Consider the following 57,671-nt stretch of genomic DNA (forward strand, 5'->3'; position numbering starts at 1 on the left):
TATCTTTCGGCTCATGTTCAAGCTCGGCAAGCTCAAACATTTGCCCGCTGGCCATACCACCGCTGACTATCTGACGCCGGCCGAGCAAGCCCGGCTGACCTCGATCGAAGGCCAGACGCACCAAAGCTATGGCGGGCAGAGCATGCTGATCACGGGCTTTGGCCTGCTGACCAAGGAGCTGCGGTTCAACCATGACACCGCCGACGACGCTTCCGAGGTCGTCCGGGACACGGCGCGCGACCGCAAGATCGCGACGCGGCCGGTGGGGGTGCTGCGCGGCAAGGAGATCCTCGACAGCCTGTTCAGCGCCGCGCCGGAAACGCATGTGCCCTGCCTCCACGCTGCGATGGCCGCTTATGAGAATGGCCCCGACGGCGTGCAGCAACGCGGCCGCGACTGGACTGACCTGGATGTGTCCAGCGTGATGGCTTCACCTATCGAGGACGCGCTCGGCTCGTGCTGGCCCTGGACTGACGGCCGCTACGGGCCGGAGCTGCGGCGGCAGTGGGACGATGCCCTGGAGGCGGCGCTGCGTCAGCCCGGGGTTACGCTGGCGGTGGTGCCGTTGCGGGTGCTTGCCGAGGGCGGTGGGGTGTTGGACCGGCTCAAGGCACGGGGCGTGGTGATCAAGGGCCCGGTGTGGCGGCGGTAGCGTCATGGGACCGGTCGGCAGGTAATATCTTCGGCCGCCATTTCCGAGCTTTGCTTCGCAACGCGGTCTGAGATTGACCTTTCGGCCGCCTCACTCCAGGCGCCGCCGAATCCTTGCCGACAGCGCATCGAGCATGAGAACGATGGCAAAAATTGCGATCAAGATCGTGCTGACCCGGTGATATTCGTAGAGATCGAGCCGGCCCTTCAATTCCTGCCCGATTCCGCCCGCGCCGACCAGGCCGATGACAGTCGCCATCCGCACATTGCGGTCAAGAATGTACAGCGTCGAAGCAATCGCCTGAGGGAGTATTTCGGGAAGAACGGCGAGCCGCCAGACGGCCAGGCTTCCGGCCCCGAATGCACCCAGCGCCTCCCGCGGTTTGCGATCGGCATTTGCGGAATCCTCAGCGAAGAACTTGCCGAGGAAGCCCGCGCCGTGAAGTCCGAGCGCCATCACCCCGGCGATTGGTCCGAAACCATACACGGCCACGAGGAGGAGCGCGGTGATCAGTTCGGGCATCGTGCGCAGCATCGCTACGACAAGTCGGGCACCGTGGCTGAAAATCGTGCTCGGCAACAGGACGCGCGCGCTGAGCAATGCCAGTGGCAACCCCATCAGCAGCGCAAGGACTGTCCCCCAAAGCGCGATTTCGATGGTTTCCGCCATCTTGATCGCAACCAGCGTCACGTATCCGAAGGGCCTGACGACGAAATCCTGCGGCGCGGAGGTGCGGACAATCCTCCCCGACGCCTGATCGAAATCTTCGTTCAGCGGTCGACCATGCTCAATCCGCGACGGCCAGGCCACGCGTTGCGGTGCTGAAGCAGCAAGCGGATCCCGCTCCTCGATTTGCGGCGGGAGGAAGCGACCCGCAAAGGCGAACGCACCTTCAGCGGACAGTCCCGGCGCCGTCAGCACGCGATCGATCTCCACCCGGTGGCCGATCACCGCCAGAGCGATCAGGGCGGCCATCAATGCAGCTACGGAGCGGATCGAGTAGGTGTCGGGGTATTTGTGGGAAGCGGGCGATGCGTGGCTCACGCCGCGACCTCACATATGGTCAGAGGTGCAGCCGCGGTCTTCTTGTAAAACATTGCTGTATCACGGGTGCTGAACTCAGCGATCGGCATGTCGAGGATCAGCCGGCCCCGCTCCAGGCCGATGACCCTGTCCGCGAAATCCATCACCAAATCGGGTTGGTGAAGGGTGCACAGCATTGTCGCGCGGGAGCGCTTCGCCTCATTCCGAAGCAGCGCCAGCGCAGTTCGCGCCGTCAGTGGATCAAGGCTGGCGACGGGCTCATCGACCAGAATCATCGGCGCTGCCGGCATGAGTGCCCGGGCGATGGCAACGCGCTGTTGCTGGCCTCCCGATAACCGCTCAGCGCGACGCCCCATATGTTCGGGATCGAGCCCCATAGCCGCAGCAAGCGCACAGGCGCGGGCGCGGTGCGCGGCAGAGGGCAAGCCCAGCAGAACCCGCCAGATCGGCATGTGGGCCACTACCCCGGCCACGATGTTGGCGGCGACGCTCGACCGGGCGACGAGACCGAGATCTTGCCTTACGGTCGCGACGTTGCGGCGAACACTGCGCGCGTTCGCCGCCGTCACTATCGTGCCACCAAGGACGACACGTCCTGAGGTCGGCATGGCGACGCCGTTTATCATGCCCAGCAACGTCGACTTGCCTGCGCCCGACGTCCCCAGGATGACGCAAATCTGTCCGCTAGGGATGGCGATGCTCACCGCATCGATCGCCCGGTGCCCGCTCGAATATGTCAGTGAGCAATCGTCGAGTTGGATGTCCACGGTCAGCGTTCGGACGCGCGGGCGAGGAGTCGTCCGACAAGGTGCGGACTTACCTGTGCCGTCGTGGCGGCGACGCCATCGAAGCCCGACAGAGGGAATTTGGTATCGTATCGATCCACCCGCCCTCCCCCATATCCGCGCACCATATCAGGAGTGACACCGCGGCGATCGGCGATGGTCTGGAATGCAAGGCGCAGCTTTGTCTTGGTCGGCTCAGGCAAATGCGTATTCATGATCAGCGGCGGATTGGGGATCGGCTCGCTCCGCGCCACAACGACGAGATCGCGGGCGCCGTCGACGCCGGCACGCACCGCCTTGCCATAGGATTCGAGCGACATCGCGGCGAGATCGACACGATTGTCGATCAGGGCGGAAAGATTGCCGGCGTGGCTGCCGGTAAGGCGGATCGCCGCTATATCCCTGGCTGGATCGATGCCTGCCTTCAACAGCATCGCGACCGGATAGACAAAGGCTGAGGTCGAATTCACATCCCCCAGCGCCAGACGCCTGCCGCGCGCGTCCGCGATGGTATGGATTCCGCTCCCTCGCCGCGCGAACCAGGCTGAATAATAAACCGATTCTCCGGAATTGACGGCGACCGCAAGCAACTCCGCGCATCCACGCTTTCTGGCCTGCAGAAACGTCACCGGGCCGACAAAGGCGATGTCGGCCGTGCCGTTACACAGGCTCTCGACGGCCGCGCTATAGGATTGCGCGACCTTCAGGTCGAAAACCATGCCCGTGTCCTTTGCCACCGCGCCGAAGATCGGGCGATAGTCCGCGATCGTGCCATCCTCCGTCCCGCCATCGGCCGGGATAAGGACGACCCGCAGGACGCTGGGCCTGGCAGGGGTTGAACGCCATAATCCAGCCGTCGCCGCGACCCCAACCAGGAGGATTGCAACCACGTGCAGCGGATTCATCGGCGGGGGCTCCCTCGGCTGTCGCCTGCCCGCTACGCCCCGGTTATGACAGATGCATGAACCGCGTCGGCCACCGCAATGGCGGTGGCCGACGGGCTGAATTCAGAACCCGAACTCAGAACATGGTCGTGTAGGAAAGGAAGACGCTCCGCGGTTTCCCCTCAAACGGATAGCCATAAAAATAGCCGGGGCCGTTGGTGACGATCTGGCCCTTGATAAAGGCTTCGCTGAGGCGGCGGTTTCCGTAGCCGTAACGCTCGGCATAATGTTCATTCAGGATATTCACGAAGCGCAGCTGAATCTTGTGCTGCTGCTTATCGCCGGCCCAAAAAGCCAGCGACCCGTTCACGACCAGATAATTGCCGAAATTGTGCCGGAACTGAGGTGTCACGACGCCATTGATGGTCGTGTTGACGCCCCCAGTCGACCATTCCGGCCCCTGATAACGCGGCAGAAGGGTTGCATGGAATTTCTTGTCGGGGCTGGCATAGGTCATCCCTCCCTGAAAGAAATATTCCGGCGTCTCGTTGATCTGGAACGGCGTTCCCTTCACCCGCGCCTGTTGCTTGGTGAAGCCGAGATTGAAGGTGAAGGTGCTGCCAAGATTGAAATTCACATCGGCGGTGATGCCGCGAATCTGGGTAACGGCCGTGTCGTTATAATAGGTGTTCGGCGTGAGGCCCGCCGTCGTGCGAATACGGTTTCCGATATCGGTGCGGAAATAGCCGGCCTCGAGCGAATATCCGCCACCATCGAACTCGCCCGCAATGCCGACTGCACCGTTGAAGGTCCTGGTGGTTTCAGTCTTCAGATCGGGATTGCCGACCAGGGTGACGGTCTGGGTGAAGCGCTCATTGTTCTGCGGCGCGCTGTACGAGGTGCCGCCATTCGCGCGGATATAGGCCGGGCCGATCGGCTGACGAAAACCGAACTTCCAGATCGTGCGCGATGAAGCCCCGGAGATAAAATCAGTGCGGATCGCTCCGGAAATCTTGGTCGACGGGCTGAACGGGAGAACGGGACGGACATCGATATAGAGCCCAGTCACCGTCGTCTTCTTGTCGCCAATCGGGAAGACCGGATCTGAATCGTCGCTATATTGTACGATCTGAACGCCGCCGACCACTTCGACAATGTCCTTCAGGCTGAGCGTGTTGCGCAGGTTGAGGCCCATTTCCTGAAAGCCGCCTGTCTTTGAATCCTTGCCAAAGCCCTGGTTCACGAACGGAATATTGCGACCGGTCCATTTGCCCCAGGGGATGGTCACCGACGGCGTATTGGGATCGACGCAACCCGTGGGAACGCGGCACACGTCCGGGTAAGTCTCGGTGTTGTTGAGAAGCGGGTTGGTCCAGTACAAACCGAATTCGGTATAAAGCTTGTCGGACCAGCGGCGATCAAGCGACAGGTCGGCAATCGGGTAGCGGACGCGGTTCGGCGAGAAGGTGTTGGTATCGGGGAAGGCATCCTGGAAAATCAGCTCGGTATATTGCGCGTTGAGCCGAAATTCGGATTTGTCGTCGATCTTCCACAGATATTTGAAGCCGACATTGGTGCGGTTGAGCGGAAATTTCTGCACCCCGCCGCCAGCTGCGACATTGTCGACGTAATCGGCCGGGTTGTAGATGCGCGGCCCATCCGTCTGCTGCGAGCCGCCGTAGAACATCACGCTATGGCGGCCATCGGCATCCAGCGGGAAGCTGGCATTGCCCCAAAGCTCGCGCGAATTGAACGAACCATAGCTGGCGCCGAGTTCGAACCTTTTGCCGCCATCGGGCCGCTTCGTCACGATGTTCACGACACCGATTCCGCCGTTGCTGCCGAAGAACAGGCTGTTGCCGCCCCGGAATACCTCGACATGATCGATCATATGCGGATCGATCGTGGTCGCGGGCCAGATGGTCTCCAGCGCGGGCCCGCGATCATACAGCGGCACATTGTCCAGCACGACCAGCGTGTCGCGGTCGCCGCCGCCGTCGAGGCGGATCGTGTATTCGCCTTCGTCGGGCGAGTAACCGATGTTCACACCCTTGAGCAGAAACTGTGCGACTTCAGCGAAATTGCTGGCCCCGCTGGCGGCGATTGCTTCCGACCCGACGATCTGAACGTTGTTGCCAAACTCGGTGGCCTCGGCCGCAGTCGCGGTTTCCTTGATCCGCGTTCCGATCACGACGACGTCGTCATTGTCGCGCTCTGGCGTAGGCCGCGCATCGCTGGCGACCGAGGTTGCCGAGACTTTCTGGATCGATTGCGCCGACGCAATTCCGGACCAGGCACAGCCAAGCATCAGCGCGACGAGCAAACGCCCGCCGCAACGCATTGAATCATGATTCACGACAATACCCCTTGGTTGTCTGAGCGACGAGCAAGCGGCGCCACGCGCGGAACGATGGCTCGATCCGCGGCGGCACTCCCTACCCCGACGCGACTCGGCCTATCCCGTAGCTGTGACAGTAAAATGAAATACACTCATTATTGTGCGGCGCACTTAATGAGCGTTTTGAATTTCCTCTGGAAGATTTTTATGTGTAAGCGTCAGTCGCGGGGGAACCCGGCCCATGAGGCGACTGGATTTCTATGACTGAGACAAAAGCTGCGAGTGCCCGCACGAACGGCGCATCCAACAACGCTCCGGTGGAAAATGCGCTGACCCGAATTCAGGTGGCGCGCCCGGCAATGGCGCGCAGCGCGCAGCGTATCGCGGACTATGTCCTCGCTGAGCCGGAGGCCATTATGGGCATGTCCGTTACTGATCTGGCCGAGGCGGTCGAGGTCAGTGATGGCAGCATCATCAATTTCTGCCGGAGCATCGGCCTTTCCGGTTTCCAGCAGCTCAAGCTCAGCCTTGCGCAGGAGCTGGTTCAGCCGGTGCAGTTCATTCATGAGGATCTCGATCGCGACGACAGCATCGATGCGATCTGCCGCAAGGTTTTTCATTCGGGCATCCAGGCGCTGCGTGACACGATGTCAGTGATCCAGCCGGACACACTGACCGCCGCGATGCAGATGATCCGCGCGTCGAAGCGGGTGGAGATATACGGGATCGGATCATCCGCACCGATCGCGGAGGATGCTCATTATCGGATGATCCGCATCGGCCTGGATGCCCGTGCGGTTACGGACAGCCACATCCAGGCGATCAGCGCGTCGCGGTGCGACCCCGATGTCGCGGTGCTGACAGTGTCGCATACCGGCGCAACCCACGAAACCGTCGCTGCGACCCGACTGGCCAAAGAGGCGGGCGCCAAGACCATCGTAATCACGAATTTCGCGCGCTCGCCGATCCAGGCCTATGCCGACATCGTGCTGTTCACCATGGCCCGCGAAACGCAATTTCGCACCGAGGCAATGGCGAGTCGCATTGCCCAGCTCTGCGTGGTCGACGCGCTGATCGCGGCTCTGGCGATGGCGGATTACGACCGCTCGACCGCCACGTTGCGCGAGACCTTCGACGTCCTGTCGATCAAACGATTCTAGCGGGGCACAGGCCCTTCTCACGATATTTTCTCAAATTAAAGTATATTTTAGTTGAGATACACTCACAATTTGTCGATAAAAATATACGACATATTCAATTTACCGTCACATTGGGCCTGTACGGCTGTGCGACGGCCATCTTCACAGGGGCCCGATGCGGAGGAGGGAAAGCTTCTCCGGTCTTGGATTCGGAAAAGGGCCGCCCACCATGACTGATCAGAGCCGTCGCACATTTCTCAAAGTGGCGGGCGGAGCCGGCGCGGGATTGGCGCTGCCGGCCAGCATCAGCCATGCTCTTGCCTTGCCGGCGCATCGCGGGACCGGCACGATCAAGGACGTAAAGCACATCGTTATCCTGATGCAGGAGAATCGGTCCTTCGATCACTATTTCGGAACGATGCGCGGCGTGCGCGGATTTGGTGACCGGCACACTGTTCCCATGAGCGGCGGCCGTTCGATCTGGCAGCAGTCAAATGGCGTCCGCGAGTTGCCACCCTTTCACTTGGACACTGCGACGACCAACGCGCTCAAAGTGCCTGGAACCCCGCATAGTTTCTCCGATGCGCAGGCAGCGTGGAATCAAGGGAAGTTCGGCTTCTGGCCGAAATACAAGACTGACTATTCAATGGGTTATTTCAAACGCGAGGATATCCCATTCCAGTTTGCACTCGCCGAAGCCTTCACCATCTGTGACGCCTATCACTGCTCGGTGACCTCGGGCACGGACCCGAATCGTGTCGTGTTCTGGTCTGGCGCGAGCTTTGATCCGGAACTGCGCGCGAAAGGCGTGAACAGCCGCGAGGATCATTCGGAGCCGAATAATCTGCGCTGCTGGATCAAGGGCGCCCTTCCGGAGCCGGGCTATACCTATGCCGGCAATGACCTGACGTGGCAGACCATCCCGGAAGTGCTGCAGAATGCCGGGATCGATTGGCGAATCTATCAGGATCCCAACGACAACTGGACAGGCGCGATGCACGGCGGCCTTGCCTTCACCGGCTTTCGCACCGCCAAGCCAGGGTCACCCCTTTTCGAGCGTGGCATGAGCCCATTTTCCCTCGAACGGCTCGAACAGGATGTACGCGATGGCACGCTGCCGGCGGTTTCCTGGATTCTGCCGCCGATGAAATGGTCCGAACATCCCTCCGCTTCGACGCCGATCGAAGGCGCCGAATTCACTGCCAGAGTGCTCAACGCTCTGACCGCGAATCCGGCAGTCTGGGCGCAGACCGTGTTTTTCCAGACTTTCGACGAGAATGACGGCCAGTTCGATCACCTGCCGCCGCCCGCGCCGCCCTCCTACAATATCGATGGTACCCTCGCCGGCGGCGCGACGCTTGATCTCGCCGGCCATTATTTCGACGATCACGAAGATAAATATACGTCGCGCGATGACGTCGCCAGCGGCACCATCCGTGCATGGGGTCTTGGCCCGCGCGTGCCCATGTATGTCGTGTCGCCTTGGAGCAAGGGCGGCTGGGTAAACAGCGAGGTCGCGGATCACACCTCGGTCGGCCAATTCCTCGAGGCGCGCTTTGGCGTTACCATCCCGGGCATCAGCCCGTGGCACCGCGCAGTCTGCAGCGATCTGACGTCGTGCTTTGATTTTGCCGGCCGTGAGGATGCGGCGTTCCCCAAACTCCCCGATGCTTCTGGTTCTGTGCAAATCCTCGCCACGCATCTCGCGCGCCCCAAGGTCTTGCCGCCCCGCGCGGCCGAGCGGCTCGTTCAGGAGGGGGGCATTCGCCGATCGCGCGGCCTGCCTTATGTGCTCCATGTCGACGCAGCAATCGCATCGAACGGCGACTCGCTGACGCTGGAGTTCATCAACGAAGGCACTGCGGGCACGGTTTTCCATGTCTATGATCGCCTGCGGCTCGACGAAATCCCGCGCCGCTACACGGTCGAAGCCGGCAAGCGCATGACGGGTCAGTGGCGAGCTGCTGTGGACGGGAAGCTCGATGTCCTGGTGCTTGGCACGAACGGGTTCGTGCGCGGTTTCACGGGTAAACTCGCCCCCGCAGGCGCGGGAACGAGAGTTGTCGCACGCTATGAGCCTGCCCGCCAACAACTCAGGCTCAATCTCACATCCTCAGTTCCAACGGCCGCGCCTGCAACGATCGGTCAAGACGCCTATCGCATCAATCCGCAACAGCGACTGAACGTGTCAGCACACAACCCGGCCGGCGCGGTTTGGAAGGTGAAGGCAAGCGCAAACTGGTATGACTTCACCGTCGAAACCTCCGATTTAACCTACCATTTTGCCGGCCGCCTCGAGACGGGCGGAGACAGCTTCAGTGATCCGCTATAGCCACACCTCACCGAGGCTGGAGCTCATGATCGGTTTGATCGGCAGGTACAGGAGACGTCGCTCTGCCCGGGGCCTCGCGCCGCGAGCAATTACGTCAGGGATCAGATGCTAGCGCCGATATCCGTAACGGCTGCTTTCGAACGACACCGTAGCGCCCGCATTGTCGCCGAGCGGAATGTCGGCGGTGCCGTACACGCCACGCGTGCCGTGCGATCCGATCATGACGCCGACCTCGCCGTGAATACCCCGCCCAGCGCTTCGCGAGTCCGAGAGTTCGCCGCGGGCGGCGGCGGCGCTCTCGACTGTGTTGTGGTCCAGGATCTCCATGCGCTGCGCCTCGGTCAGGCGAATGGTATCGTCGGCCGGGGACGAGATGGGCTGCACAATCGTCGGCGCCACTGTGGATTGTGCGGTCGCCGCGGTCGACCAGCAGGACGCTCCCGCGACAAGGGCAAGCGCGATCGGGAAAGCGCGGAGGGTCGCGGGCATCAAATGGGTCATGGGCTGTCATAGGCTGGATGAAGCTGACTGCCAAATGAACGGACCAGCGCATGATGATCTTCCCGCCGCCCCCGCCTAGTGGACCGTGTCCTCGCCCAGATGCCGCAGCTTGTCGGGATTGCGGGTTATGTAGATCGCGACGACCTTGCCGTCCTCGATCGCAAGTGCGGTGGTTTGCAGCACGCCGCCATGCTCCATCGTGACGAAGCCGGGCAGGCCGTTGACGAAGCCCCAGCGAATCATGCGGGACATATGTTCGGCGAAATAGCGCGCGAGGCCGGCCTGCAGCTTCAGCACCTCGTCGAAGCCGATGATCGGGCGGGCGGCGGCTGAGGCTTTGCCGCCGCCATCGGCGTGGACGGTCACGTCGGCGGCGAGCATTGCACTGAGCGCGCCCATGTCGCCACTGCGCGAGGCCGCGAAAAAGGCTTCCGCGATCTCCATGCCCCGCTCGCGCGGCATATCGAAGCGCGGGCGGGAGGCTCGGACATGGGTTCGGGCGCGGCTGGCGAGCTGGCGGCAGGCGGCGGGGTCGCGGTCGACTGTCTCGGCGATCTCTTCGAAGCTCACCCCGAACACGTCGTGGAGCAGGAAGGCGGCGCGCTCGAGTGGAGACAGGCGTTCGAGCGCGAGCATCAGCGGGAGGGTCACGTCATCGACATCTTCCTCGTCAGCAACAATCGGCTCGGGGAGCCAGGGGCCGATATAGGTCTCGCGGCTGTGGCGGGCGGATTTGAGCTGGTCGAGGCACAGCCGGGTGACGACGCGGCGGAGGAACGCCTCGGGCACCCGTACCGCCGCGCGGTCGGTGCCGAGCCAGCGGAGGAAGGCGTCCTGGACGACATCCTCCGCGTCGGCGACCGAGCCGAGCATGCGATAGGCGATGCGGACCAACGTCGGGCGCAGCGGATCGAACGACGCCGCTGCGTCCGACGATGGAGCCGATGCCATCTCAGGCGGCCTTTGCCGTGACGGTAACCGGATGGACGAAGCGGAAGCCCTCGGCGATCCGGTTCCAGCCGTTGATCGCAATGATCATCAGGGTGAGATTCACTTGCTCCTCCTCAGTGAACTGCGCCTTCACCGCCTGATATACAGCATCGGGCGCGCGGGTTTCACTCAGCTTTGTCAGCGCCTCGGTCCAGCCGAGCGCAGCCCGCTCGCGATCCGTGTAGAGCGGCGATTCCTGCCAGGCGTCGAGGAGGTAGATGCGCTCCTCGCTCTCGCCATTTTTGCGCGCATCGAGCGTGTGCATGTGCAGGCAATTGGCGCAGCCATTGATCTGCGAGGCGCGGATCTTGACCAGCTCGAGCAGCGGCTTTTCGAGGCTTCCGCCGACGGTGAGGCTGTAATCGAGCCAGGCCTTCATCTCCTTGGGAGCGGCGGCGAAGGGGTTCAATCTCGGGGTCATATCGTCATCCTTTGTCGTTCGGGTTGGTTCCCGAACGACAAGACGAGACAGGGTGACCGGATGTGACATGGCGCCGTTATTTTTTCGCGATCAGGAGTCGATCCGGCGCGCGTCCACGAGGAACGCGATCTGGGCCTGGAGCAGCTCGATCTTCTCGTGCAGCCCCTCGATCTGGGCCTCGGCGCGTAGATTGGTCTCGTAATCGAGCCGTGCTTCGAGCCGGTCCTTCGCTGCCTGGCGGTTCTGACTCATCATGATGATCGGGGCCTGGAGCGCGGCGAGCATCGACAGCATCAGGTTGAGGAAGATGAAGGGAAAGGGATCGAAGGCGCGCGCACCGAGCAACACCAGGTTGAGGAACGCCCATCCGGCGAGGAAAACGCCGAAGCCGACAATGAAGCCCCAGGAGCCGCCGACTGAGGCGACTCGATCGGCGAGGCGCTCGCCGACGGTCAGCCGCTCGGCGAAGATGACGTTGGGATCGCGCGGCAGGGACGCGCGGCGCAGATCTGCGAAGAAACGGATTGCGTTCATAACTCACCTCTTGTGCGACCGGCCGCCATGGCCTGTCGCGGGTGAGCTGATGGGGTCAGCGCAGCGCGAAAGGCCTTGGCGGCACGGTCGATCGACTATGGTCGTTGCTGGACATGATCCCCGGCTTGGGAAAAATTGACGAAACGGGCGCACGGTCGCGCGTCCGGGTGGCGACATGGTGTGCTACGGTGCGGAAATCAACTGAAGAATGTGTCATTTGCGGTGAGCTGAGAACCGCCTTGGGGCAGGGTTCGAGCCTCACTCCCCCTCACCCTTCCGTCTCCCCGAACGGGAGAGGGAGATCAGGCCGATCGCGCACCGATCCAGGCGAGCCATAGCCAGCCGGCGATCAGGAGTGCGCCGCCGATCGGCGTAATCGCGCCGAGCCATCGCGGCAGGCCCAGTGCCATCAGATAGAGCGTGCCGGCGAAGATCGCGCCGCCGGTGAGGAAGAGCCAGGCCGGCCCCCTCGCCTCCAGCCGCAGGATCGCGATGGCGGCGATGGCGTGGACCAGCTGGTAGTGCGCGCCGGTCTTCAGCCATTCGGCCGCAGGGCCGCTTGCGCCGTGCGCGCCGAAGGCGCCCGCTGCGACGGCGATCGCGCCGGACAGGGCCGCGACGAGCAGGATCCAGTTCATGGGCAGCACCTCATGTTTCGAGCCTCAGCAGGATCGCATGGACATAGGCGACGGCCAGCGCCAGCGCGACGACGAGCGCGGCGCAGCTGATCGCCAGCACTGCGCCGGCGAGCATGTCCTTGATGACCTTGATCTCGGGGTGGATTGCGGGATGGAGCAGATCGATCAGGCCCTCCAGCGCTGAATTGATCAACTCGAGCGCGAGCACCAGGGCACATGTCACGGCGACGATCGCCCACCAGATCGGGGACGGCCGCAGCATAAGCAATGCAAGGAGCGCGAAACCGGCGAACCCGACTTGAGTCCTGAAGCTGCGCTCGCGTGTCCAGGCCGCTCGCCACCCCGCTACGGCAAAGCCGATCCGCGCGAGAAGCGAGCGGTTCTTCACTCCGACTCGTCTTCGCTCTCGCGCGCCGGCTGGGTGATGATCCGGTCGAGCGCGGCGCGGAGATCTCCGGTCTCATACTGGACCTTGAGGCGTTCCTTGTCGCGCGCGCGGTACATATCCTCGGTGCGGGCGATCTCCTCATCGCTGATGTTGAGGCTGCGCATCGCCATCCGCGCCATCTTGACTGCGGATTCGAGGACTTCGCGCACCACGCCGGCAACCGGCGAGCCCTTGAGCTTGATGAGTGCTCGGCGATCGAAGGTGCGCGCGAAAATCGCCGCCTTGGGGAAAGCCTCATGGACTGCCTCCATCAGCGCGGCGTCGAGCTGGTCGCCATCGATGCAGAACAGGATCAGCTCGGCCTCGGCAGCGCCGGCCTGGCGCAGCAGATCGAGCCTGGTGCCATCGCCATAATAGACCTTGGCGCCGAAGCTGCCGGCGACGTCGATCATCTCGATATCGGTATCGATCAGGGTAACGGGGACGCCCTGCGCGATGAGCATCTGCGCGACCGTCTGGCCGAAGCGGCCATAGCCGACGACCAGCGCGTTGGCGCCGTCGGACGTCGGCTCATCGCGCTCGCCGCCCCTGATGGGTTCGGCACGCATGCCTTCGGTGATGCGCATCAGGAACGGGGTGGTCGCCATGGAGAGGGTGACGATCGCACCGAACAGGCTCGCCGCCTCGGGCGCGATCAGATAGGCGTGCTGCGCCTGGGCGAACAGGACGAAGCCGAACTCGCCGCCCTGGCTGAGCAGCAGCCCGAGCGCGAGCGCGCTGCGCCAGGTCATCTTGAAGATCAGGCCGATGCCCATGATGATCGCCGCCTTGGTGACGATCAGCGCGAACGCCATGCCGATCACGAAGAAGGGCCGGTCAGCGATCGCGTGGAGATCGAGCATCATGCCGACCGCCAAGAAGAACAGGCCGAGCAGGATCGAGCGGAATGGCTCGACATCGGCTTCGAGCTCGTGGCGATAGGGGCTGTCGGCCAGCATCACGCCGGCGACGAAGGCGCCGAGCGCGGTCGACAGGCCGAGCGCCTCCATCACCGCGGCGGCGGCGATGACGGTGAACAGGCCGGCAAAGACGAACATCTCGCGCTCGCCGAGATTGCCGATGATGCGGAACAAGGGCCGCAGCAGATAGCGCCCGGCGAGGATCAGCCCGACCACCGCAAGTACCGTGTAGATGAAGAGCAGCCAGCCCGGTGGGCCGTTCATGTCCGCCGGGTTGCGCGACATCACCGCGACGATCGTGATCAGCGGTACGATCGACAGGTCCTGGAACAGCAGGATCGAAAAGGCGCGCTCGCCGAACGGAGTGCGGAGCCTTCCCGCCGATTGCAGCAGCGGCAGCACCTGCGCGGTCGAGGAGAGCGCGAGCGGGAGGCCGAGCGCGAGCGCGGCCGCGACGGAAAATGGCGCGGTCGACATTTTGCTGATGGCCATCACTACCGCCGAGACGGCGAGCCCGCAGAGCACGACCTGGAGCAGGCCTAGTCCGAAAATCTCCTTTTTGAGCGTCCATAGACGCTGCGGGTTGAGCTCGAGCCCGACGATGAACAGCAGGAGGGTGATGCCGAGCTCAGCGACGCCGATCTTGGATTGAGCCCCGTCGATCAGGTGAAGCGCCTGCGGGCCGACCAGCGCGCCGGCGACGAGATAGCCAAGGGTCGCGCCAAGGCCGAGGCGCCTGAAGATCAGGACGAAGAACAGGCCGAAGCCGAGCAGGACGACTGCGTCGTAGAGCAGGCTTTCCGTCATGCGGTAGCGCTGGCGCGAGCGGTGGTGGCGGCCTCGGCGGCGGCTTCGAAGGCGAGCCGGATCGAGGCGTGGCGGGCGGTGTGCGGCAGCGCGGGGGTGAAGAGTTCGAAGCCGGGCCAGTCGGGGAGCGGCCCCTCGCCTGCCAGCCATGCCGTCAGTGCGTCGCGTGCGGCGGCCAGTTCCTGCGGGGTCTTCCCGAGCACGCTGGCGGCCATCAGCGATGAGGAGGCCTGGCCGAGGGCGCAGGCGCGCACCAGCAGGCCGACCTCAGCCACCCTGCCCTCGTCATCCATGTTTACGTCGACCGTCACCCTGCTGCCGCAGACCGGTGAACGCTTCTCGGCGGTGCCCATCGGATCGGCGAGCCGCTCGTGATGGGGGATGGTCGCGGCGAGACGCAGGATTTCGGTGTTGTAGAGCGGCGCGTTCATGCGACTGATGTAAGGCAGGAACGTGCGCAGCACACCCCCTGGCGTTCGGCTGACGACATGAGGATCACTTCGTCACATTCCCTGCATCGGCGCTGTTGTCGGCAGGCGCCGCACCGCGGGGACCGAATACCGGCTGGCCCTTGCGGCGGCGGTCGACGAAATCGGCGATGCTCGCGCTGGTCGCGTTGAGCAGGGGATAGGTGCGCGACTTGCTCAGCCATTCGGGGCGGTGCGAGGGGCCGCCATGCATGGTGTCCGTCACCAGCACGACGAGCAGGAAGCCGAGGCTCGCGAGGATCAGGCCCTTGAGCGCGCCGAAGCCGAAGCCGAGCGCGCGATCGACCGGGCCGAGGACCGAATCGCGCGTCCGCGAGCCGATTGCCCTCGCGACCGCGCGGCCGGCGAAATAGGTCACGCCCGAGATGATCGCGAAGGACAGGACGGCAGCGCCCGTCACCGTGCCGACCGAATTGGACAACAGATGGGCGAGCGGGGTGTGGAACAGCTTCAGCATGAAGATGATCGCGACCCAGGCGAACAGCGACAGCACCTCCGTCACGAAGCCGCGCATCAGCCCGAGAACGGCCGCGCCGCCGACAGCGATGAGGACGAGAATATCGAGTGCAGTCAGTCCCATCGGTGCGCGTACCTGCCTAAAAGACCGTCGCTATCCTCGCCCGAGCATATGGTCAACGAAGCCGCCGAGCGTGCGGAAGCCGGATAGCGTGAGGCCGCTCTTGTCGCCGGCGATCGCGCCCGGCACCAGCGCGCGCTCGAAGCCGAGCTTACCGGCTTCCTTGAGGCGGAGCGGGCCGTGCGCCACCGGGCGGATTTCGCCGGACAGGGCGATCTCGCCGAACGCGACAGCGTCCGATGGCACCGGTCTTTCGCTGAGCGCCGAGACGAGCGCGGCTGCCACTGCGAGATCGGCGGCGGGATCCTGCACGCGGTAGCCGCCGGCGATGTTGAGGTAGACTTCGGAGGAGGAGAAGCTGAGCCCGCACCGCGCTTCGAGCACGGCGAGGACCATCGCCAGCCGGCCTGAATCCCAGCCGACCACCGCCCGCCTTGGCGTGGCGCCACTGGCGAGGCGGACGACCAAAGCCTGGATCTCGACCAGCACCGGCCTTGTGCCCTCGAGCGCCGGGAACACCACGGTGCCCGTCACGCCCTCGTCGCGCTGGGTGAGGAACAGGGCCGACGGGTTCGACACCTCGGCCAGCCCCTCGGCGACCATCGCGAAAACGCCGATCTCGTCGGTGCCGCCGAAGCGGTTCTTGATGGCGCGGAGGATGCGATATTGGTGGCTGCGCTCGCCCTCGAAGCTCAGCACGGTATCGACCATATGCTCGAGCACGCGCGGGCCGGCGATGCTGCCGTCCTTGGTGACATGGCCGACCAGCACCACCGCGGTGCCGCGCTCCTTCGCGAAGCGGATCAGCTCCTGCGCCGAGGCGCGGACCTGGCTGACGGTGCCGGGGGCGCCTTCGATCAGGTCCGAATGCATGGTCTGGATGGAATCGATCACCAGCAAAGCGGGCGGCCTCCCCTGCCCCAAGGTCGTCAGGATATCGCGCGTGGAAGTGGCCGCGGCGAGCTGCACCGGCGCGGCGCCGAGCCCGAGCCGGCGGGCGCGGAGCCTGACCTGGTCGACCGCCTCCTCGCCCGAAACATAGGCGACCGGCAGCCCGGCCAGCGCCATCTGCGCCGCCGCCTGCAGCAACAGGGTCGATTTGCCGATCCCGGGATCGCCGCCGATCAGCGTCGCCGAGCCTTCGACGAAGCCGCCGCCAAGCGCGCGGTCGAGCTCGGCGATGCCGCTTGGCATGCGCTCGGGCAGGGTGATCTCGGCATCGAGCCCGACCATCGTCATCGCCCGGCCGCCGGATTGCAGGTTATGCTTGGCCTGGAACGGCGTGACGATGCCGCCCACCTCCTCGACCAGCGTGTTCCACTCAGCGCAATCGGCGCACTGCCCCGCCCAGCGGTTCGCGACGGAGCCACAGGCCTGGCAGACATAGCGTTTCTGAGGTTTTGCCATGGGGTATGGGCCTAGCGGAAACGGAACGAGAGGGGAACAGATTTTCTTGGCGCATCGCGGAGCGGAAGAACAGAGCGCGCGCCTTCTGATGGCTCGCAATGACGCTATGGGCGATTTCAGGCACGGGTTGAATCGCCTGCGCGGGTTCGCGGCGAAAATGTTGGACGTGTGACATAATTCGGCGCGGATTTCGGATGCTGGAGGGGATATCACGAGGGGAATGTGCGGAAACCGAGCGCCGCTGTTGGAGAATTTTGTCACACCTATCGGGGGCTGTCGCAGCCGGGGCTTGGACCAGGCGGGTGGAGACAGCGACCGGCGTCTCCGTGGTTGTTGGAAATGTCATGAGGGTCCACTGACATTTCCTATCTGTACAGAACATTGTACAGATCGTGTCAGGGCGCTGATGACGTGCACACTCAGTTTCTAGGCACCTCGCCGATCTGGCGGCGATCATGCGGCAAAGGTGTGAGGACGCGGAGATAACGAGGCCCTGGTTCGATTGGCGCGACCTATTTAGTATAGTGTCCCCAAAACTCTTTGAGGTGGTGCTTCTCTTCGGCGGGCGAAGATCAGCGGGGGCTGCTGCCTGGCCCGACCCGGTAATAGTCAAAGTCGACACGGCCGCCGGCGGTCTTGGTCGAATAATAGAAGAGGGCGAAGCGATACCCCATGAAGTGCGGGAAGGTGTAGGTCAGGCGCGAGGGACGGCCAATGGGGATCCAGGATTTGCCGTCGAGGCTGTAGGAGAAGCGGGCGACCTCAGGCGCGGGCTGAAATTCGCATTCGACCCTCAGATGAACAGTTTTGCCAGAAAGGGGAATGGAGGCGATCTCCTCGGGATGGTCGGAGTCGGCGCTCACCATGACGAGAGATTTGGCGCCTTCGCTCATCTTGACGCCAACAAAACCATAGCGCTTCTGAAAAGCGGCCAGGCCGGCCCAGTCGCCGTCTTTCATGCCGCTCACGTCGATGCTGGTGGTGGCGGAACTGGCAGGCCCAAAGGTGCGCTGAGTGAGGGTATTCGGAGCCTCGGGCAGAGCGGAAACCACCCGGTTGGTGACTAAGCTCAGATAGCCGGGGCGCTTGGAGAGCGACCAGTAACCAGGCTCAGGATTGTGATTCCATTGCCAGGCGAGAGGCAGCCTGGGGGCGCCGGGCCGGCGGGCGAATTCGTCGGAGGCGACGATGCCGGATGCGCCGGAGGCGCCCTGTCCGCCGGCGGGAATGTCAAGCGTCATGGGCACCTTGCCGTCCTGGCCGAGCACGGGCCAGCCGTCCTTCCAGGTCACGGGCACCAGGTAGGGGATGCGGCCGACGGCGCCGTTGTCCTTGAAAAGATAGGCATACCATTTGCCTTCCGGGGTATCGATGAGGCTGCCCTGGGCGATGCCGCGATCATCGAGCGCGATGCGGCCCTCGTACGGACCATCGATTGCGTCGGCACGGTGGATGATGACAGTGCGCGCCCAGCGGCTCCCGGGCGAGGCGATGTTGACGAGGTAATAGCGGCCATTGGCTTTGAAAAACTGCGAGCCCTCCCCTTTGAGCCCGCCCTGGTCAGCGCCGAAGAGGGCGTTTACGTTGTCGACGATGACCTTGTTCACGCCGCCGGGCTTGATGCCGGAAAGATCGGATTGCAGTTCGACAAGCGTGATGCGACCGCTCCCGAAAACCATGTAAACGCGACCGTCGTCGTCGAAGAACAAGCTATGGTCACCCAGCGAGGGCTCGAAACTCGTCGCTTTCCACGGGCCTCGCTCCGGATCACGCGTGGTGTAGATGTGGGTGCGTCCTGTATTGGCGGAGAAAGTCGAGGCATAGAACACGCCGTCGTGATACCGCAGGCTGCTCGCCCAAGAGCCTTGACCATAGGCGTTCTTGCCGTTTTCGAGGCGGAGGGCTTCGTTGTCGGCCAGGGTTTCATAGGCGTAGGAGGCCATCCGCCAGTTGACCAGGTCCGTCGACTTCATGATCGGGAGGCCCGGGCTCATGTGCATCGTCGTGCTGCTCATATAGTAGGTTTTTCCTACACGGATGATCGCGATGTCCGGGACGTCGGCCCAGATAAGGGGATTGTGCGCAGGAGCCGCCTGTGCCGGCTGTTCCGCCGGAACGGCGCCAGACGCGACGGAGACAAGGGCGAGGGCCATCAGGGAAAAAATCGGACGGTTCATGAGACGGGCTGAAGGGCGGCTCAGGTTGCCAGGGTGTTTGTCCATGTTTTGTCTCCGAAGTTAATCAGCGAGCCGAGGGTATCGATCCGCTTCACGCAGCACGCGACCAAGGCCCGCCACCGCGCATGAGAAATAAAGGGACACTATATTTAACTGGGCCAGACCACAGGCGCAGCCTATTTAGTATAGTGTCCCCAAAACTATTGTGTCCCCGTCTCCGCATAGGGTCCGACGATCGCACCGGTGAACCCGGCCGCCGTCGCCGTCGTCAGCAGAGAGGCGTCGGCATTGCTCAGAACAGACCGGTAGTGTTTCCCGTCAAGGCTGTACGAAAAGCCCGCTTTCGCCTTGTCGACGTTCATGCGCAGATAAATCGGCCGCCCGGCGGGAAGCTGCACCGGCGTTTCGGCGAGCTGCCTGCCATGTGACGGCTCCTTCTCCCCCGCGCGCGCGCGGACGCGCAGCACGGTCTTGCCGGCATCGTTCAGGCCGAGCCCAAAGGCGTAATAGAAATGGTCATTCTGCACCGCCATCAGCCCGGCTTCGTCGCCGGCCCCGTGCGGGTGAAACCGCATCGGCGTGGTGATGGACGCGGTCATATGCGCGAGGCGGCGGCCGACGAAGCTCGGCTGGACCTTGTCGCCCATATGGTCGCTCCGCGGCGTGACCGTCAGCTCGCCGCCGCGCACCTGCCACCACTCAGTATGCGGCGTCCGCGCGAAGAGCCATTGCGGCCCAAGCGCCGATCCGGTGAAGGCCTCGCGGACAGCATAATTGCCGTTGAGGAAACGCCCCGCCGGAACCCTGCGCGGCAGCGCCGGCCCTTTGACGGCGTAGGGAACCGCGGTCCCTTTCGGGGTTATGACCGGCCACCCATCCCGCCAGGTCACCGGCAGCATGAAGGTTTCGCGCCCGGTCGCAAAGCGGCCCGGATCCTGCGGCGGGGTCGCCAGATCATAGACGCGCGTGCCGAGGAAGAAGGCCCACCATTTGCCTTTAGCGTCCTGCAGCAGGTCGGCATGGCCGGCCGCGGTCACCGGATTTGGGCGATCGTCGCGCAATCCGAACTGGGTCAGGATCGGGTTGTTGGGATTGGCGGTGTAGGGGCCGAACGGCTTGCTCGATTTATAGGCAAGCTCGCCATGATAATAGCCGGTGCCGCCGCCCGCCGCCAACACCAGATACTGGCCGTTGATCTTATAAAGGTGCGGGCCTTCGATATATTCGGTGTGCCACGGCGCCTTGTCGCCACCGTCCACCAGCACGACGTCGTCGGAGCGCTTGGCGAAGGTGACCGGGTCCACCTCCATCAGCCAGATCGCGGTGTGCGCGTCGTAGCGCTTCTTGGGCGGACCGCCCTGGTGGATGACATAGAGTTTGCCGTCGTCGTCGAAGAACAGCGAGGGATCGATCCCGTCGATGTGCGGCAGCCAGATCGGCTTGGACCAGGGTCCCGCCGGATTCTTCGCCGTCACGATGAAATTCCCGCCGCACCGGATGCAGGTGTTGATGACGTAGAAAATGCCATGGTGGTAGGAGATCTGCGGCGCGTAGACGCCGTTATTGCTCAGCCAGAGTCCGTCGAACGGCATCATATCCGGCCGATCGATGACGTTGCCGATCTGCTTCCAGTTCACGAGGTCGCGGCTGTGGAAGATCGGGATTCCGGGATAGAAGGCGAAGGTCGAGTTGATCAGGTAATAGTCGTCCCCGACGCGCACTGCGCTCGGGTCGGCATAGAAGCCGCTGAGCACCGGGTTGCGATATTCGCCTTTGCCGAGCGGCCGATCGAAGACGGCATCATGGCCCTTATAGTCAAGCCACTCAAAATGGGCCTTGCCGTCAGGGGTGGGTGCGGCAGCGCCGCCGGCCGAGGTGCCGAACGGGGCGAGAAGAGCAGCCCCGATCAGCCCGAGAAGAAATTTTACCCGCACCCTTTTGCTCCGTTGGTTGGTCTGGGCCACCGCAGACCTGAATATGCCACAGGGGCAGGCTCAGCGCGCATCGCGTGCGTACAGTGCGAATGCGATGTCCGCGGGGTGACCCTGCTTGTCCTTCAGCGGCTGGCCGTCGGCACTGGCCTCGCCATCGGCATAAACGTCGTCGCGGCTTGCGCGAAGGAAGAGCGTCAGCGCCCCCTTTTCGCTCTGGAGCGCCAGCGCGTAGCGGCGACCGGCCTTCAACACGACAGGCGGATGGGCGCTGAAGTCGAAGCTCAGCAGGCCGGGGCCCTGCGGCCGGTAGGCGATGGCGAGGCCCTGGCCTGCGCCGAGCAGCTCGGTGCCGGCCTCCACGTCTCGCAGCGACAGCCGCAATGAATGGGCGGCGTCCGTGCCCAGGCCGTCGCCGGCGTAAAGGCTGAGCCGGCCCAGGGGGATGTCGGCGCGCGGCACGAAGGTCTGCGCAAGGCGGCTGGCGCCGCCCTCCCTGTTGAAGCCCAAAGGCTCGGGGGTCTGGTCGAAAGGCTGGGTGACCGAGGCCAGCGCGGGGTGGCCCGGCCAGCTTTCGGGATAAGTCTGGCCGAACTGCTGAACGACCACGCGAGGATCGGAGCGGCCCGAATCCGCCAGCGCGGGCGCCTTGCCGGCGGGCGGCCGGGGCGGCGTGCTGATGCCGGCGTCAGACTGGGTGACAGGCCACATGCGGCCGTCCGCATCGTAGTAGAGATAGTCGATTGCGATGGAGCGGCGGGCACCAGCGCCGGTCTGCCCGTCGGGCAGAGTCAGCACACCATTGTGATAGACCAGGTAGGACTGGCCCTTGAAATCGTCGATGATCCCCGGGTGAATGGTGAAGCTATTCTTTGCCGGGCCGGTCAGCACGCCCTGGTAAGTCCATGGCCCGCGCGGGCTGGGCGCGGTGGCATAGGAGAAGTGCTCAAAAAGGCCCTGGGCCGCCATGGATGCGTAGGTCATATAGTATATGCCCTTGCGCTTCGACAGCCACGGCCCCTCTGTGTAGTTGGGCAATGCGACCTTCTCGATGGGGCCGTCCAGCTCGGTCATGTTCGGGTTGAGCCGGGCCAGGTAAAGCACCGGGTTGCCCCAGGCCAGCCAGGCGGTGCCGTCGTCGTCGATGAAGACGGTGGGGTCGATGTCGTTCCACCCATAGGGGGTAGGCGTCATGGAATTGGTGACAAGTGCCGAGCCGCGCGCATCCTTGAACGGGCCGAGCGGATTGTCGGCCACGGCGACCCCGATAGCCATGCCGGACTGCGTGTCGTCGTGCTGCACGGTGGCGTACAGATAATAATGGCCGTTGCGCCGCACCACCTGCGTGGCCCAGGCGGAGCGCAGCGCCCATTTGAAGTCTATGGGCTTCATGATCGCGCCGTGGGCGGTCCAGTGGCGCAGGTCCTTTGACGAATAGGCCAGCCACTCCTTCATGAGGTAGAACTCGTCGCCCTTGGCTTCGTCGTGCCCCACATAGAGGTAGACCGTGTCGCCCACGACCAGCGGCGCAGGATCAGCGGTGAATACATCGCGCAGCTGCGGGTTGCTGCCCGGTACGGGATCGGCAGCCAGCAAGCTGGCCGGCATCGCGATACACAGCAGCAGGGCGCTGCGGGCAACCCGGGTCAGGAGTGAAGCGCGTCGGGCTGCCTTGCCTCCCGAGGGCGCGATACAGGTCGTGCTTGGAGACAGGCGGGACGTCATTCGAATTCCTTCTTCGGTATTGGCTTTGGTGGAGCCGATAGCGGGCCAGGGATCGCCAACTGACGATCCCTGGCGCGGCGCACGAGGCCCGGACGTTCAGGGTGCGGCGAAGATTGCGGCGATCGTGGTCGGATTGGAGTCGGCACCCGTGTCGCGGTGGAACAGTCCGCACGCGTGATTGGGGTAGACGCCGATGTCCCAGTAATAGGGTGCGAAGCCATGCCGAAGCGCGGACGCGGTGACGTACCTGGTCCAATAGTCCCTGAACTTCAGCGATGGATCATACTCGGTTTTAGAGATGGCGCAGTATTCGCCGATGATGACCGGGATGCCCTTGTCCGCATAAGCGGCCTTCGCCTTGTCGAACTGGGCATCGACCTGCGCTTCGTTGGACCAGCTTTGCGTTGCTGCGGGATTGGTCGCGATCGATCCCCACTGCCAGATGGCGCTCTTCTCGTTCAGCGTGAAATCGTACGGATCGTAAAAATGGAACTCCATGATCAGCCTGCCGCCCACCGTGTCGGTTGGGACGGGAGCTCCGCACACTGCAATCGTATTGGTGATGTCCGTGTTGTAACCCTGGAATACCAAAGTTCGCGACGCATTGTTGCCGCCGGTCGCGCGCACCGCATCGACGAACACCTGGTTGAAGCCCGCCTGAACCGAGCAATTTTCCGCCGACGGCGCGCCATAGCCGACGTGAATTTCGTTGGTGCCGGCAAATAGCAAGCCGTTGTCGTAATCCTTGAAAGTGTTCGCGATTTGCGTCCACAATTTCTTGTATGCCGCGTTGCCGGCGGCCTGGCTTGCCGCCGTCGGGTTATACCAGTCGCTCTTGTGCTGGTTGATGATGACGTACAGCCCGGCCTTGCGGGCCATGTCGACCACTTGCTTGACCCTGGCGAGCCAGAACGGAGCGACGTTCCCCGCGCTGTCGGAATATTGTTTCCATTCAACCGGAATACGCACGCTCTTGAACCCCCTGGCCGCGACCGCGTTCAGGAATTTCTGGTTTATTGCGGGATTGCCGTAGAAGGTCTCCTGCGAGGTCGTATGGGGGGCGCCGCCATTATCTCTCAGCGCCTCAAGCGTGTTGCCGATGTTCATCCCCCTGCCGAGCTGGGCCGTGCTGACCGCCGCAAGCGTTGACGCCTGCGTTGGCATGGCGACCGGCGTTCCGCCTCCCGCCGCGGCTGCGGCTCCGCAAGCAGCCAGGCCGAGCGCAACCAATCCCGACAACAGCACCCGCCCGTGCACTCTCTCACAGAATTTCATTTCATCTCCCCCGCGCGTGTTGGATGCGAGCCTATTTTATTTCCGCCCTTATTTACGGCACATGTCCGTGATCGGGTTTGATCCCTTGGCTGTCAGAACGCCGAGCCGGTACGGAAGCTGGATGTAATCGGCGGGGTGGATAAGCGGATCGTTGCCCTGGAACAGGAACTGAAGCGGCTTGCAGGGGTCAATGACCTGGGTTTGATCGTTCGTGTCGCGGATCAGTTCGCCGTGCGAAATGCCCTCGGACCAGATGCTCTCCACATTGTCGGCCTTTATCAGGGGATTCTTGGTGGCTGTGCCCAGCGGCACCCAGGTGCCTTCCAGACCCTCGCTTTTCCATATCCGGAAATAACGCCCCTTCGGGCCGATCGCCTCTACGACAGTGAGGTACGTATTGGTTCCTTTGACCCGATAGTTGCTGCTTCCCTCGAACGCGTCGTCCCGGGGTTCGTTGATGACGATGGTGGTATTGTGGAAGCCGTTCGGGAACTGATCGATCGATGTCTCCGACCGCATGACATGGCCGTTATCGTCGGTATTGAAGAGATAGCACTTGGCGTCGTTGCAGATAATGTAGAAATCGAGCCACCCCGTCCCCGCCGGCGGCTTCGTGATGTCCGGCGCCGTGGCAAAGAACGGGCGAGCGGGGCTCCACGACATCGGATCGTCAATGTTGGTCGTGGTGGAATAGAACGGGTCGCCGCCCTGAAAGATCAGATACCAGAGCTTTTGGGGAGCGAAATAGAATATTTCCGGCGCCGCGCGGTACCCAGGGCCAATCGGCGATTTGTCGAGCGGGAATATCGGCGCCTTTGACGCGGACGACCAATCGGTGAAGCTTGTATAGGCGATGCCCCAGCCCTTCGATCCGGCCGTGGTCATGAAGACATGGTATTTGCCGTTCGCGAATACGACGGACGGATCCTTTACGGCGTAGACGGTCTGGGCTGGATCAGGCTGCGGTCCGATCAGCGGCGCGCTCGACTTCCAGTAAAAGCTTCCATCAGACGGCGCCGAGGACGCAGTTGGGGTCGGCGCCGGTTTGGGAGCTGGCGTGAGAGCCGGCGCGGGGACCGGCGTTCCGCCGCCCGCTGCAGCGGCGGCTCCGCCTCCGCAAGCCGTCAGGCCGAGCGCGATCAGACCCGATAACAGCACCCGCCGGTGCGCTTGCCCAGAAAATTTCATTTCAGCTCCCCCAACATGTCGACCGCTAACGCTTGCGCGCTGCCGCCGAGTTCATGTCCTGGGATATACTCCGACAAATAAGGGCGCGCGGGGAATGTTTCGGGCCGGGAAATGATGGCTGCGAACCGGACCCGGCGACTGCGAACTGGCTGTAGCACCCGCTCGCCTGGCCGAATCACAGGGTTATCAGACGTTCCGCTCCAGCATTGCTTCAACTTCGACGCGGCAGGGCGGGCGCGAGCCTGTTCTATCTGCCCTTATTGACGACGGAAACCGGCCCGAGATCGATGATCTGTTTCCCGGAATTCAACAGAAGTGCGACCTGCGTGGTGCCTGCCGGGAAATTGTCCGCAGCCACGAAATCGAGCGTTTGTGGGGACCAGGCGGTCCCGATATCAATGAAACGATCGCCAACACCAGGCCGCGACCCCGTCCGTCCTTCGACGCGGAAAATGGCCTTGGCGGGCACGTTGGATTTTATCCAAACGCTCGCTACGACATGGTCGCCTTTTGCAATTCCGCCATCGACCGGGTGGAGCGCGGCAACTTCCCAAATGCCGCCGGTCCCGGTCGTCAGCGCCTCTACCGCTTTGCCGCCCTCGACCTTGGGATCATTGATGACCTGGTGCGGTGCCGCACTGGAAATGTCCCATTCCGCCGTCGCGGCAAGGATGGGTGTGCCAACGGTCTGCGCAGAGGCGGCCGATGCGAGAACCAGGCCGCTGGCGGCCAGAAATGCTGCTCGAATCTTCATGTCTCTCTCCGTGTTTAACCGAAATCCCGGTTTGGTTGGTTGAGATGGAAGGGTATTGTGTGCGGGCGCGAGAGAATTCGCATGCGAGCCCGTTTTATGTGAAACCGAAAAGTCCAGAGCAGGCTGCGTAAAACACATGCAGCCTGCTCTAGCTAGTTGTCGCCGGCATCGTTTTTACGAAAAACGGGTACCCATTTTTTCGCCCGACGCTCTATTTGCCCATATTGACGACGGAAATTGGCCCGAGATCGATGGTCTGCTTCCCCGAATTGAACAGAATGGCGACTTGCGTGGTGCCTGCCGGAAAATTGTCTTCAGCCACGAAGTCGAGCGTTTGCTTGGACCAGTCGGTCCCGATATCCATGGGACGGTCCCAAACACGAGCCGCCCCCGCCCGTGTTTCGATGCGGTAGATAGCCTTGGCGGGCACGGTGGATTTTACCCAGACGCTCGCGACGATATGGTCGCCTTTTGCTATTCCGCCATCGACCGAGTGGATCCCGGAAACTTCCCAGATGCCGCCCGTCCCGGGCGCCTGCGCCTCTACCGCTTTGCCGCCCTCGACCTTGGCATCAGTGACGGGCTGGTGCGGTGACGAACCGTAAATGAACCAATCCGCCGTCGGAGCAAGAATAGGCGTGCCCGCGGTCTGAGCAACGGCGGCCGATGCGAGAATCAGGCCGCTGACGGCCAGAAGTGCTGTTCGAATCTTCATGTCTCTCTCTCTCCGTGTTCAACCGAAATCCCGGTTTGCCTGGTTGGTCAGATGGAAGGTATCGGATCACTCCTGGGTGCTTCCGACTATTCGAGACCAAGCACCGTCACCGATGCCGGTGCGACGGTGATGGTCAGTTTACCGCCCGCGACCTTGGCCGACACGGCCTTGGGGGCAACGGTATTGGGTGCGTCGAAGCTATTGACGCTGTCGACCTTCGGCGCCGAAAGGGTCTGGCCCGAAGCCTTTGTGGCTTTCACACCGGCAAGCGAGACGCTGAATGTCGCGGGCGACTTCGCGTCGATATTGGTGACGGCGATCCATATCTTGCCGGCCTTGTCCCTGGCCGCGACGGCGTCGACGCGCGGCAGGGTGACGCCGTTCGTCGTATAGGTGCCGGCATCGAAGGTCAGCGGGACGACGGTCGCATCCTGGAACGGCACGTACATGTGGAAGACATGATAGGTCGGCGTCAGCACCATCTTGTCCTTGTCGGTCAGGATCATGGCCTGCAGGACGTTGATCATCTGGGCGATATTGGCCATGCGGACACGGTCGGCGTGACGCGCGAAGACGTTGATGCTGAGCGCGGCCAGCACTGCGTCGCGCTGGGTGTTCTGCTGCGCCAGGCCGCCGGCGTTCGACCCCGGCGTCGGCGCCAGCCACGCGCCCCATTCGTCGACAGCCAGGGCGACCTTCTTTTCGGGATCATATTTGTCCATGGTCGCCGAATAGGTCTTGATCACGCCGTCCATGGCGACCGCGTCTTTCACCAGGGCGGCATAGTCCTTTTCGTCGAAGCCCGTGCTCGGCAAATGCGGCGGCCAGCCGCCCGTCGCATAGAAATGCAGTGACAGAGCTTCGATGCCCCAGGACCAGGAACCGCCGCTCCAGGCCTTCATGACCGGGTCGGTATAGCTGTCATGACCGACGGCTACGCGCTTCATCGGCTGGGCAGCATTGTAACTGTGCACGAAGTGCGAAAAGCGCTTCATTTCGTTGACGTAAAGGTCCGGCGACATTGCGCCGCCACAGTCGTAAGATTCATTGCCGAGGCCGAGGATGGCGACCTTGTACGGCGCCGGATGACCGTTCCTGGCGCGCTCCGCACCGAACGCGTCGTCGGTCGGCGCAGTCATGTACTCGAGCCACTCGGCCGCGTCCTGTGCGGTGCTGGAGCCGAGATTGACCGAGATATAGGCGTCGGTTCCGATCTGCCCGGCGAAGTCCATGAATTCGTCGGTGCCGAATGTGTTTGGCTCGCCGACGGCCGCCTTGCGCTCGGGGCCGATTCCGCGGCGCCAATTATATTGGTCGGCGAAGCAGCCGCCCGGCCAGCGGACATTGGGGACCTTGAGCGCCTTCAGGGCGGCGACCACATCCTTGCGGATACCGCGCGTGTTCGGGATCGTGGAATCCTTGCCGACCCAGATGCCGCCATAGATGCCGGTGCCCAGATGCTCGGCGAACTGGCCGAAGATATTGCGGTCGATCACAGCGCCGGATTTGGACGCATCGAGTGTTATCTGAACCGGGGCATCGGCGGCATGCGCCGCCACAGGCAGGATCAGGGCGGCAGCGATCGCGGCGGCCGCGGAGGTCAAAAAGCGCATTGATAATATCCCAAGAGCGATGGCGTGGCGCGTGAAGCGAGCGCTACCGAGCAGGCGGGTTGCCGCGGAACCGAATAGGGCGCGCGGGGAAGCTCAGCGCGCATCGCGTGCGTACAGTGCGAAGGCGATGTCCGCGGTGTGGCCCTGCTTGTCCTTCAGCGGCCGATCGTCGGCGCTGGCCTCGCCATCGGCATAGACGTCGTCGCGGCTGGCGCGCAGGAAGAGCGTCAGCGCGCCCTTTTCGCCCTGGAGCGCCAACGCGTAGCGGCGGCCGGCCCGCAGGACGACAGGCGGATGGGCGCTGAAATCGAAGCTCAGCAGGCCAGCGCCTTGTGGCCGGTAGGCGATGGCGAGGCCCTGGCCGGCGCCGAGCAGTTCAGTGCCACCCTCCACGTCTCGCAGCGACAGCCGCAATGGGTGCGCGGCGTCCGTGCCGAGGCCGTCGCCGGCGTAGAGGCTGAGCCGGCCGAGGGCGATGTCGGCGCGCGGCACAAAGGTCTGCGCCAGGCGGCTGCCGCCATTGTCGCCATTGAAGCCCATCGGCTCGGGGGCCTGGTCGAAAGGCCGGGTGACCGAGGCCAGCGCGGGGCGGCCCGGCCAGGTTTCGGGATAGCCCTGGGCGAATTGCTGGACGGCGATGCGGGGGTCGGAGCGGCCAGGATCCGCTGGTGCGGGCACCTTGCCGGCGGGCGGCCGCGGCGGCGTGCTGATGCCTGTCTCGGACTGCGTGATGGGCCACATGCGGCCGTCTGCGTCATAGTAGAGATAGTCGATCGTGACGGAGCGGCGGTTGCCGTTGCCTGTCTCGCCATCGGGCGTGGTCAGCTCGCCATTGTGATAGACCAGGTAGGACTGGCCCTTGAAGTCGTCGATGATGCCCGGGTGGATGGTGTAGCTGTTGCGGGTCTGGCCGGTCAGCTCGCCCTGATAGGTCCAGGGCCCGCGGGGGCTGGGCGCGGTGGCATAGGAGAGGTGCTCCCAGAGATTCTGGTGCGCCATGGATGCGTAGGTCATGTAATACATGCCTTTGCGCTTCGACAGCCACGGGCCCTCCGTATAGTTGGGCAGCGCGATCTTCTCGATGGGGCCGTCCAGCTCGGTCATGTTCGGCTTGAGCCGGGCGAGGTAGAGCACCGGGTTGCCCCAGGCGAGCCAGGCGGTGCCGTCGTCGTCGATGAAGACGGTGGGGTCGATGTCGTTCCAGCCATAGGGGCTGGGCGTCGTGGCATCGGTGACCAGCGCCGAGCCGCGCGCATCCTTGAACGGGCCCAGCGGGTTGTCGGCCACCGCGACCCCGATAGCCATGCCGGGCTGCGGGTCGCCGTGCTGCACGGTGGCGTACAGATAATAATGGCCGTTGCGCCGCACCACTTGCGCGGCCCAGGCGGAGCTCGCCGCCCATTTGAAGTCGGTGGGCTTCATGATGGGGCCGTGGGCGGTCCAGTGACGCAGGTCCTTTGACGAATAGGCGAGCCACTCCTTCATGAGGAAGAAGTCGTTCGCCTTGGCCTCGTCATGCCCGACATAGAGATAGACCGTGTCGCCCACGACCAGTGGCGCTGGGTCGGCGGTGTGGACATCGCGCAGCAGCGGGTTGCTGCCCGGCGCTGGGTCGGCAGCCAGCAAGCTGGCGGGCATGGCGACGCACAGCAGCAGGGCGCTGCGGGCAACCCGCGTCAGAAGCGAAGAGCGTCGGACCCCCTGGCCTCCTGACGGCGAGAGACCCAGGTGCCGTCTATTTAGTATAGTGTCCCCGAAACTCATGGTTTCGCGGGGCCGGTCAGGAGCAGCATCAGCACGCTGTGCGGCGCCAGACGAGCTTGCAGTTTGGTGCTGGTGTCGCCGGTCTTCGTGCTCCACAGGTCGGACCAGCGGTAGACAGTCTGCTTGAAATCGACCGACCGCTTGCTCAAGTCATCGGTCAGGACCTGCGCCTTCCAGTCGTGGTGCACGTCGGCAGCCTGGTTGGAGCGGTTCAGGAACATCAGCGCCCATCGGCCGCCGTCGAGCGGCTTGGCGTAGATCTCCAGCGGACCGTCGGCGAGGACGCGCAGCCCCTGCACACCGAGCTTGTCCTGGCTCACCGCGATCACGCCGGGGTTGGTCAGGATGCGGCGGGTCGATTCCGACATGGAACGCAGGTCGTTGCCCAGGATGAGGGGCGAGGCCATCATGGCCCAGATCGACAGATGGGCGCGGTCTTCATCCTCGCTCATGCCGTTGCCGACTTCGAGCATATCCATATCGTTCCAGTGGCCGGGCCCTGCGAACTCGCGCCGGCCTGCCTGCTTGTCGAGGATGCGCAGCACGCCCAGACCGATCGAGAAACCGGGGCTGTATTCGCAGTCGAAGCAATTATAGATATCGGGCGTGATGCGCCACGAATGGCCAACCTGGCCGGCCCACTCCCATGGCCTGCTCATGCCCCATTCGCATAGGCTGAACACCATCGGACGGCCCGCCTTGGCGATGGCGTCGCGCATCGTGGTGTAGGCCGTTTCGGCCTTCATGCCCGGGGTGTCGCACCAATCATATTTGAGGTAATCGATGCCCCAGCGCGCATAGGTCCGCGCATCCTGATACTCGTAGCCGCGGCTACCGGGATGGCCGCCGCACGTGTGCGCGCCGGCGTCCGAGTAGATGCCCAGCTTCAGTCCCTTGCCATGCACATAGTCCGCCAGCGCCTTTATGCCGGATGGGAAGCGCTTGGAGTCGGGCTGGATGTTGCCGTCGGCGTCGCGCTCGCCCTGCCAGCAATCGTCGATGTTCACATATTGGTAGCCCGCATCCTTCAAGCCCGACTTGACCATGGCATCGGCGGTCTCGCGGATCAGGCGTTCGTCGATATTGCAGGCAAATTTGTTCCAGCTGTTCCAGCCCATTTGCGGGGTGAGGGCCAGGCCTTCAGCCTTTTGAGCCCAGGCATTGCCGCAAACGGCGGCACCGAGCACGATGCCTAATACGAGCCGCGCTATGCGTTTGATGTTCATCTCAATCCCCCTCATCATGTGGATGCTGACACTCCTCCACGGAGCATCAGGGCGCGGCGAAAATCGCGGCGATCGTCGACGGATTGAAGTCGGCACCGGTGGTGCGGTTGAACAGCCCGCACGTGTGATTGGGGAAGGCGCCGGTGTCCCAGTAATAGGTGGCGAAGCCATGCCGAATGGCGGAGGCGGTGACGTACTTGGTCCAATAGTCCCTGAATTTCAGCGACGGATCATATTCAGTCCTCGAAATGGCGCAGTATTCGCCGATGATGACCGGGATGCCCTTGTCGGTATACGTGGCCTTGGCCTTGTCGAACTGGGCGTCGACATGTGCCTCATTGTCCCAGCTTTCAGTTGCTGCGGGATCGGTTGCGATCGACCCCCACTGCCAGATCGAGCTCTTGTCGTTCAGCGTGAAGCTGTACGAATCGTAGTAATGGAACTCCATCATCAACCTGCCACTGACGCTGTCGGTTGGGATGGGAGCTCCGCACGCAGTAATGGTATTGTTAATGTCAGTGTTATAACCCTGGAATACCAGCATGCGCGACGCATTATTGCCACCGGTCGCGCGCACCGCGTCGACAAAGGCCTGGTTGAAGCCCGCCTGAACCGTGCAATTTTCCGCCGACGGCACGCCATAGTCGGCGTGGATTTCGTTGGTGCCGGCGAACAGCAAATGATTGTCGTAATCCTTGAAATTATTCGCGATTTGCGTCCACAATTTCTTGTATGCCGCGTTGCCGGCAGCCTGGCTTGCAAAATTCGGGTTGTACCAGTCGCTCCTGTGCTGGTTGATGATGACATACAGCCCGGCGGTGCGCGCCATATCGACCACTTCCTTGACCCTGGCGAGCCAGGACGGAGTGACGTTCCCGCTACTGTCGATATATTGTTTCCATTCAACGGGGATACGCACGCTCTTGAAGCCGGCGGCCGCGACTGCATTCAGGAATTTCTGGTTTACCGCGGGATTGCCGAAAACAGTCTCCTGCGAGGTCGTGTAGGGAGGGCTGTAATCATTCAGCGACTCAAGCGTGTTGCCGATATTCATCCCCTTGCCGAGCTGGGCCGTGGTGACCGCCGCAAGCGCAGGCGTCGGTGTGGGAGTTGGCGTCGGCGTAGGGCTCGGCGTGGGTGTGGGAACCGGCGTGGGTGTCGGCGTTCCGCCGCCGGCTGTGGCTCCGCCGCCGCAAGCGGTCAGGCCGAACGCGACCAAGCCCGACAACAGCACCCGCTGGTGCGCTCGCCCACAGAATTTCATTGCAGCTCCCCCAAACATGTCGGCCGCTAACGCGTGCGCGCTGCCGCCGACTTCGTGCTGAAGCTATACGCCAACAAATATACCCGCTTCGGGAATTGTTCCGGGCCGGAAAATGACGGCTGCGAAATGGACGCGGCGATAGCGAACTGGCTGGAGGGGCCCGCTCGCCAGGCCGAATCACAAGGTTGTCAGAGGTTCTGGACCTTGCAACACTACTCCTACAATTTACCGTATCCAAATATGGGCTGTCCCAAGCCACGTAAGAGACACTCACGGGGCCAGACAGTTCACCGGCTTGGCAACGGCATAAGTTGTCCGACAAAATAGGAACACGCCTTGCAGACGCCGCCTCAGGCGCGGCATCAAGGCGCACAAAGGGGATGCACATGCGGAACGGCTCGAAATCGCGCGGAATTGTCATATCCGGGCTAATGTCCTGCGTCGCCCTGGCGCTGGTTCCATGCGCGGCGCCAGCGGCCGGACCGAAACGGAGCCATCCGGTGACGAGCGCGGCCAAGGGCCTGTCGACCGCGACCTGGACGCCGGACAACGGCGACGGCACCTTCACCAATCCTTTGTTTTACGACGAATTTTCAGATCCGGATATGATCCGCGTCGGCGACTGGTTTTACCTGACCGGCACCACCATGCACACCATGCCGGGCCTGCCGATCCTGCGCTCGAAGGATTTGGTGAACTGGGAATTCGTCGCCTACGCCATGGACAAGCTCGACCTCGGCCCGGCCTACCGGCTCGAAGGCGGCCAGAATATCTACGGCAAGGGTATCTGGGCGCCGTCCTTCCGCTACCACAACGGCAAATTCTACATCTTCTCAAACGTCAACGGCCAGACGACCCAGATATTCACGGCCACCGATCCGAAGGGGCCGTGGACACACACATCGATGAAGCGCGGCTTTCACGACCTGTCCGTGCTGTTCGACGACGACGGGAAAGTCTATGTCGTCTATGGTCACCAGGACATGCACCTGGCCCAGCTTACCGACGACCTGACCGACGTGGTTCCGGGCACCGAGCGCGCCATTTTCACCAAAGACGCCGGGATGGGCGAAGGCGCGCATTTCTACAAGATCGATGGCAAATACTACATCATCAGTGCTGAATATGCCGGCGGCTTTCGCATGCCGGCGGCGCGGGCTGATCATGTGCTCGGCCCCTATGAGGTCAATCGGGCGATCAGCCTCCACGAGGACTTCGGCATGGCGTCGAGCAAGCGGCTGGGAGACCCCAAGGCGCCGTTCGGCACGTGGGGGCCCGACCGCCCGGCCAATCATAGCCTGGCGCTGCACCAGGGGGGCATCGTCCATACACCTGCGGGCGAATGGTGGGGCTTTTCAATGATGGATTTCAATTCCGTCGGTCGCCTGCTCAGCCTTTCGCCGATCACCTGGAAGGACGGCTGGCCCTATTTCGGCCTGCCGGGCAATCTGACGCGCAACCCCCGGACCTGGGTGAAGCCGAAGACCGCCGCACCGCAGCCGGTGCATGTGCCCTATCGGCGCAGCGATGATTTTTCCGCGCCGCGGCTCCAGCCCCTGTGGCAGTGGAATCATGTCCCGGTCGACGGCAAATGGTCCTTGTCGGAACGGCCGGGCTTCCTGCGGCTTCACGCGCTGCCGGCGACCAGTTTCTACGACGCGCGCAATACGCTGACCCAGCGGGCGATCGGGCCGATGTCGACGCCGACCGTCCTGCTCGATGCGTCGAACCTGAAGCCGGGCGACACGGGCGGCCTGGGGCTGCTCAATCTGCCTTATACGACCCTGGGCGTCGAAAAGGGCGCCGACGGGCTCGATATCGTCTTCTTTGACCAGCGCCCCGACAAGACGGTGCGGGTGAAGATGACTGGCACGCGCATCTGGCTTCGGGCCGATTGCGATTTCATCACCGAGCGAGCGCGCTTCAGCTATTCGTTCGACGGCGTCACCTTTACGCCGATCGGCAACGAGGTCGAGCTGCTCTACCAGACCTTCACCTTCCAGGGCGTTCGCTACGGATTGTTCAACTACAACAAGACCGGTGCCGAGGGCGGTTTTGCCGATTTCGACAGCATCAATGTCTATCAGCCGCATCCCCATGGCCTGATGCGGCCCATTCCCTATGGCCGATCGATCCGGCTGACCTCGTTTCATGCGACGACCGGACTGGCAGCCGGCGCTGCGGGCCTGGCTTCGGGCGTTCCGACGCGGTTCGAGATCGTCGACCGCCGGTTGGGCCGCGTCGCCCTGCGTTCGGGCGGGCGCTATGTCACGGTCGGCAAGGATGGAGCGGTGACGCTTGGGGCAGCCCAGCCCGGCGCGGCGCAGAGCTTCCAATGGATTGAAACGCCGACGGGCGACCTGGTGCTGATGTCACTGGCCACCAACCGGTTCCTGCGCATCGATCCGCAGACGAAGGATATCCGGGCGGACAGCCCCGGCCCGATGCCAGACGACAGCGACGGCACGTGGTTTGTCTGGGCGGAATGAAAGGGGGCGGCGGCGTCATGCCGGACTTGTTCCGGCATCCACCATTCCGCGAACCTATAGGCCGACAATTTTGCGGCACGGTGGACCCCAGAACAAGTCCGGGGTGACGTGGCGATTTAAAATCAGGCCGGCCTTGCAGGAATGGTGAGCCCGCGCTGCACCGCCGGGCGCGCCAGACCGCGGTCCAGCCAGGCCGCGACATTGGCATAGCCGTCGAACCCGACCAGATCACGCGCTTCGTAGAAGCCGATCAGGTTGCGGACCCAGCCGAGCATCGAGATGTCGGCAATCGTGTACTCGGCGCCGAGGAACCAGTCCTTGCCGGCCAGCGCGTTGTCCATCACCTGGAGCAGCCGCTTCGACTCCGTGACGTAGCGATCGAGCGGGCGCTTGTCCTCCCAGTCCTTGCCGGCGAATTTGTTGAAGAAGCCGAGCTGGCCGAACATGGGGCCGACGCCGCCCATCTGGAACATCACCCATTGGATCGCGTGCCAGCGCCCACCGGGATCGGCGGGGATGAATTTGCCGGTCTTGTCGGCGAGATAGAGCAGGATCGCGCCGCTTTCGAACAGGGCCAGTGGCTTGCCGCCGGGGCCGTCCGGATCGATGATCGCCGGGATCTTGCCATTGGGGTTGAGCGAGACGAACTCCGGGGATTTCTGGTCGTCCCTGGCGAAGTCGACCAGATGTGGCTCATAGGGAAGCCCGGTTTCCTCGAGCATGATCGATGCCTTCACGCCGTTCGGCGTCGGCAGCGAATAAAGCTGGATGCGGTCGGGATGCTGCGCGGGCCAGCGCTGGGTGATCGGGAAATCGGACAGATCATTCATGCGGGAACTCCTTCGCAACGCCAGATAGGCGCGCGATGCCGGGCTTTCATCCTCAGCCGGAAAATTGCTTTCGCCCCGTAGCAGGCGGCGGGCTTCGGGATGACGTTATATGACAGAGATTGGCGTTTTGCGCGGGCGGGTCTATGCGCGCTGCGATGCAAGCGACCGATCTTCGCGTGGCGCTGTTCAGCGGCAACTATAATTATACCCGCGACGGCGCGAACCAGACGCTGAACCTGCTGGTCGGCCACCTGCTGAGCCGTGGCGTGAAGGTCCGGATTTACTCGCCGACGAGCCGGCGGCCGGCGTTTCCGCCAGTGGGGGACCTGGTCAGCGTGCCCTCGATCAAGCTTCCCGGCGAGCGGGCCGAGTACAAGCTCGCGCGCGGGCTGACCGCATCAGTTCGGCGCGACCTCGAAAGCTTTGCGCCCAATCTGATCCATGTCTCGGCGCCGGAGATCCTCGGCCACCGTGCGGTGACCTATGCGCGCAAAAAGGGGCTGCCGGTGGTCGCATCCTACCACACGCGGTTCGAGACTTACCCGCAATATTATGGGCTTGGTTTCCTCGCGCCGCTGATGATCACGCTCCAGACGCGCTTCTACAACCGCGTCGACGAAGTGCTGTCGCCAAGCCAGATGATGGGGGAGATCCTGCGCGAATGGGGCGTTACGACGCCGATCAGCCGCTGGTCGCGCGGGGTGAACCATGATCGCTTCAATCCGGGGCGTCGCAGCCTCGAATGGCGCCGCTCGCTGGGCATCGCCGATGACGAGGTCGCGGTCGGTTTTCTCGGGCGGCTGGTGAAGGAAAAGGGTCTCGACGTCTTTGCCAATGCGATGCACGCGCTCGACCAGCGCGGCGTGCGCCACAAGACGCTGGTGATCGGCGAAGGCCCGGCGCGCGACTGGTTCGCGCAGGAGATCCCGGACGCGGTGTTCGCCGGCTTCCAGGAGGGCGACGATCTCGGCCGCGCGGTCGCTTCGATGGATGTGTTCTTCAATCCAAGCGTCACGGAAACCTTCGGCAATGTCACGCTGGAGGCGATGGCCGCGGGGGTGCCGGTAGTCGCGGCGCGTGCTTCGGGCGCCGTGGGGCTGATCGATGACGGGGAGACCGGACTGATCGTCGATCCGACCGATATCCAGGGCTATGCGGATGCGCTGCAGCGCTATTGCGAGGACGATGCGCTCCGCCTTGCAGCTGGGCGTGCTGGGGTCGCCAAGGCGGCGGGTTATCGTTGGGAGACGATCAACCAGGCGGTGCTCGACACCTATTTGAAAGTGATGGCGCGGCGGGAATAAAGCGGTGATCGAAACCGACCGGCTGACATTGCGGCCGTGCCGCGAGAGCGACAAGCCGCTCTTTGCCGCGATCCTCAACACGCCTGGGATGATGGCGAAGCTCGGCGGGGTGCGCAGCGCGGCACAGATCGACGCGCTGATCGACAAGCGCATCGCCGATCAGGCCCGACATGGGTTCAGCTATTGGGCGGTTGAGTTGCGCAAGACGGGGGAGCTGATCGGCACCTGTGGCATCCGTATTGCGAGCAATTATCCTGGCATGCCAGTGCATGGCTGGCACGAGGCCGGCTGGCGGATCGCCGAGGCGTATTGGGGCAAGGGCTATGCGCTGGAGGCGGCGCGGGCCAGCATTGACTGGGCGTGGGCGCATACCGACGCGCCATTGGTTGCCGCGTGGACGACGGACGACAATGTCGCGTCGTGGCGGTTGATGGAGCGGCTGGGGATGACGCGGCGTGCCGATCTGGATTTCCGCCGGGGGGACGATGCGGAGATGTTGCGGGTTTATGTGATCGAGCGGGGCTGAGGGGGGTAGAGTGCGACGCAGTACCTTCTTCCTCCCCTCCCGCACGCGGGAGGGGGGTCTGCAGGACATTCGGTTGGCGCCAAAATCTACTGCCAATCGAACGGCAGTGGCGCCTCGCGGAAAGCGAAGCGGTCGAGGTGGCGGGCGACGGCGCCTTTCAGGCCTTCGAGTTGCTCTGGTGAGCTGGCGTCGATCCGGACCTGTAACGCGTCGGCACCGGCATCGAAGGTGACGAGCCCGTCGCCCGGATGATCGGCGCCGCGGGCGTCCTTCGGGAATATCACGGTGCCGTGATCGGCGGTGAACTCCACCGTGAGATTATGGGACCAGTGTTTGCAGAGCTGCTGGAGATATTTGCTGCCGCTGGGTGTCGGCACGCTCGCCGTGGCGCTGTCCATGCGCGAATTCCTTTTTGGTGATATCGGCGCCGGCGGCGGGGGTGATGCCCAGCCGCCGGCGCAGGAGTTGGAGGCGTGTCACGCCCGGCCTTTCAGTCAAACCAGACTTACAGCCGCTCGATCTTCTGCACGGCCTCGTCGATCACGGCGGCGACCTTGTGGATCATGTCCGAATCGATTTCACCCGCGCCGAGCCGCTGCTGCAGCACCGATTTGAGGTTGCCCATGGCGCGCATGATCGGTCCGCCACTGGTGCGCGAACGGCGTGAGCCAATTTCAGTGAGGCGCGCGAACAAGGCCTCGACCTCTTCTTCGCGCTCGGTGAGGTGCGCCTGGCCGGCATTGGTGATCGCATAGAGCTTCTTGGCGCCTTCGGCCTTCTGCTCCTCGATCAGGCCCATATCCTCAAGCATGGTGAGGGTTGGATAGACAACGCCCGGGCTCGGGGCATAGGCGCCGCTGGTGCGCTCCTCGATGTCGCGGATCAGGTCATAGCCGTGGCGCGGCTGCTCCTCGATCAGCTTGAGCAGGACGAGCCGGAGCTCGCCGCCGTCGAACATGCGGCGGCTGCGCCCGCCATGATGGCCGTCGCCATGAACTTCCCAGCTGACCGAGAAGGGTCCGCGCGAAAACCGTCCGCCGCGGGGGCCGCAATCGCGGCCGCGCATATGGTGATGAAACATTCTTGTTAGTCCTTTCTGTATCAAGATGGCTCTAAGATATATCTTGAGTCGATTTTGACAAGAGGGTTTTTGGAAAAATTCACTAGCCGGATCGTCACCCCGGACTCGTTCCGGGGTCCATCGTGCCGCGTGAGCAACTTCTGTAGCGTTCGGGGAGACATGGATGCCGGAACAAGTCCGGCATGACGGGGTGGCTAGAATTGGTGTCGCGCCCTATCTTCCCTCGATGGCCGACCTCTTCGCGACCTTTGACCCACCCGCCCGCGAGGCGCTTGCAGAGAATGCGCCGCTCGCTGACCGGCTGCGTCCGGCGCGGCTCGAGGATGTGGTCGGCCAGGAACATCTGACTGGCCCTGACGGTGCGATCGGGCGGATGGTGGCGGCGGGGCGGCTGTCTTCGATGATCCTCTGGGGCCCGCCCGGCACCGGCAAGACGACGATCGCGCGGCTGCTGGCCGATGCGGTGGGGTTGCGCTTCGTGGCGATCTCGGCGGTGTTCTCGGGCGTTGCGGATCTCAAGAAGGCCTTCGCCGAGGCGCGCGAGCACGCGAAGATCGGTAAGCGCACCTTGTTGTTCGTGGACGAGATCCACCGCTTCAATCGCGCGCAGCAGGACGGGTTCCTGCCCTATGTCGAGGACGGCACCGTTACCCTGGTCGGCGCGACCACCGAGAACCCGAGCTTTGAACTCAATGCCGCCTTACTGAGCCGGGCGCAGGTGTTGATCCTGCAGCGGCTCGACCGCGGCGCACTCGAAAAACTGCTCGATCGCGCTGAGGAGATCGAAGAACGCCCCCTGCCCCTCACCCCCGAGGCGCGCGATGCGATGATCGCCAGCGCCGATGGCGATGGCCGGTTCCTGCTCAACCAGGCCGAGACCCTGTTCTCGGTCGATCTGCCCGAGCCGCTCGATCCGGCCGGGCTGTCGGCGTTCCTGCAGCGCCGGGTCGCGGTGTACGACAAGGATCGCGAGGGGCATTACAACCTCATTTCGGCGCTCCACAAATCGATGCGTGGGTCCGATCCGCAGGCCTCGCTCTACTATCTCGCTCGGATGCTGACCGCGGGCGAGGAGCCGCTTTACGTGCTCCGCCGCATCACACGTTTCGCGAGCGAGGATATCGGGCTCGCCGACCCCAATGCGTTGGTGCAATGCCTTGCCGCCAAGGACGCCTATGAGTTTCTCGGCTCGCCCGAAGGCGAGCTCGCGATCGCGCAGGCGTGTCTCTATTGCGCGGTCGCCCCGAAATCGAACGCCGCCTATGTGGCGCAGAAGGTGGCGTGGCGGAGTGCGAAGGAAACCGGATCGCTAATGCCGCCGCAGAATATCCTCAACGCGCCGACCAAGCTGATGAAGGATATCGGCTATGGCGAAGGCTATGCCTATGATCATGACAGCGCTGAGGGGTTCTCCGGATCGAATTACTGGCCGGCGGAGATGAGCCCGCAGAGCTTCTACAACCCGACCGATCGCGGCCTGGAAAAGCGGATCGCCGAGCGGATGGCGCATTGGCGGGAGTTGAAGGAGCAAGGCGGATGACGCTCGACTGGCACAAGGTTACATCCTTCGCACTCGGACTGCCTGATACCGAGCTGTCGACCAGCTATGGCAAGCCTGCGATCAAGATCGCCTCCAATGGTCGCGCCTTCATCAACGGCGGTCGCGAGGAAGGTTCGTTCGTGTTGGCGATCGACCAGGACACCAAGGAAATGCTGATCGAGACCGATCCCGACACTTTCTGGCAGACGCCGCATTATCATGGCTGGCCCGGCCTGCTCGTGCGGTACGACAGCCCCGATCCCGAGCGGGTGTTCGCGATGATCGAACGCTCGCGCGACTGGAGCGCCAGCCGCCCAAGGCCGAAGCCGCGCAAAAAGGCGTGATGCATTTCACTCGATTTGCGGCGATCGACTGGTCTGGGGCGAAGGGTTTTCGCCATCCGGGCATTGCGCTGGCGGTCTGCGAGTCAGGCGATGTCGCGCCGGTGCTGGTCGAGCCGCCGCATAAATCATGGTCGCGCACTGAGATCCTCGAATGGTTGCGCGCCAATGCCGAGGAGCCGCTGCTGGTCGGTTTCGATTTTACCTTTTCGCCGCCCTGGATCGAGCGCGGCGCCTATCTGCCCGGGGAGGACACGCCCGCAACCCCCCGCGCCTTCTGGGCCTATGTCGATGCGGCGAGCCCCGACAGCGATCTGGGAGCGGCGTCCTTTCTCGAAAGCCGGCGTGGGCGGCATTTCTATCTTGGCGCGGCCGATGGCACCAAGGCCGATTTCATGCATCTCCGTCGGTGCGAGGCGCACTACAGAGCGAGCGGTGGGCACAAGCCTTCGACTGTTTATGACGCTATCGGCGCGGCGCAGGTCGCCAAGGCAAGCTTTGCCGGCATGCGGCTGCTGCATCATCTTGGACCCGCGATTCCGGTCTGGCCCATAGATCCCTTGCCCGCGACGGGCGCGGTGGTGGTCGAGATCTATACCGCGATCGCCGCGCGCGCCGGAGGGTTGCGCAAGGGCCTGAGCAAGTTTCGCGATGGCCCTGCGCTGGACGTGGCGCTGGCGGCGATCGGATCGAAGCCGCACATCCCACTTGCCCGCTACACCGACCACGCCACTGACGCGATCCTCACCGCCGCCTGGCTCCGCGCCAACGCCGGGCGACAAGAGTTTTGGCATCCGCCGGGCCTCACGCAGGAAATCAGGCTACGGGAGGGCTGGACCTTCGGCGTCGTCTGACGCATTTAGCGGCCGTCAAATGACTCGGGGTGCACGCCCTGTTTCGGAATTGGGGCTTACGCCCCGGGGCCGGTTTAGCTCAGTTGGTAGAGCGCCAGTTTTGTAAACTGGATGTCGCGGGTTCGATTCCTGCAACCGGCACCACATTCGTCCCGAATCCTAGATGCAGTAAAAATCCAGCACCGTCGGGATGGTATCGTTCAGCAGGATAATCTTCTTCTGGGCGATCTTGATGCTGCCGGCCTGGCGCAAAAGGCTGTGGCTATATCTGCCGAAGAACAGATGTGTTCTGGATGATCTTTTGTCATAGAGATGCACGCTGAAATTGGACGCGATCTGCGCCTCGTCCACGCCTTCCGCACTTAGGCTGATATTGGTGATCTGATGGACGACACGCGGGAGCGGCGCCGAGGCCACCGACATGCCGGATCGCGCTCGCCACACCCGGTCCTCGAGATTCTTGCGGCCCTGGTAATAGACGAGCGACAATTCCCGCGCCGGGTCGCTAGTCACCTCGGTTTCGCTTTTCCAGGCCGGAATCCAGAAGACCGCATCCTCGACATAGAGGTCGAGCCATTCGTCCCATCGGCCCTCGTCGAGATATCTGGCCTCATCGTACAGCAGCGCTTCCACCGTGCGGAGATCGAAGGTCATGGTTCCAGGACCCCGGCCATGCGGCGCGCCCATTCTCGGTAATAGCCACGGAGCAGGGTTTCGTCGCCGAGCTGGGCGTCGGCCAGGACATTGTGCTCGGGCGTCATCCCGAGGAGATCGGAAAACGCGTTCCCCCCTTCCCTGCTCGCGGTGGTGCCGCGCGCATAGCCCTGCAGCCAGGGGGCGACACGGCTCGCGAAACCGCGCTGGCAGTTTTCATATGTGACGGTGTCGTCCGGAGTCGCCATGCCGCTGGGATTGAAGAAATCCTCATATTGCCGGAGCCGTTGCCGGCGCGCCTCAGCGCTCTCGCCCTTGGGCGCGATGCACCAGGTGCGCATTTCAGTGAGATCCGGCGCCAGCGGGCGGATGACCCGCAATTGGCTCGATGCGTTTTCGGCGATCTGCATGTTGGGGAAGATCGTGAGGTTGCGCATGTTGAACATCCAGTCGCGCTTCGCCGCACCATGTCGCTCGGCCAGCGCGTCGGCGCTTTCGTAGAGCGGCAGGGCCTCGGTCACGCCGAAGATCCCCCAGTTGAGGACATGCCCATAAGGGAAGCTGAAACTGCCCCCGGCGATCCCCGCGGCATCCTCGCGCCAATAGTCGCTGTCCTCCCAGACCGAGCGGACGGTTGCCCCGTTGGACGCATTCTGCCGCTGTTCAAGGATGCGGATGTAGGACGGATGGGTCGAGGTGAAGTGATAGGCGTCGGAGCAATTTTCGAGCTGGAGCTTCCAGTTTGCTTGATAGGTGAAAGTCACGCCGCCGGGCACCAGTTCGAACCCCTGCTCGCTCTGGTCGGCCACGAGGTCGAGCAGTTTCATCGCCTCGCCGAGATGCGCCTCCAGCGTTGGCACGTCAGCGCCCAGGCTGCCGAATACGAAACCGCGATACTCACCGAATGCCGGAAGCGCCGCGAGGTCATGGCTGTCCTGATCGAAGCTTTCGGCATAGCAGCCGGCCCGCTTCAGCTTGATCGCCTTGTTGCGGCCCGCGCTGTCGAAGGTCCAGCTGTGATAGGGGCAGACATGGAGCCGGGCATTGCCCGCCAAAGTCTGGGCGATGCGCGATCCGCGATGGGGGCAGGAATTGACGAAGCCGCGCAGCTGTCCGTCGCCACCGCGGCTGACCAGGATGGGCACGCGGCCGATATCGGTGGTGAAGAAATCATTGGCTGCGGGTGCCTGGTCAGCGATGCCGAGGAAGACCCAGCCGCCTTCGAATATCTTCCTGCGTTCAAGCTCGAAGACGCCTGCGTCGTCGAAGATGGCGCGGTTGACCCGGAAGATGCCGTCTTGCGGGCGATCGTCGATCAGGTCCGAAAGCCGTCCTTCGAACATGTTCGGGGTCGCCGGGTCAGTCATTGGACGCGCACATCGATCAGCGACGGGCGCGGCGAGCTGAACGAGGCACGAAGCGCTACGTCCAATGCCGCGGGCTCGTCGACACGCACCGCACTCACGCCCATTCCCTCCGCGATATGGCAGAAATCGAGGCCGGTAAGGTCTGTGCCTACCGTTTTCTGCAATCCGAAATGCCGGCCGAAGCTGACCAGCGCTTCATAGCGGCTATTGTTGACGATGATGAAGCTGATCGGCAACTCCAGTTGCGCTGCGCTCCATAATGCCTGGATGGCGTACATGCTCGATCCGTCGCCTATGATCGCGATGATCCCCGCGCCGGGGCAACCCAGCGCCACCCCCACCGCAGCCGGCAGGCCATGACCGAGCCCGCCGCTCGCGCAGGTGTGGAACCCACCGGCGCTGAGGATCGGCAGATAAGTGTGCATCGCGCCGCGGCTCGATGGTGCCTCCTCGACGATGATCGATCCTTCTGGGCGCAACCGGGCGATCTGCTGGAGCAGATAGGCGTCGGTCAGCACAGCGTCAGTGACGGGCGCTGGAGCTGGGCGCAGTACCGGCGACGTTCTCTCGACTGGGGCGGCGCCACGCAACAGCTCCGCAAGCGCAAGCTTTGCGTTCGCGATGACCGCGGTGCCGGTTGGCGCCCAGGCGGCATGCGCGATATTGTCCACGATCAGGAAGAGCTTCGCCTCATCGCGGATATGGGGGCCGAAGCCCTCGGTATGATAGAGCGACAGCGGCCCGCCGATCACGACGACGACGTCATAGCCGGTCAGGTCGCGCACGATCGCTTCACGGGACGGAAGCAGGAAGCCCGCGAACAGCGGGTGGTTCTCGGGGAAGACCTCACGAGCGGCGAAGGGCGCGACCCAGACGGGAGCGGCATGGTGCTCGGCCAAAGCGATCGCTTCGTGCCAGGCGCCGTCGCGTGAAATGCCGGCGCCAAGCACGAATGCCGGTCGCCGCGCGCCGGCCAGAGCCTGCGCCACCGCCGCCAGTGCTTCCGGATCGCCGGGATTGCGGGCGGTCAGCTTTCGAGCCGCGAGCGGCGCACAGGGCACCTCCCAATCGTCGACCGGTATCGACACGAAGGTCGGGCCGCAGGGCGGCTCCATCGCGATATAATAAGCCCGCGCGATCGCTGCCGGCACATCTTCGGCGCGGGCCGGTTCGATCGCCCATTTGACATAAGGCCGGGGGAATTCGGTCGCCCGCTCAGCGAACAGGAACGGCTCAAACGGGAGGATCGATCGCGCCTGCTGGCCCGCCGTTACCACCATCGGCGTCTGGTTCTTGTGCGCGGTGAACAGGTTGCCCAGAGCGTGTCCAACGCCAGCGGCGGAGTGAAGGTTGACCAGCGCCGCATTCCCGGTGGCCTGGGCATAGCCATCGGCCATGCCGAGCACGACTGATTCCTGAAGGCCGAGGATGTAGCGGAAGTCGTCGGGGAAATCGCGGAACAGGGGCAGTTCGGTCGAGCCCGGATTGCCGAAGATCGTCGTCATGCCAAAGGCACGAAGCAATTCGAGCGTCGCCGCGCGCACGGTCACCTTCGCCTCGGACATCGCTCCCCTTTCGTTGCGAGCATCTATGGCGGTTTCAGGCATTGATGCCATTGCGTTCTTTGCCAAAAGCCATAGCATTCCGTTATGGCTTTCGATCAGCGCGAATTGCGATCCTTCCTTGCCGTTGTGGACCATGGCAGCCTCGGGCGGGCGGCCGATGCGGCCTGCATGACTCAGCCGGCGCTGAGCAGGCTGATCGGCACGATGGAAGAAAGGCTGGGCCAGCCGCTGTTCGATCGGCACAGCAAAGGAATGGCGTTGACCGCAGCCGGCGAACTGCTGACTCCGCACGCGCGCCTTCTCCTGTTCGAGATGCAACAGGCGGTCGGGGAGCTCGATGCATTGCGGGGGCTCGGCACCGGCCGGGTAAGGATCGGCGCGGTGGCCGCCGTCACCCGCACCATCCTGCCGGGCGCGATCACCAGATTGCTCGAACTGGCGCCCGCACTGCAGGTCAGCGTGCTCGACGCGCCGGACGATCAACTGGCGACTGCCCTCGCCGACCGCGACATCGACCTGATGATCGCCCCGCCCATCGCGCCGCACCCCGACATCTGGCCGATTGCCGAATGCGATGCCGGCGATTTTTACGCGGTTTTCTCGGCGGCCACACATCCGCTCGCTGCAATGGCCGAGGTTACGATGCAGCAGATCCTGGCGGAATCCTGGGCGATGCCCCCGCCGGGCGGAGCGCCGCGGATGCTGTTCGAACGGCATGTTACCGAGGCCGGAGGGCCGCTGCCGCGTGTCGCGATCGAGACCAATTCAATCGGCGTGATGCTGGCCTGTGTGACCGCGAGCAGGTTGCTCGGTTGGTTGCCTCATCCGCTTCTGGTGGGCGATATCCAGCGCGGCGCGGTGGTTGCCCTGCAGGTGCCCGCGCTTTCGCTCGAGCGGCGCTTTTTTGTGTATACGCGCCGTCGCGGCAGCCTGGCGCCGGCGGCGCGGCAATTGCTTGCGGTGCTGCCGCTGAAAGCCGCCATCGCACCGGATGAAAGAGCCGAAGCCGCCGAGCTTCAGCGTTGAGAGGGGAAGTCATGCGAGATGTCGTGATCGTCGGGGCGGGCGCCATGGGCTGCCTGTTCGCAGCCCGGCTGGCGGAGGCCGGCACACAGGTGACGCTGGTCGATGTGGATCGCGCCAGGCTCGAGGCAATCGCGCGGGACGGCATCACGCTCGCGGACGACCGGGGCGCCCGATCGGTTCCGGTCCGCGCCAGCGTGGCCGCAGAGGTGACGACGCCGCCCGATCTCATTCTTCTCTTCACCAAGGGAATGCACAGCCGAGCCGCGATCGCCTCGGTCACGCATCTGGCCGGAGAGCATAACCATGCGCTGACGCTGCAGAACGGGATCGGCAACGCAGAGGCGATCGCCGAGATCTTCCCCGCCGCGCAGGTCCTGATCGGCGTGACTGACCTTCCCGCAGATCTCGAAGCGCCGACCCGGGTGTCGTCGCACGGCCATGGCAATGTACGGGTCGGTGGCTATTGCGCGGCGGCTGAAGCAGGAGCGCGGGCGGTCGCCAGCCTGTTCGCCAGCTGCGGGATCGAGACGAGTTTCGATGCCGATGTGCAAGCAGCGGTGTGGGAGAAGGTCGCCTTCAACGCGGCGCTGAATGCGATGGCAACCGTAACGGGATTGACCGTCGGCGGCATGGACACGGCTGCGGGCCGACGGATTGCGGCGGCGATCGTTGGAGAAGTGGTCGCTACGGCAGCGGCAAAGGGGATCATCGTCGATGCGGACCGGATCGGCTCGAAAGTCGATTTCGCCCTAACAAACCACCGTCAGCACAAGGCATCGATGCTACAGGATCGGCTTGCCGGGCGCCCGACCGAAATCGAGTCGATCAACGGTGCGGTGGCGCGCGAAGCGGCCTCGCTTGGCGTTCCGACCCCCGTGACGGCGACGCTCGCCGACCTGGTCCGCATGAACGAGCCCGGCGCTATCGCTTGATGTCGAGCTAAAGCATCGCGCGCAAAATCAGGACTATATCAGCGCGCTATGCTCCAAAGGCCGCTGGCCTGAAATCTTGTCCAGCGATGAGAATGAGCCGCGCCACCGTGATGGCCTTGCCGATCTATGACGCTTTGGCGGGATGTTGAATCGAGGCCGAGTCGGACTGCTCGCAGGAGGGCGCGTGTTGGAAATGTCATGCGGGGCGCTGACATTTCCCACAGCCCCAGTCCCAACCGCCGCGGCGGTGGGAACAGCATAAAGCATCACCTTCTCGCGTTGAATCGACGCGCCCTGAAACGACGCACGTGCCAAGCCAGGTCAGGTTAGCAGGATCCGGCGGACAGGGCCTTCAGGATCGTCGACCATGCGCGACCGGGTATCGAATACCATCGTCTGGCACCGCGTCGGATCGCTCGGGGCCCATGCGAGACCGGGCTGGCTCGGGTTGCCGGTATGGGCAAAATTCGCCCAGGCCGTCGCCATCGTCTTGCCGAGCGCCTGCGCTTCGGGCGTATTGCCGGTGCCCTGCTCGCACCGCGCGGTGTTGTCGAAGCAGAAGGCGAGTTCGGCGGTGTGCCAGGCGCCCGCTACGCCATCGAGCTGGGGCGACTGCCACTGGAAATGATATTGATACACCGGCGCCGCATGCTGCTCATATTTGAGCTTCACCATGCGCTGGACGTTGTTGCGCCCCGACAGGCCGCCGACGCCGTAAGACAGGGTGCGGATCGCCTTTTCCGGATGCGCCGCCTTCATCGCATCGACCAGCGCATTGGCCTTGGCCGCGCCAAGCGATTCAGTCAGCTGCGTGCGCCATTCGGCCTCTGTCGGGTTCTGGCTGAAGCGCATGCCCTCCTCGCTGACATTGCCGATGATGACCGGAACGTCCCGCGAAATGTCCGGCGCGGCATCCTGGAACGATCGCAACGTGATGACCTTGCCGTCGACCGTCGGCGACCATCCGACGCGTGGCGCACCAGTGCCTGGACCAGGCGCCCCGACCCCGGGCCGCGCGGGCCCGTTGATGTCGCTCGCGACCTTGCTGCCGACGGTGTACAGACGGTTCCAGTCCATTTTCCGAAGCGTGGCCATATCGTTCGCGCCGACCCCCAGCTCCTTTATGAAGCGACGGGAGAACTCGCGCGATTGCTCAAGCGAGGGGTTGTTCCCGCCGCCGCCCGACTGAACGATGGCACGGTGGATCAGGCCCTTGCCCTTCGGCATGCCAAGCAATGTCGTTACCTTGGAACCGCCGCCGGACTGGCCGTAGATTAGCACCTTGTTGGGGTCCCCGCCGAAATTGGCGATATTCTCCTGCACCCAGCGGAGCGCCGCAATGCAGTCGGTCATGCTGACATTGACCGACTCCTCATAGGGCGAGCCACCCACCTCGGCGAGGTCGAGGAAGCCGAGCACGTTCAGCCGGTGGTTGATCGAGACCTGCACCACATCGTGATGGCGCGCCATCTGCGCACCGTCATGCGAGGCGAGTTCATAGGACGAGCCGAAGCTGAAGCCGCCGCCATGGAAATACACCATGACCGGGCGACTACCGCTGAGCGACGGTGTCCAGATGTTGAGCTTCAACATGTCTTCGCCGAGGAAGCCGTCGTCCCATTGCTGCAGGAAGGTGTGCTCCGCCGCGCGGAAATTGTGCAGCGTCTGGGGGCAGTTCGCGCCATAAGCGAGCGCCGGATATTCCTCGCTCCAGCGCTTCGGTGGTTTGGCCGGCAGCCAGCGATTATCGCCGCTTGTGTCGTCGCCATAAGGGATGCCCTTGAAGGTGAAGACATCGCTCGCGACATAGCCGCGGACCTTGCCATATTGGGTGTTGGCGATGGCCGAGCGCGGGGTGGTGCCGGCGCCGGGCGTGCTCCGGGCCGGCGCGCGCTTGGGTGCAGCGCTCGCCGCTCCGCTCATCGCCAGCCCGATTCCTCCGGCCCCGAGGGTCAGCGCGTCACGCCGGTTGATGCCCGATCCGATTGCCCGTTCCTTGGTCATGTCGCTCTCCTCAGCGGCCGGTCTTGCGGCTCATTTTCCTTGTGTCAGCGCTTTGCGTGAGCCCCTCCGAGCGTCGAAAAGCGGTAGACGATGATGTTGCGATAGGTCTGCCCGGGGTCGAGCCTGGCTGACCCGAAGGCGGGCTGGTTGGGCGTGTCGGGGAAGAGCTGCGGCTCGAGCGCCAGTCCGTCGCCCTGGCGATAGGCGTGGCCCGATTTGCCGATCGCCGAACCGTCCAGGAAATTGCCGGTATAGACCTGCAGCCCGGGCTGGTTCGACAGCAGCTCCATCACCCGCCCGCTCCGCGGATCTTCGACCCGGGCGTGGAGACGCGGTGCTATGCTCATGGTGCGGGCGATCACGAAATTGTGATCATAGCCCTGGCCGAACGCGATCTGCTGATCGCGCGCATCACGGATATGGTCTCCGATCACCCTCGGCTTACGGAAATCGAACGGCGTGTTGGCGACGGGACGCAGATCCCCGGTCGGGATCAACGTCCGGTCGACCGGGGTCGTGGAGTCAGCCGGGATGGTCATCACCTCGTCATAGATCGAGTGCGGCGATCCCTCGCCGCCGAGCTTGAAGAAGCTGTGATTGGTGATGTTGACGATGGTCGGTTTGTTGGTGACCGCCGTATATTCGACCGACAATTCGTTGCGCTCGTTGAGCGAATAGGTCGCCGTAACCGTCAGCTGGCCCGGATATCCCTCTTCGCCGTCGGCACTGACATAGCGCATTACGACGCTAGCGGTCGGGCCATTGGTGACCTTCTCGATCGTCCATAGCCGCTTGTCGAAGCCAGTCGGTCCGCCGTGCAAGGCGTTCGGCCGATTGTTGATGGCCAGCGTGTACGCCTTCCCGTCGAGCGAGAAATGCCCGAGCTTGATGCGATTGGCATAGCGGCCAACGGTCGCGCCGAAATAATTCGGAGCCTTCAGATAGCCGGTCATATCGGCATAGCCGAGCGCCACGTCAGCGCTCCTGCCCGCACGGTCCGGCACGATGACCGATTGCAGGATTGCGCCGTAGTTGATGACGGTCGCGCGCATGCCCCTGGCGTTGGACAGCGTGACTGCCTCGACGGCCCGCCCGTCCGGCAGGGTCCCGAAGGAGGAGCGCCGGGTTTCGGCGGCCTGTGCAGACACAGGCAGCGACAGAGCGAGCGCGGCACCCGCGACCAACCAGGCTTTCATCAAATCCTCCCGACCGACATTATGGCGACGCGTTTGCCGCGCCTTTATTTGACTCTTCCGTTATGTCTCACACCGGCTGCAGGCCCTGCGCGACGATCTTGCGGATCAGGTCGCGGTGCCTTGGCAGCCCGGCGCGGAGGCGATCGGTGCGTTGCGCATTCTCGCGCCTCGCACGCTCCGCCTGCCGTGCCTCGCCCGCGATCGCGTCGGGTTCGACCTCAGTGCGGAAACCCATGCCGTACAGGACATATTGATAGCTCGCGGCGGGAAAGACCTCGTCGATCCGGTCGAACTCGTCGTGAAACCAGGGAGACTGGTATTTCCACAACAGGAGCAGCTCCTGCAGCCGTTCCGGGATCGTCTCGGGCAGCACATTGTCCCGCCAGAACTGGGTGTCGGTGCGTTGCGTCAGGACATAGTGGAGTTTGAGGAAATCGATGATCCGGCCCCAGCGATATTGCGAGGTGGCGTTGAAGCGGGAGGCGATCACATCCATCACTTCCCGGCACGCCGGCATCTGCTCGGCAATCATCTTGGCGGAAAGCTCGATCAGCACGATCGCTGACGATTCCAGCGGCTCCATGAATCCGGCGGCGAGCCCGACCGCGACGCAGTTGCGCTTCCAGAAGGTCTCGCGGTGCCCCGCCCGGATCTTTATCTTGCGCACCGGAAGGTCGCGGCCCGCTGCTCCGAGATAGGCGCGCAGTTCGCGCTCGGCCTCGTCGTCAGAGATGTGGCGGCTCGAGAAGACATGCCCGGTTCCGCGCCGTGTGGGCAGGCCGATATCCCAGATCCAGCCGGCCGACTGCGCCGTGGAGATCGTGTGCGAGGAGATCGGGCTCGCGTCACTATCATAAGGCACCTGAACCGCGAGTGCGGTATCGCAGAACAGAACGTCGCCGCACTCCTTGAACGGCACGCCAAGAGTGTCGCCGAGGAGCAGCGAGCGGAAGCCTGTGCAATCGACGAACAGATCGCCCTCGATTTCCCCGGCCTGTTCGGTGACCACGCTCCGGATGTCGCCATCTTCGGCCAGCGTGACATTGCGGACATCGGCAAGGACGTGGCGCACCCCCAGTTTCTCGCAACAATGCCGTTGCAGGAAGGGCGCAAACTTGCCTGCGTCGAGGTGATAGGCGTAATTCGCCGCCCCCTCATATTCGGGCGTGGTGATCGCCTTCGGGGCCAGCCCGTCGTCGCAAATCTTCCCCTGCGAGCACACTGCGTCGCAAAAGCTTTCGCCCTGTGCGTGACTCAGCCAATGCGGCACGAGATTGATCTGCTCGAACGCCTGGGGAAGCATGAGCGGATGATAATAGGCGTCGTCGTCAGCGCCGGTCGTCCAGCGCGCAAATTTCGCGCCCTGCTTGAAGGACGCATCGCACTCGCGAAAGAAATCGGTTTCCGACACCCCAATTTTCTTCAGTGTCGAACGCAACGTGGGCCAGGTGCCCTCACCCACGCCGATGATCGGCACATTGGGAGATTCGACGAGCGTGACAGTGAAGTCGTGAGGGATCCGGCTGCGGTGCTTGGCGGCGATAATGCCTGCCGTGAGCCAGCCGGCGGTGCCACCGCCAACGATCACGATATTGCGGGTGCGGGTGACCATTGGGAACCTGTAAAAAATTTGGGGGACGCCTGCATAAGGCGCCCCCCGAAGTTCAGACGTCAATAGTGGAAACGCGCTCCGAAAGTGAAGCGGCGCCCGTATGACCAGACGTCGAGCACCTGGTTCTTGAAGCGGCCATGCGTGCTGTAGGTCGAGTCGTTCAGGTTGGAGCCTTCGACGAACACAGTGAACATCTTGTTGATGTCGTAGCTGGCCGAAGCGTCGACCTGCAGCTGACTGTTCACATAGACCGGTTCGGCCCCGTAGGCACCGCCCTGACCCTGGCCCAGACCGGACAGATATTCATCACGCCAGTTGACCGAGACGCGCGCCTGGATGCCGTGCTTGTCGTAGAAGCCGACGAAATTCGCCGACTTCGTGAGCCCGGTGATCGTGAACGCGCCGCCGGTGACGTTGGTCGGATCGTAGTTGCGGTTGGTCGACGGAATGGTGGCGTTGGCCTGGAATCCGAAGCCGGTATCGCCAAAGGTGTGCTGAAGCGCCACTTCGACGCCCTTTACCGTCGCCTCCGGCCCGTTGATCTGGGCGTTGACGTTGAAGATCGCAACCTTCCCAGTGCTCGGATCGATCACGCCATTGATCGATTGCTGCGTAACGCCGCCAACGATGAAATTGGTGATGTGCTTCAGGTACAAGTTGACGGCAAGATACGAGTTCCGTCCATAATACCATTCGACGCCAGCGTCGAAATTGTCGGACAGATAGGGCTTCAGGTCGGGGTTGCCGCCGCTCGCCGACAGACTGCCGACGCGCAACGTCCCGAGATTGATGGTCGGCTTCAGGCTCCCCAGCCCAGGCCGTGTAAGTGTCCGCGACGCATCCAGGCGCAGGATCAGGTTGGATGCGACCGTGAGCTTGGCATCGAGACTCGGAAGCAGGAAATTGTAGTTCGAATATTTGATGATCGGCTGCACCGCGGAGAAGCCGTCATGAGCCGGCCCGAGCAACGGATCCGGCTGGATCAGCGTCGGGTCGCCCGCCGGACGCGCCAGTCCGAGAAGCTGGCGGTCCAAGCCCATCGTGGACAAATGCGTCCCTTCGTCGCGAATGCCCGCAGCGAGGTGGAACGGCATTCCGGCGATTTCCGAATCAAAGGCCGCCTTGAAGAAGATCGCGTAGGTCTTCTCCTGCACCTCGAACACACTGCCGGCATTATACGACGGCGCGACCGATCCACCGCTCGCCTCGAGCAGCTTATAGACTGCATACGGATCGTACACGAGGAACCCCGGCGCGAGCGTTCCGTTATAGCCCGGAATGAAGCCCGCCGTGCTGACCGAACCCTGATAGACGTTCGACGGCAGCGGCGAAATGCCGCCCGTCGATCCGCCATTACGTCCGGAGAGCGTGCCGTAGCCCGAACGGCTGGCAAACACGCCGTTGGAGAAGGTGCTTGTCCCTTCGCCGTACAGTCGGTCCTCGATATATTGGCCGCCAAACTTGACCTTGAGACCGCCCTTGTCCCAGCCGAGCGAGCCGCGGATCTGCTTCACGGTATCGGTATTGTAGTTCGCGCCGCGGACAATGACGTGCGAGCCGATTTTGCTCGTGTCGAGGAACTGGGAGACGTTCCCTGCCGGGCCGACGTCGTGCATCTGCGGAAGAGTGTTGGCGCTATCGCCGACGATCTTGACGCCGGTATTGGCACCCAGAACGGTCGAGAGATAGATCGGGTCTCCTCCCGGAGTCGTCCCGCATCGCTCAGTCGAATACGTACCAGGCGCGCCGGCAACGCAATTCGTGCCGCCGTAGCCGATATCCATGCTGTCGCCGTACCCGTTCTTGCCCGGGTTGCGCGTGCTGCGGGCAAGAGCGCCGTCGAGTTCGAACCGGAGCCCGTCGGCGATATCCCATTTAAGGTTCGCGCCCAACTGGTTCGTTTCGAAGATATTCCGAGACTTGTTGGCACTGAAGTCCATCGGCGTGCCGAACTGGGTGAAGTCTACAGCCGTACCGTTCGAATCGAGCTTGACGTTGCGCAGATCGCCGCCGTTGAACCAGGCGGCATAGCCATAGGCGTTGCTGTGCACGGTCTGCCGGCTGAAGTTGTCGTCAACCGTCAGGACCAGACCATCGGTCGGCGCCCATTGCAGCGCGATGCGTCCGTCGAGCCGCTCATCCTGGTTGAACGTCTGCTCGGCACCCTGCTGCTGCGGCGCCCAGGCCGCCGCGCCGGTCCGGTTGGCGTTGGTCTTGTCGGCGTCCGTGCAGACGGCGGTGAGCTGGCACTTGTAGAAGCCCAGCGTGGTGACGCCGGCGGTCGTGCCCTGTTGCCCGATCCAGCCAGGGATGAACACATGGTTCGCCCTGGTGTCGTGCCGTGTGTAGGCGCCGTCCACCAATATGCCGATCGTGTCGTCCGCGAACGTGTCGGACAGCAGGAGGCCGCCGGTCGGCGTCACGCCCTTGTCGCGCGACTGGATCGCGCCCGACGCCATCGCTGCGATATGCAGGCCCTTGCGATCGAATGGCTTGGGGTAGGCAATATCAATCGTACCGCCGATTGCACTGGTCGAAAGCTCGACGTCCGGCGTCTTGTAGACACTGAGCCGGCCGACGAAATCCGCGCCGACGGTCGTGAAGTCGACGCCGCGGCCGCCCGTCGCGGTCGAAATATGGCGGCCGTCATACAGCGTATCGACAAAGTCGCCGCCAAAGCCGCGGATGGAGACACCCGTCGCCTCGCCGCGTGAGCCGGAGCGCTGGATCGACACACCAGGCAGGCGTTGCATTGCGGAGGCGACGTTCGAATCCGGGAACTTGCCGATATCTTCCGCCGAGATCACCTCGACGACGCCCGACGATTCGCGCTTGATATCAAGGTTGCGCTGGAGCGAACCGCGGATACCGGTAACGATGATGTCCTGCTCAGTGCTTGGGCTGTCAGCAGCAGCCGCAGTTTCCTGCGCGGCGACGGGTGACGCGATCGCAAGCGCGATTGCGCTTGAAGCGGCGGCCAGCAGGAGCTTCCTTGCGCCCCCCCTGCCCTTGGCTCGCGAATAAACTGTCATGCTCATAACGTTCCTCCCTTGGTTCTCGGGCGGTTGTGAGGATTTCCTCACACCGACCCATTGCGCTTCTTGACCGCGCTCAGAATCCAGGGGGCACGCTGAACCCCTTGCGGGGCGCGCAAACATCCTCCCAAAAATCCGAATTCTATCGCTCCGGTCAAGTTGCACGCTAACGCGCAAAGTTAGCGCTATCAAGCGGGGATTTTGTCGGCGTAATAAAATTCGAAACCTGTGGCCGTTGGGCGACTGTTTCCCGTACGTGAAAGCTGTTTCCCGTATTTGAAATAGCTTGCACCGTTTTCCAAGGCTTGCCGCGAGGCCGTGGCGCGGGCAAAGTCGCCCGTCAGGGAGAGGCAAATTGACCGAACAACTCGAGCTGCTGAACAGCGAAGCGCACAAAAACCTCCGGATGCGAATCGAACCGGCGGGACCACACCCCCATTTCGTGTCCATCGTTGTCAGTGAATTTGAAGCAGCAGCAAGCAGTTGCCCGATTTTCTTTGCGAAGGACTCGGCGACCGGAGAATTTTATGCGGCGGCGCTATTTGGTTTCGAGCCGGGCGAGCTGCTCGTTGACTTCGCAGCACAGGGCAGGGCCAGTTTCCAGCCGCTGGATCGGCAACGCCAGGGCTTCTTCGCAGACGAACAAAATATTGCCATCGACCTCGGCAATCCACGATTCGGCGCAGACGCGACAATCGCGCTGTTCGAGGAGGATGGCACGCCGAGTAATGCTCTCCGCAAGATGCAGCGCATAATCGGTCAGCTCGCGACCGGAATCGAGGAGACCCGCAGTTTCATTCGCGAACTCCTTCGTCTCAAGATATTGGAACCCATTGATATCTCTCTGAAGTTCGATGACGGCGCGAGCATTTCCCTGGATGGGCTTTACACCGTGAGCCGGGATGGCCTGAACGATTTGGATGATAGCGCTATCCTGGCGCTTTTCCGGAGCGGCTATCTGCAGGCGGCCCTCTGCGTAACCTTCTCGTTGAAACAGGTCGCGATTCTTGCGCAACGCCGCAATGAACGACTGACTTCAAACCCGTGAACGCCGTGACGGAGACTCTGCCGTCAGCGCTGGAAATGGATCCGGCCGTGTTTGGCGACCAGGCACGATTTCGTCGCGAGGTGGCGGAGCCCTGTCAGCCAGTGATCGTACGCGGCATCTGCGGCGACTGGCCGGTGGTACGTGCCGCAGGCACCTCGACAGGGGCAATCCGCGCCTATCTCGACCGTTTTGCCAACAAGACGGCCGCTGAGGCTTTCGTCGGCGATCCTTCGATAGCCGGGCGCTATTCCTATACGGACGGCCTCGACGGCTTCAATTTCGAGCGCATCGCGGTTGACCTTCCCGGCGCGCTGGACCGGATACTGGCAAGTGCCGCTCAACCGGGATCCCCTTCCGTCTATGTCGGCTCACTCGAAACCGACATTTTCCTTCCCGGATTCTCGAATGAGAATCGACTTCCGGTGCTTCCGCCCTCGGTCGCTCCTCGTATCTGGGTCGGCAATGCGTCGTTTGTCGCGTGTCACAACGATACCTTCGACAATATCGCCTGCGTGGTGGCCGGCCGGCGCCGCTTCACTCTCTATCCACCCGACGCAGTCAGTGATTTATATATCGGCCCGATCGACTACACCATGTCGGGCCGGCCGATCAGCCTCGCCGCTGGCTCCGACCCGGCCGACCCGCGCTACCCGCGCTTCGGCGCCGCTGCGTCGCGCGCTATCGTGGCTGAGCTTTCGCCCGGAGACGCGCTCTATCTGCCGAAGCTGTGGTGGCACCAGGTGGAAGCGACCGATCCCTTCAACATTCTGGTCAATTACTGGTGGGACGCCTCAAGCGCCGGTCCGGACGCGCCCTATACGGCGATGATGCTGGCGATGATCGCCATTGCGGAACGTCCGGATGCCGAACGCGCTGCCTGGCGCGCCTTTTTCGATCATTATGTGTTTCGGCCCGACGGTCATCCGCTCGCGCACCTGCCGGAAGAAAAGCACGGCGTTCTCGGGCCCCTGGGTKGCGGCAATTACGGACGTATCCGGGCGATGGTCATGCGTTTGCTGCGAGGGGGCTAGCCTGGCGACGCCGTCCGGATTGCCGAACGAACTGATAACATAAAAAAGCGCTGCAACAGCAGCTAAGGAGAGGATGCCGGAATGAGAGTAGGACAAGCACTCGTCTGCGCAATGGTAGCGCTATCTTGCCTTGGGAGTATGTCGGCCGAAGCGCAGGTCAAGACCAACGTGCCCGCACCCGTCGCCGGCGCACTGCCGCTCACGGTTGAACGCATCAAGGTTCATTCGCGTGCGATCGAAGGCAATCTCGAGGGCAACGCGGCTGACCGCGACGTTATCGTGATGCTTCCGCCAAGCTACGCCCGAGCCCCCAAGCGGCGCTATCCGGTGCTGTATGCGCTGCATGGCTATTCCATCGGTGCCGACCAGTGGAGCAAAGAAATCCACGTACCGCAGACCATCGAGGGTGCGCTCGCGAAGGGCGCGCGCGAGATGATCGTCGTGTTTCCAGACAGCAAGACCGTTCACAACGGATCCATGTATTCCTCGTCCCAGACGACAGGCGATTTCGAGACCTTCGTGTCACGCGACCTGGTCGGCTTTATCGACGCGCATTATCGCACCATCCGTGCCCGTGAGAGCCGCGGCCTGGTCGGCCACTCGATGGGCGGTTACGGCGCGAGCCGCATCGGCATGAGGCACGCCGATGTGTTCGGGGCGCTCTATATAATGAGCCCATGCTGCCTCTCGGCCCGGCCTGCGATGCCGCTCAGCCCCGAG

Annotated in this window: 49 protein-coding genes and 1 tRNA gene (2 of these 50 only partly in view); 15 read left to right on the forward strand and 35 right to left on the reverse strand. The window is 63.3% G+C overall.

All coding sequences use genetic code 11. The features are described 5' to 3' along the window. Positions 1–652 carry the 3' portion of a TraB/GumN family protein gene (locus AC1DVS_RS16600; RefSeq protein ID WP_478024847.1) on the forward strand. The gene continues 305 nt to the left of window position 1, outside the view, so only the last 652 of its 957 coding nucleotides appear in the window; the start codon falls outside the window, past its left edge; the stop codon is at positions 650–652. A gap of 90 nt (positions 653–742) precedes the next feature. Here the strand turns inward: AC1DVS_RS16600 and phnE are convergent, their stop codons facing one another. The 4 genes from phnE to AC1DVS_RS16620 form a co-directional block, all read right to left on the reverse strand. After that, positions 743–1,696: a phosphonate ABC transporter, permease protein PhnE gene (gene phnE, locus AC1DVS_RS16605; RefSeq protein WP_478024849.1), complete on the reverse strand. Its 954-nt coding sequence runs from the start codon at positions 1,694–1,696 to the stop codon at positions 743–745. Beyond that, entirely contained in the window at positions 1,693–2,463 is a 771-nt protein-coding gene (locus AC1DVS_RS16610) for a phosphonate ABC transporter ATP-binding protein (protein WP_478024851.1), read from the reverse strand. Before AC1DVS_RS16610 ends, phnE begins: the two co-directional genes overlap by 4 nt. Before the next feature lie 2 nt (positions 2,464–2,465). Beyond that, complete coding sequence (locus AC1DVS_RS16615) at positions 2,466–3,386, reverse strand: phosphate/phosphite/phosphonate ABC transporter substrate-binding protein (RefSeq protein ID WP_478024853.1); 921 nt, start codon at positions 3,384–3,386, stop codon at positions 2,466–2,468. A gap of 115 nt (positions 3,387–3,501) precedes the next feature. Then, positions 3,502–5,721 (reverse strand): TonB-dependent receptor plug domain-containing protein, encoded by a 2,220-nt coding sequence (locus AC1DVS_RS16620; protein ID WP_478024855.1) that lies wholly within the window; start codon positions 5,719–5,721, stop codon positions 3,502–3,504. Positions 5,722–5,963: 242 nt separating this feature from the next. Here AC1DVS_RS16620 and AC1DVS_RS16625 point away from each other — a divergent pair, with 242 nt between their 5' ends. Beyond that, a complete protein-coding gene (locus tag AC1DVS_RS16625; protein ID WP_478024857.1) occupies positions 5,964–6,863 on the forward strand; it encodes a MurR/RpiR family transcriptional regulator in 900 nt (299 codons plus the stop codon). A 208-nt stretch (positions 6,864–7,071) separates the two neighbouring features. Then, positions 7,072–9,174, forward strand: a complete 2,103-nt coding sequence (locus AC1DVS_RS16630; RefSeq protein WP_478024859.1) for a phosphocholine-specific phospholipase C — start codon at positions 7,072–7,074, stop codon at positions 9,172–9,174. Positions 9,175–9,282: 108 nt separating this feature from the next. Here AC1DVS_RS16630 and AC1DVS_RS16635 read toward each other — a convergent pair whose 3' ends face one another. From AC1DVS_RS16635 to AC1DVS_RS16735, 21 genes are all read right to left on the reverse strand, one after another. Then, positions 9,283–9,675: a hypothetical protein gene (locus AC1DVS_RS16635; RefSeq protein WP_478024861.1), complete on the reverse strand. Its 393-nt coding sequence runs from the start codon at positions 9,673–9,675 to the stop codon at positions 9,283–9,285. A gap of 75 nt (positions 9,676–9,750) precedes the next feature. Next, on the reverse strand, positions 9,751–10,626 hold the full coding sequence (locus AC1DVS_RS16640) for a sigma-70 family RNA polymerase sigma factor (RefSeq protein ID WP_478024863.1): 876 nt from the start codon (positions 10,624–10,626) through the stop codon (positions 9,751–9,753). 1 nt (position 10,627) lies between these two features. Next, the gene (locus AC1DVS_RS16645) at positions 10,628–11,086 is read right to left on the reverse strand and encodes a carboxymuconolactone decarboxylase family protein (RefSeq protein ID WP_478024865.1); all 459 of its coding nucleotides are present in this window, start codon (positions 11,084–11,086) and stop codon (positions 10,628–10,630) included. Positions 11,087–11,176: 90 nt separating this feature from the next. Next, positions 11,177–11,620 carry a DUF1003 domain-containing protein gene (locus AC1DVS_RS16650; protein WP_478024867.1) on the reverse strand — a complete coding sequence of 148 codons (444 nt, stop codon included), beginning with the start codon at positions 11,618–11,620 and terminating at the stop codon, positions 11,177–11,179. A gap of 302 nt (positions 11,621–11,922) precedes the next feature. After that, positions 11,923–12,258 (reverse strand): DUF423 domain-containing protein, encoded by a 336-nt coding sequence (locus AC1DVS_RS16655; protein WP_478024869.1) that lies wholly within the window; start codon positions 12,256–12,258, stop codon positions 11,923–11,925. 10 nt (positions 12,259–12,268) lie between these two features. Next, positions 12,269–12,646, reverse strand: coding sequence for a diacylglycerol kinase (locus tag AC1DVS_RS16660; RefSeq protein WP_478024871.1), 378 nt, complete (start codon positions 12,644–12,646; stop codon positions 12,269–12,271). Next, positions 12,643–14,412 (reverse strand): cation:proton antiporter domain-containing protein, encoded by a 1,770-nt coding sequence (locus tag AC1DVS_RS16665; RefSeq protein ID WP_478024873.1) that lies wholly within the window; start codon positions 14,410–14,412, stop codon positions 12,643–12,645. Before AC1DVS_RS16665 ends, AC1DVS_RS16660 begins: the two co-directional genes overlap by 4 nt. Beyond that, positions 14,409–14,843, reverse strand: coding sequence for an iron-sulfur cluster assembly scaffold protein (locus tag AC1DVS_RS16670; protein WP_478025086.1), 435 nt, complete (start codon positions 14,841–14,843; stop codon positions 14,409–14,411). The genes AC1DVS_RS16665 and AC1DVS_RS16670 overlap by 4 nt, the downstream gene beginning before the upstream one ends. Positions 14,844–14,907: 64 nt before the next feature. Continuing rightward, on the reverse strand, positions 14,908–15,480 hold the full coding sequence (locus tag AC1DVS_RS16675; protein WP_478024875.1) for a CvpA family protein: 573 nt from the start codon (positions 15,478–15,480) through the stop codon (positions 14,908–14,910). A gap of 30 nt (positions 15,481–15,510) precedes the next feature. Continuing rightward, positions 15,511–16,884: a DNA repair protein RadA gene (gene radA, locus AC1DVS_RS16680; protein ID WP_478024877.1), complete on the reverse strand. Its 1,374-nt coding sequence runs from the start codon at positions 16,882–16,884 to the stop codon at positions 15,511–15,513. A gap of 572 nt (positions 16,885–17,456) precedes the next feature. Continuing rightward, positions 17,457–19,106 (reverse strand): glycoside hydrolase family 43 protein, encoded by a 1,650-nt coding sequence (locus AC1DVS_RS16685; protein ID WP_478024879.1) that lies wholly within the window; start codon positions 19,104–19,106, stop codon positions 17,457–17,459. Positions 19,107–19,261: 155 nt separating this feature from the next. Continuing rightward, positions 19,262–20,995, reverse strand: coding sequence for a glycoside hydrolase family 43 protein (locus AC1DVS_RS16690; protein ID WP_478024881.1), 1,734 nt, complete (start codon positions 20,993–20,995; stop codon positions 19,262–19,264). Positions 20,996–21,055: 60 nt separating this feature from the next. Further along, positions 21,056–22,717, reverse strand: a complete 1,662-nt coding sequence (locus tag AC1DVS_RS16695) for a glycoside hydrolase family 43 protein (protein WP_478024883.1) — start codon at positions 22,715–22,717, stop codon at positions 21,056–21,058. 96 nt (positions 22,718–22,813) lie between these two features. Beyond that, on the reverse strand, positions 22,814–23,992 hold the full coding sequence (locus AC1DVS_RS16700; RefSeq protein ID WP_478024885.1) for a glycoside hydrolase family 5 protein: 1,179 nt from the start codon (positions 23,990–23,992) through the stop codon (positions 22,814–22,816). Between the two features lie 48 nt (positions 23,993–24,040). Beyond that, a complete protein-coding gene (locus AC1DVS_RS16705) occupies positions 24,041–25,180 on the reverse strand; it encodes a glycoside hydrolase family 62 protein (RefSeq protein ID WP_478024887.1) in 1,140 nt (379 codons plus the stop codon). Between the two features lie 247 nt (positions 25,181–25,427). After that, positions 25,428–25,934, reverse strand: a complete 507-nt coding sequence (locus AC1DVS_RS16710; protein WP_478024889.1) for a hypothetical protein — start codon at positions 25,932–25,934, stop codon at positions 25,428–25,430. A gap of 211 nt (positions 25,935–26,145) precedes the next feature. Further along, entirely contained in the window at positions 26,146–26,649 is a 504-nt protein-coding gene (locus AC1DVS_RS16715) for a carbohydrate binding domain-containing protein (protein ID WP_478024890.1), read from the reverse strand. Positions 26,650–26,735: 86 nt separating this feature from the next. Further along, positions 26,736–28,262 (reverse strand): alpha-N-arabinofuranosidase, encoded by a 1,527-nt coding sequence (locus tag AC1DVS_RS16720; RefSeq protein WP_478024891.1) that lies wholly within the window; start codon positions 28,260–28,262, stop codon positions 26,736–26,738. 93 nt (positions 28,263–28,355) lie between these two features. Continuing rightward, entirely contained in the window at positions 28,356–29,900 is a 1,545-nt protein-coding gene (locus AC1DVS_RS16725; RefSeq protein WP_478024892.1) for a glycoside hydrolase family 43 protein, read from the reverse strand. A 122-nt stretch (positions 29,901–30,022) separates the two neighbouring features. Beyond that, positions 30,023–31,252 carry a glycoside hydrolase family 27 protein gene (locus tag AC1DVS_RS16730; protein ID WP_478024894.1) on the reverse strand — a complete coding sequence of 410 codons (1,230 nt, stop codon included), beginning with the start codon at positions 31,250–31,252 and terminating at the stop codon, positions 30,023–30,025. A gap of 46 nt (positions 31,253–31,298) precedes the next feature. After that, the gene (locus AC1DVS_RS16735) at positions 31,299–32,516 is read right to left on the reverse strand and encodes a glycoside hydrolase family 5 protein (RefSeq protein WP_478024896.1); all 1,218 of its coding nucleotides are present in this window, start codon (positions 32,514–32,516) and stop codon (positions 31,299–31,301) included. A 500-nt stretch (positions 32,517–33,016) separates the two neighbouring features. Here AC1DVS_RS16735 and AC1DVS_RS16740 point away from each other — a divergent pair, with 500 nt between their 5' ends. Next, the gene (locus AC1DVS_RS16740; protein WP_478024898.1) at positions 33,017–35,005 is read left to right on the forward strand and encodes a family 43 glycosylhydrolase; all 1,989 of its coding nucleotides are present in this window, start codon (positions 33,017–33,019) and stop codon (positions 35,003–35,005) included. Positions 35,006–35,127: 122 nt separating this feature from the next. Here the strand turns inward: AC1DVS_RS16740 and AC1DVS_RS16745 are convergent, their stop codons facing one another. Continuing rightward, positions 35,128–35,835: a glutathione S-transferase family protein gene (locus AC1DVS_RS16745; protein WP_478024900.1), complete on the reverse strand. Its 708-nt coding sequence runs from the start codon at positions 35,833–35,835 to the stop codon at positions 35,128–35,130. A gap of 155 nt (positions 35,836–35,990) precedes the next feature. Here AC1DVS_RS16745 and AC1DVS_RS16750 point away from each other — a divergent pair, with 155 nt between their 5' ends. After that, a complete protein-coding gene (locus AC1DVS_RS16750; RefSeq protein WP_478024901.1) occupies positions 35,991–37,139 on the forward strand; it encodes a glycosyltransferase family 4 protein in 1,149 nt (382 codons plus the stop codon). Between the two features lie 4 nt (positions 37,140–37,143). After that, positions 37,144–37,665: a GNAT family N-acetyltransferase gene (locus tag AC1DVS_RS16755; protein ID WP_478024903.1), complete on the forward strand. Its 522-nt coding sequence runs from the start codon at positions 37,144–37,146 to the stop codon at positions 37,663–37,665. Positions 37,666–37,751: 86 nt separating this feature from the next. On the opposite strand, the gene AC1DVS_RS16760 is transcribed toward AC1DVS_RS16755, so the two are convergent. Together AC1DVS_RS16760 and AC1DVS_RS16765 are read right to left on the reverse strand one after the other, a co-directional pair. Beyond that, entirely contained in the window at positions 37,752–38,063 is a 312-nt protein-coding gene (locus AC1DVS_RS16760; RefSeq protein WP_478024905.1) for a DUF2218 domain-containing protein, read from the reverse strand. Positions 38,064–38,170: 107 nt separating this feature from the next. After that, the gene (locus AC1DVS_RS16765) at positions 38,171–38,746 is read right to left on the reverse strand and encodes a PadR family transcriptional regulator (protein ID WP_478024907.1); all 576 of its coding nucleotides are present in this window, start codon (positions 38,744–38,746) and stop codon (positions 38,171–38,173) included. A gap of 226 nt (positions 38,747–38,972) precedes the next feature. Between AC1DVS_RS16765 and AC1DVS_RS16770 the strand changes: the two genes are divergently transcribed. From AC1DVS_RS16770 to AC1DVS_RS16785, 4 genes are all read left to right on the forward strand, one after another. Next, on the forward strand, positions 38,973–40,286 hold the full coding sequence (locus AC1DVS_RS16770) for a replication-associated recombination protein A (protein ID WP_478025088.1): 1,314 nt from the start codon (positions 38,973–38,975) through the stop codon (positions 40,284–40,286). Beyond that, the gene (locus AC1DVS_RS16775) at positions 40,283–40,630 is read left to right on the forward strand and encodes an MmcQ/YjbR family DNA-binding protein (RefSeq protein ID WP_478024909.1); all 348 of its coding nucleotides are present in this window, start codon (positions 40,283–40,285) and stop codon (positions 40,628–40,630) included. The genes AC1DVS_RS16770 and AC1DVS_RS16775 overlap by 4 nt, the downstream gene beginning before the upstream one ends. Further along, on the forward strand, positions 40,630–41,481 hold the full coding sequence (locus AC1DVS_RS16780) for a hypothetical protein (protein ID WP_478024911.1): 852 nt from the start codon (positions 40,630–40,632) through the stop codon (positions 41,479–41,481). Before AC1DVS_RS16775 ends, AC1DVS_RS16780 begins: the two co-directional genes overlap by 1 nt. A 68-nt stretch (positions 41,482–41,549) precedes the next feature. Further along, positions 41,550–41,625: transfer RNA gene (locus tag AC1DVS_RS16785), tRNA-Thr, on the forward strand. Between the two features lie 15 nt (positions 41,626–41,640). Here AC1DVS_RS16785 and AC1DVS_RS16790 read toward each other — a convergent pair. The 3 genes from AC1DVS_RS16790 to mdlC are packed head-to-tail and all read right to left on the reverse strand — an operon-like array spanning position 41,641 to position 45,067. Then, the gene (locus tag AC1DVS_RS16790) at positions 41,641–42,135 is read right to left on the reverse strand and encodes an aromatic-ring-hydroxylating dioxygenase subunit beta (protein ID WP_478024913.1); all 495 of its coding nucleotides are present in this window, start codon (positions 42,133–42,135) and stop codon (positions 41,641–41,643) included. Continuing rightward, a complete protein-coding gene (locus AC1DVS_RS16795) occupies positions 42,132–43,502 on the reverse strand; it encodes an aromatic ring-hydroxylating oxygenase subunit alpha (protein WP_478024915.1) in 1,371 nt (456 codons plus the stop codon). The genes AC1DVS_RS16790 and AC1DVS_RS16795 overlap by 4 nt, the downstream gene beginning before the upstream one ends. Then, positions 43,499–45,067 carry a benzoylformate decarboxylase gene (gene mdlC / locus AC1DVS_RS16800; protein ID WP_478024917.1) on the reverse strand — a complete coding sequence of 523 codons (1,569 nt, stop codon included), beginning with the start codon at positions 45,065–45,067 and terminating at the stop codon, positions 43,499–43,501. Before mdlC ends, AC1DVS_RS16795 begins: the two co-directional genes overlap by 4 nt. An 84-nt stretch (positions 45,068–45,151) precedes the next feature. Between mdlC and AC1DVS_RS16805 the strand changes: the two genes are divergently transcribed. Then, a complete protein-coding gene (locus AC1DVS_RS16805) occupies positions 45,152–46,093 on the forward strand; it encodes a LysR family transcriptional regulator (RefSeq protein ID WP_478024919.1) in 942 nt (313 codons plus the stop codon). An 11-nt stretch (positions 46,094–46,104) separates the two neighbouring features. Continuing rightward, positions 46,105–47,025: a ketopantoate reductase family protein gene (locus AC1DVS_RS16810; RefSeq protein WP_478024921.1), complete on the forward strand. Its 921-nt coding sequence runs from the start codon at positions 46,105–46,107 to the stop codon at positions 47,023–47,025. A gap of 321 nt (positions 47,026–47,346) precedes the next feature. Here the strand turns inward: AC1DVS_RS16810 and AC1DVS_RS16815 are convergent, their stop codons facing one another. From AC1DVS_RS16815 to AC1DVS_RS16830, 4 genes are all read right to left on the reverse strand, one after another. Then, complete coding sequence (locus AC1DVS_RS16815; RefSeq protein WP_478024923.1) at positions 47,347–49,029, reverse strand: carboxylesterase/lipase family protein; 1,683 nt, start codon at positions 49,027–49,029, stop codon at positions 47,347–47,349. Positions 49,030–49,073: 44 nt separating this feature from the next. Further along, on the reverse strand, positions 49,074–50,225 hold the full coding sequence (locus tag AC1DVS_RS16820) for an aldose epimerase family protein (protein ID WP_478024924.1): 1,152 nt from the start codon (positions 50,223–50,225) through the stop codon (positions 49,074–49,076). A 67-nt stretch (positions 50,226–50,292) separates the two neighbouring features. Next, positions 50,293–51,837: a tryptophan halogenase family protein gene (locus AC1DVS_RS16825; protein ID WP_478024926.1), complete on the reverse strand. Its 1,545-nt coding sequence runs from the start codon at positions 51,835–51,837 to the stop codon at positions 50,293–50,295. Positions 51,838–51,896: 59 nt separating this feature from the next. Continuing rightward, positions 51,897–54,875 (reverse strand): TonB-dependent receptor, encoded by a 2,979-nt coding sequence (locus tag AC1DVS_RS16830; RefSeq protein ID WP_478024928.1) that lies wholly within the window; start codon positions 54,873–54,875, stop codon positions 51,897–51,899. 352 nt (positions 54,876–55,227) lie between these two features. On the opposite strand from AC1DVS_RS16830, the gene AC1DVS_RS16835 reads away from it, so the two are divergent. The 3 genes from AC1DVS_RS16835 to AC1DVS_RS16845 form a co-directional block, all read left to right on the forward strand. Further along, positions 55,228–55,920, forward strand: coding sequence for a SapC family protein (locus tag AC1DVS_RS16835; RefSeq protein ID WP_478024930.1), 693 nt, complete (start codon positions 55,228–55,230; stop codon positions 55,918–55,920). Between the two features lie 35 nt (positions 55,921–55,955). Next, complete coding sequence (locus AC1DVS_RS16840) at positions 55,956–56,951, forward strand: cupin-like domain-containing protein (protein WP_478025090.1); 996 nt, start codon at positions 55,956–55,958, stop codon at positions 56,949–56,951. 138 nt (positions 56,952–57,089) lie between these two features. Beyond that, positions 57,090–57,671, forward strand: partial view of an alpha/beta hydrolase gene (locus AC1DVS_RS16845; protein WP_478024931.1) — the 5' portion only. It continues 447 nt past the right edge of the window; the window shows 582 of its 1,029 coding nt (coding positions 1–582); it begins with the start codon at positions 57,090–57,092; the stop codon falls past the right edge of the window.

It is taken from the genome of Sphingomonas sp. P3_C5 (assembly GCF_056402635.1).

Excerpts from the sequence above, each read along its gene's own strand:
- AC1DVS_RS16615 (WP_478024853.1), bottom strand. The coding sequence starts at position 3,386 with ATGAATCCGCTGCACGTGGTTGCAATCCTCCTGGTTGGGGTCGCGGCG.
- AC1DVS_RS16625 (WP_478024857.1), top strand. The coding sequence starts at position 5,964 with ATGACTGAGACAAAAGCTGCGAGTGCCCGCACGAACGGCGCATCCAAC.
- AC1DVS_RS16630 (WP_478024859.1), top strand. The coding sequence starts at position 7,072 with ATGACTGATCAGAGCCGTCGCACATTTCTCAAAGTGGCGGGCGGAGCC.
- AC1DVS_RS16635 (WP_478024861.1), bottom strand. The coding sequence starts at position 9,675 with ATGACCCATTTGATGCCCGCGACCCTCCGCGCTTTCCCGATCGCGCTT.
- AC1DVS_RS16640 (WP_478024863.1), bottom strand. The coding sequence starts at position 10,626 with ATGGCATCGGCTCCATCGTCGGACGCAGCGGCGTCGTTCGATCCGCTG.
- AC1DVS_RS16645 (WP_478024865.1), bottom strand. The coding sequence starts at position 11,086 with ATGACCCCGAGATTGAACCCCTTCGCCGCCGCTCCCAAGGAGATGAAG.
- AC1DVS_RS16650 (WP_478024867.1), bottom strand. The coding sequence starts at position 11,620 with ATGAACGCAATCCGTTTCTTCGCAGATCTGCGCCGCGCGTCCCTGCCG.
- AC1DVS_RS16655 (WP_478024869.1), bottom strand. The coding sequence starts at position 12,258 with ATGAACTGGATCCTGCTCGTCGCGGCCCTGTCCGGCGCGATCGCCGTC.
- AC1DVS_RS16665 (WP_478024873.1), bottom strand. The coding sequence starts at position 14,412 with ATGACGGAAAGCCTGCTCTACGACGCAGTCGTCCTGCTCGGCTTCGGC.
- AC1DVS_RS16670 (WP_478025086.1), bottom strand. The coding sequence starts at position 14,843 with ATGAACGCGCCGCTCTACAACACCGAAATCCTGCGTCTCGCCGCGACC.
- AC1DVS_RS16675 (WP_478024875.1), bottom strand. The coding sequence starts at position 15,480 with ATGGGACTGACTGCACTCGATATTCTCGTCCTCATCGCTGTCGGCGGC.
- radA (WP_478024877.1), bottom strand. The coding sequence starts at position 16,884 with ATGGCAAAACCTCAGAAACGCTATGTCTGCCAGGCCTGTGGCTCCGTC.
- AC1DVS_RS16685 (WP_478024879.1), bottom strand. The coding sequence starts at position 19,106 with ATGGACAAACACCCTGGCAACCTGAGCCGCCCTTCAGCCCGTCTCATG.
- AC1DVS_RS16695 (WP_478024883.1), bottom strand. The coding sequence starts at position 22,717 with ATGACGTCCCGCCTGTCTCCAAGCACGACCTGTATCGCGCCCTCGGGA.
- AC1DVS_RS16700 (WP_478024885.1), bottom strand. The coding sequence starts at position 23,992 with ATGAAATTCTGTGAGAGAGTGCACGGGCGGGTGCTGTTGTCGGGATTG.
- AC1DVS_RS16705 (WP_478024887.1), bottom strand. The coding sequence starts at position 25,180 with ATGAAATTTTCTGGGCAAGCGCACCGGCGGGTGCTGTTATCGGGTCTG.
- AC1DVS_RS16710 (WP_478024889.1), bottom strand. The coding sequence starts at position 25,934 with ATGAAGATTCGAGCAGCATTTCTGGCCGCCAGCGGCCTGGTTCTCGCA.
- AC1DVS_RS16715 (WP_478024890.1), bottom strand. The coding sequence starts at position 26,649 with ATGAAGATTCGAACAGCACTTCTGGCCGTCAGCGGCCTGATTCTCGCA.
- AC1DVS_RS16720 (WP_478024891.1), bottom strand. The coding sequence starts at position 28,262 with ATGCGCTTTTTGACCTCCGCGGCCGCCGCGATCGCTGCCGCCCTGATC.
- AC1DVS_RS16725 (WP_478024892.1), bottom strand. The coding sequence starts at position 29,900 with ATGCCCGCCAGCTTGCTGGCTGCCGACCCAGCGCCGGGCAGCAACCCG.
- AC1DVS_RS16730 (WP_478024894.1), bottom strand. The coding sequence starts at position 31,252 with ATGAACATCAAACGCATAGCGCGGCTCGTATTAGGCATCGTGCTCGGT.
- AC1DVS_RS16735 (WP_478024896.1), bottom strand. The coding sequence starts at position 32,516 with ATGAAATTCTGTGGGCGAGCGCACCAGCGGGTGCTGTTGTCGGGCTTG.
- AC1DVS_RS16745 (WP_478024900.1), bottom strand. The coding sequence starts at position 35,835 with ATGAATGATCTGTCCGATTTCCCGATCACCCAGCGCTGGCCCGCGCAG.
- AC1DVS_RS16750 (WP_478024901.1), top strand. The coding sequence starts at position 35,991 with ATGCAAGCGACCGATCTTCGCGTGGCGCTGTTCAGCGGCAACTATAAT.
- AC1DVS_RS16760 (WP_478024905.1), bottom strand. The coding sequence starts at position 38,063 with ATGGACAGCGCCACGGCGAGCGTGCCGACACCCAGCGGCAGCAAATAT.
- AC1DVS_RS16765 (WP_478024907.1), bottom strand. The coding sequence starts at position 38,746 with ATGTTTCATCACCATATGCGCGGCCGCGATTGCGGCCCCCGCGGCGGA.
- AC1DVS_RS16770 (WP_478025088.1), top strand. The coding sequence starts at position 38,973 with ATGGCCGACCTCTTCGCGACCTTTGACCCACCCGCCCGCGAGGCGCTT.
- AC1DVS_RS16775 (WP_478024909.1), top strand. The coding sequence starts at position 40,283 with ATGACGCTCGACTGGCACAAGGTTACATCCTTCGCACTCGGACTGCCT.
- AC1DVS_RS16780 (WP_478024911.1), top strand. The coding sequence starts at position 40,630 with ATGCATTTCACTCGATTTGCGGCGATCGACTGGTCTGGGGCGAAGGGT.
- AC1DVS_RS16790 (WP_478024913.1), bottom strand. The coding sequence starts at position 42,135 with ATGACCTTCGATCTCCGCACGGTGGAAGCGCTGCTGTACGATGAGGCC.
- AC1DVS_RS16795 (WP_478024915.1), bottom strand. The coding sequence starts at position 43,502 with ATGACTGACCCGGCGACCCCGAACATGTTCGAAGGACGGCTTTCGGAC.
- mdlC (WP_478024917.1), bottom strand. The coding sequence starts at position 45,067 with ATGTCCGAGGCGAAGGTGACCGTGCGCGCGGCGACGCTCGAATTGCTT.
- AC1DVS_RS16805 (WP_478024919.1), top strand. The coding sequence starts at position 45,152 with ATGGCTTTCGATCAGCGCGAATTGCGATCCTTCCTTGCCGTTGTGGAC.
- AC1DVS_RS16810 (WP_478024921.1), top strand. The coding sequence starts at position 46,105 with ATGCGAGATGTCGTGATCGTCGGGGCGGGCGCCATGGGCTGCCTGTTC.
- AC1DVS_RS16815 (WP_478024923.1), bottom strand. The coding sequence starts at position 49,029 with ATGACCAAGGAACGGGCAATCGGATCGGGCATCAACCGGCGTGACGCG.
- AC1DVS_RS16820 (WP_478024924.1), bottom strand. The coding sequence starts at position 50,225 with ATGAAAGCCTGGTTGGTCGCGGGTGCCGCGCTCGCTCTGTCGCTGCCT.
- AC1DVS_RS16825 (WP_478024926.1), bottom strand. The coding sequence starts at position 51,837 with ATGGTCACCCGCACCCGCAATATCGTGATCGTTGGCGGTGGCACCGCC.
- AC1DVS_RS16830 (WP_478024928.1), bottom strand. The coding sequence starts at position 54,875 with ATGAGCATGACAGTTTATTCGCGAGCCAAGGGCAGGGGGGGCGCAAGG.